Origin of the sequence: Citrobacter sp. FDAARGOS_156, assembly GCF_001559235.2 — a bacterium.
GTDB lineage: Bacteria > Pseudomonadota > Gammaproteobacteria > Enterobacterales > Enterobacteriaceae > Citrobacter > Citrobacter youngae.
The window spans coordinates 3,568,109-3,625,779 of the sequence record NZ_CP014030.2; the positions used below are offsets into that span (position 1 = coordinate 3,568,109).

Genomic DNA, 57,671 nt, shown 5'->3' on the forward strand with positions numbered 1-57,671 from the left:
TGATCCCACGGCGCTTCATGATCTGATAATACTCACTCCAGTACTCTTTAAAGCGCGGATCGGATTCATTGTTGACTATTTCAAAATCAACGCCCGCTTTGATCTGCAGACCCAGTTTCTGGATGCGCATCTCGATCACGCTCGGACGACCAATCAGGATCGGCTTCGCCAGACCTAAAGTGATCAATTCCTGGGTGGCGTGCAGCACACGCGCCTCTTCCCCTTCCGTCAATACCACGCGCTTCGGCGCTTTGCGTGCCAGCGAGAAAATCGGCTTCATGAACAAGTTAGTTTTGTAGACAAACTCACTCAGCTTATCGATGTAAGCATCAAAGTCGGCAATCGGGCGCGTCGCCACGCCAGAGTCCATCGCCGCTTTCGCCACCGCAGGCGCTATTTTGACGATCAGGCGCGGGTCGAACGGTTTAGGAATAATGTATTCCGGGCCAAAGCTCAGGTCCTGATCGCCATAGGCAGAGGCCACAACTTCACTCTGCTCGGCATGCGCCAGTTCCGCAATGGCATGTACCGCGGCCAGCTTCATCTCTTCGTTGATGGCGGTAGCACCGACGTCCAGCGCGCCGCGGAAGATGAACGGGAAGCACAGTACGTTATTAACCTGGTTCGGATAATCAGAGCGGCCGGTGCAGATGATGGCGTCGGGACGTACCTCTTTTGCCAGCGGCGGCAGGATTTCCGGTTCCGGGTTCGCCAGCGCCAGAATCATCGGCGCGCGCGCCATTTTCTTGACCATTTCCTGGGTCAGCACTTTCGGGCCGGAGCAACCGAGGAAAATGTCTGCGCCATCAATCACGTCGTCCAGCGTGCGCTTACCGTCATCCACCACCGCGTAGGCCGCTTTGGTTTCGGCCATATTCGGTTCACGATCTTTATAAATCACGCCTTTGGAGTCGCAGACCACAATGTTGTGTTTCTGCATGCCCAGCGCCACCAGCAGGTTCATACAGGCAATCGCCGCCGCGCCTGCGCCAGACACCACCATGCGCACGTCGGAGATATTTTTCTCCACCACCCGCAGACCGTTAAGAATGGCGGCGGTACTGATGATTGCCGTGCCGTGCTGATCGTCGTGGAAGACCGGAATATTCATGCGCTCACGCAGCTTTTGCTCAATGTAGAAGCATTCCGGCGCTTTGATATCCTCGAGGTTGATACCGCCAAACGTCGGCTCAAGAGCCGCGACCACGTTGATAAATTTATCCGGATCGAGTTCATCAACTTCGATGTCAAACACGTCAATTCCGGCGAATTTCTTAAACAGAACGCCTTTCCCTTCCATCACCGGCTTGCCAGCCAGCGCGCCAATGTTGCCCAGCCCCAGCACCGCCGTACCGTTGGAAATAACCGCAACCAGATTACCGCGCGCGGTGTATTTGTAGGCGGCCAGCGGGTCTTTTTCAATTTCCAGACACGGAGCTGCAACACCGGGTGAATAGGCCAGCGCAAGGTCACGTTGAGTGGCGAGCGGTTTGGTCGGAGAAACCTGAATTTTGCCTGGTACTGGAAATTCGTGGAAATCGAGGGCGCTTTGTTTTAACTGGTCATCCATCTTGTTGTTCCTTTCACGTATCGATCAAAAAAGTGTCGCAGGTAACCCTTCTATTGAGCCGCACATTATCACCTCTGTCAGCGGCGCAAACTTTGAAGGTCGCCAAACTCTCACTACTCAAAGAAAGAATTTGTTATCAATTTATAACAGCCATGTTACCTGCTTAAGCCAGCAATACCATGCCTGTCTGCTATGCTTTTTGCTGACAACGCCTGCAAATTCTCCAAAAGTGTGAATTAACACACGCTCTAACGCTTTACTTTTCAAGGAGTATTTCCTATGACCCGTAAAGAGCTTGCCAATGCCATTCGTGCGCTGAGTATGGATGCCGTCCAAAAAGCCAACTCAGGCCATCCCGGCGCACCGATGGGAATGGCAGATATCGCCGAAGTGCTGTGGAACGATTTTCTCCGCCATAATCCGAGCGATCCTCACTGGTACGATCGCGATCGGTTTATTTTGTCCAACGGCCACGCCTCAATGCTGCTTTACAGCCTGCTGCATCTTTCCGGCTATGACCTGCCGCTGGAAGAATTAAAGAACTTCCGCCAGTTGCATTCAAAAACGCCCGGCCACCCTGAGCTTGGCTACACACCGGGCGTGGAAACCACCACCGGGCCGCTGGGCCAGGGTTTAGCCAACGCTGTCGGAATGGCGATTGCTGAACGCACGCTGGCGGCGCAGTTTAACCAGCCGGACCATGAGATTGTCGACCACTTCACCTGGGTTTTTATGGGCGACGGTTGTCTGATGGAGGGGATATCCCACGAAGTCTGTTCGCTGGCGGGCACGCTGGGACTGGGCAAACTCATCGGCTTCTACGATCACAACGGCATCTCAATTGATGGCGAAACCAAAGGCTGGTTTACCGACGATACCGCGAAACGCTTTGAAGCCTACCACTGGCATGTGATACACGATATTGACGGTCATGATCCTGAAGCGGTGAAAAAAGCGATTCAGGAAGCGCAAAGCGTTACCGACAAGCCGTCGCTGATTATCTGCCGCACGGTGATTGGTTTTGGATCACCGAATAAAGCCGGGAAAGAGGAAGCGCACGGTGCGCCGTTAGGTGAAGAAGAAGTGGCCCTGGCCCGACAGAAACTGGGCTGGCATCATCCAGCTTTTGAGATCCCCAAAGAGATTTATCGGGCGTGGGACGCGCGTGAGAAAGGCGAAAAAGCGCAACAGGACTGGAATGAGAAATTCGCGGCGTATCGACAAGCGCATCCGGAACTGGCGGCAGAGTTTACCCGCCGGATGAGCGGAGAACTGCCGGAAGCATGGGAAGAAACGACCCGGAAATATATTACCGACCTGCAGGCCAACCCGGCCAAAATCGCCACCCGTAAGGCCTCGCAAAATACCCTGAACACCTACGGACCGATACTGCCCGAACTGCTTGGCGGCTCGGCGGATCTTGCGCCCAGCAACCTGACCATCTGGAAAGGCTCCACTTCTCTTAAAGAGGATCACGCAGGAAACTACATCCACTACGGCGTGCGTGAATTTGGCATGACCGCCATTGCCAACGGTATCGCGCACCACGGTGGCTTCGTACCGTACACCGCAACGTTCCTGATGTTTGTTGAATATGCCCGTAATGCCGCGCGCATGGCGGCGCTGATGAAAGCCCGACAAATTATGGTTTATACCCACGACTCAATTGGTCTGGGGGAAGACGGTCCCACGCATCAGGCCGTCGAACAGCTCGCCAGCCTGCGACTGACGCCGAATTTCAGCACCTGGCGACCGTGCGATCAGGTTGAGGCGGCAGTGGGTTGGAAGCTGGCAGTCGAGCGTCATAACGGCCCTACGGCGCTGATCCTCTCCAGGCAGAATCTGGCACAGGTTGAACGCACGCCTGAGCAGGTGCAGCAGATTGCCCGCGGCGGCTATGTGCTGAAGGATAGCGGCGGTAAGCCGGATGTCATCCTGATTGCCACAGGTTCAGAAATGGAAATTACATTGCTGGCGGCGGAAAAACTGACCGGTGAAGGCCGTAACGTACGGGTAGTTTCTCTGCCCTCAACCGATATCTTCGACGCCCAGGATGAGGCGTACCGGGAGTCGGTCCTGCCGGCAAACGTCAGCGCGCGCGTGGCGGTAGAAGCCGGTATTGCCGACTACTGGTACAAATATGTTGGGCTGAAAGGGGCGATTGTTGGGATGACGGGCTATGGGGAGTCGGCGCCGGCAGACAAGCTGTTCCCGTTCTTCGGCTTTACGGTGGAGAACATCGTCGACAAAGCGCATAAGGTGCTGAACGCCTGATGGCGACGCTCACGCGTCTTATCAGGCCTACGACATCTATCACCATCAGGCCGTATAAGGCGCAGTCGCATCCGGCATTAAATTAACGCGTGATCCACAGCGTGGGCCAGGCATCTGGTCCATGCCAGTTATCACAGCTTGGCTCTTGTGCGTAACGCACCAAACGAAAGCGCTGGCCGTCAAACCGCCAGCGAGTCTGGATCCCGCAGTCCGATAAACCTCGCCCTTTGGCGAGAGTGACCAATTCGCGAGATTTCTCGTCAAACGTAGCGTTGGTCAGCTCCATGTCGGTACTGTCAGCATCGGTTTTAAATGGCAGGCTCAGACGTACAGCGCGAGAGGTAAACGGTGTGGTACGAGAAACGGTCCATGCCAGATCGATCGTGTTGTATGCCCCTGCTTCGCAGCCGATCATCAGCAGAGCTTTGTCGTCCGTTAAGGCGAAAACCCGCATCTCACGACGCATGGGATCGAGTGAACAGCGGATGCCATTGATCCGCCAGTTGCCATAATCCAACAGCTCATTACGCTCCTGTTGAGTGAGTGGCGTTGGCGTGGAATTAACCACCGCCACACCTTTCAGAGCGGGAGCTGGCGGAACGCTGAGCGGCGGCTCGTCACCTTTCTCAATCCAGGCGGTTTCGCTACCGACGCGCTTTTGTTGCGCATCAATAAACAACAATGCTGCTTTCAGCCCAGACAGAGAAAGCGTTTGCGTACCTTTTTGCAGGGTAATGGCTTTCGCATCCTGCACGGCTTGTAAAAATGTAGCGATGGTAGCCGGATCATCCGTCATCAAATGCCAGGGCGTAAGACGCCAGTGTTCACCGGCCAGTGGGAGTGGCGCGCCGTCCAGCAGCAAGCGCGGCGCAATATCTGCCTCTTTGACATCAGGAGAATCCATACCGCCAAGTTCAATACGCAACACGGCATCGGTATGTGCCCCGGCGCTGCGGCTCAGGGTCATCACCAGACCGTGATGATCTCCCGTATTTCGCGCCACGCAGAAGTTTTGGTTATTGCACGTCACCTGCCAGTCAGCAAACGCCTGTTGCGCAGGCGCCGCCCACAGCAAATGGGCCGGTAGCAGGCCGAGCAGGAACACGAAAATAATGCGATAGCGCATGGACGGTACAACTCCGAAATCAAAACACACAGCCCAGGCGGTATCTTCCTTGCGCGACTAATGAGGCTCAATAAGAATCGTCGGATTGGCCTGTATCTTTGTAAAGAAATATAAGCCCTGATCGCTAATCCATAAGATGCGACGATTGCAGGTAGTTCAGTAGCAGCACCGTTTTCCCGTCGCGAATCTCGCCCGTTTTGATCATCGACAGTGCCTGTTCAAAAGGCAATTCCAGTACTTCAATATCCTCATCTTCAATACCGCCACCCGCATTTGCGCGCTGACTGTCACTGTATTGCGCGATAAAAAAGTGGATTATCTCCGTCACGCCACCCGGCGACATATATAACTCAAAAAGTTTCCGTGCTTCGCCCACTTCATAGCCAGTCTCTTCAATGGCTTCTTTACGAATGCAAACTTCCGGCTCATCGTTGTCCAGCAACCCGGCGCAGGCTTCAATCAATTGTCCACTTTCATTGCCGTTAACCCAGGTCGCAATACGAAACTGACGGGTCAGCACGACGGTTTTTTTCTCCGGGTTATACAGCAAAACTGTGGCGCCGTTACCGCGATCGTAAACCTCACGTTTGTGGCGAATGACCTCGCCATTGCTGCGGGTCAGGTCATAGGTGATATTGCGCAGGATGAAGTAGTTATCGGACAGGACTTTATCTTTGATGAGGGTGATTTTTTGCGACATACCGACTCCACGGTGAGAAGTGAGAAATAATACTACGCCGTGAAACCGGGTTTGTCCTGGAACTATGAATGCCTGATAAGCAAAGCGCCATCAGGCATTCATCCGGCACATTGCCGGATGGCAACGCTAACGCGTTTTATCCGGCCTGGACGCTGATTAGTGAGATTTGACTGATTTTACACCCAGCCAATCAATGATGCCTTGTGCGGCATGCCGCCCTTCCGCCATCGCTGTAACAACCAGATCCGCACCGCGAACCGCATCACCACCGGCAAAGATTTTCGGGTTGCTGGTTTGATAACGGTATGCGCTTTCAACATCGGCGGCAATACGTCCCCAGTTATCGACCTTCACACCCTGACTCTCGAGCCACGGCATGCCATGCGGGTGAAAACCAAACGCCATGATCACCGCATCTGCTGGCATGACAAACTCACTCCCGGCGATGGGAACCGGGCGACGACGCCCCTGCGCATCAGGCTCACCGAGCTGGGTTCGTAAGAAACGCACGCCGCTGACGCGACCGTCGGCATTCAGCACCAGCTCCACCGGCTGGACGTTAAACTCGAAATTGGCCCCCTCTTCCCGGGCATTCTTCACCTCTTTTTTCGAACCTGGCATGTTGGCTTCATCACGACGATAGGCGCAGGTCACCTGGCTTGCACCGTGACGTAGCGCGGTACGTACACAATCCATCGCCGTATCACCGCCGCCCAGCACGACCACGTTCAGCCCTGCGGTGTCGATAAACGGCTCTTCAGGCAACTCGTCCAGCCCCATCACCTGCTTAGTATTGGCAATCAGGAACGGCAGCGCGTCATACACGCCAGGCGCGTCTTCATTCGGCAGATCCGCCTTCATCGAGCGATAAGTCCCGACGCCCACAAACACGGCATCGTAGTCCTCGAGTAACGCGGCCAGTGCCACGTCCTTGCCGACCTCACAGTTCAGTTCGAAATGAATACCCATGGCGCTGAAGATTTCACGGCGACGCGTCAGCAGCGATTTGTCCAGTTTGAAGGCCGGAATGCCGAACGTCAGCAAACCGCCGATTTCGGGGTGGCGATCGTACACGGTAGCGCTGATACCGCTACGCGCCAGCACATCCGCGCAGGCCAGGCCCGCCGGACCTGCGCCGATGATGGCAACGCGTTTATCGACTTTCTGCACATGGCTTAAGTCGGGTCGCCATCCTTTGCTCAGCGCCCGATCGGAGATGTAACGCTCAATATTACCGATAGTCACCGCGCCATGCTCGTTACGCACGGTACAGGCTCCTTCGCAGAGTCGGTCCTGCGGGCACACGCGCCCGGTCACTTCGGGTAAGCAGTTGGTCTGGTGAGAAAGCTCAACCGCCGCATCGATATTCCCGGCTTTTACCAGTTCAATCCACTGCGGGATGTGGTTATGCAGCGGGCAGGTCCATTCGCAAATACTGTGGTCGCCGCATTTCAGGCAGCGGGACGCTTCCCGTTCAGCCTGCACTGTGCGAAACGGCAGATAGATCTCTTCAAAACTGGTTTTACGCGCCTCAATCGGCAGTTTATCCGGCTCGCCACGCGCAGGCGTCGCCTGCATTTGCTCACGTTTGGTGATGATATGCGGAACAAAATCGGTAGCGCTGGTATGCCATGGCTGGCTTTCCAGACTGGCGGTACGCAACCTGCGCGCTTTTGACAGACCGGTAAGCGAATTCTCCGTCACCAGTTGCAACGCCTGCGCCGGACAGTTCTCCACGCAAGCCGGGCCCTCTTCACGCCCATGACACAGGTCGCATTTGTGCGCCGTTGCTTTTACCTTTCCTTTAGCGACCGGAGTGAGTACGATCTGCATCGTACCAAAAGGACAGGCCACGACGCACGATTTGCAGCCAATACACTTTTGCGCATTTACCTGAACGCTGTCGTACTCATGACTAATGGCCCCATTCGGGCAACTTCTGGCGCAGGGGGCATCTTCACAGTGGTGGCAGGTGACTACACTGCGTTGTTGCTGATGCTTGATGACAGTAATTCGGGGCTGAAAATGCCGTTGGCTCAGGACATGCTGCTCGCCGTTGTGGGCCATGACACAGGCGACCTCACAGGCGTGGCATCCCAGGCACTGTTGGCTATTGACCATAATAAAACGATTCATGGCTTCCTTCTTTTTTGGTTGCGAAAACCTTATTCTTTATATGACTGTTGTTATTAACCGACCCTGAAGAGGGCGGCAATGTTCATTTGCCCAGGAAGCACAACTATTTATCCAGAACCTGTGGCAGATCAATTTATTTCATCGAATATGAAATTGTGTTTCATTTAACAATCAGTTTCATGATTACTTTTTTAACATTTATCAAATACGCTGAATCGTTCAGGTTGAGTCGGAGCGTGGCGTGAATTGTGTGAGGGTGCGCAAGTGACGGTAAAGCGTCCGGTCTCAGCCAGCCTGGCTAAGGCTTTTTTCTATATAGTGTTGCTGTCGATTCTCTCAACGGGTATTGCACTGCTTACGCTGACCAGCAGCTTGCGGGATGCTGAGGCCATCAACGTTGCGGGCTCATTGCGCATGCAAAGCTACCGTTTGGGTTACGATCTGCAAAGCCAAAGCCCACAGCTCAACGCTCACCGCCAGCTTTTCCAGCAGGCGTTAAACTCGCCCGCATTACAAAATCTGAACGCATGGTATGTCCCGCAAGCGGTAAAAAGCCGCTATGGCCGCCTGCATGCCAACTGGCTGGAAATGAACGCCCGTCTGATCGATGGCGATTTAAAATGGTACCAGGCCAATATCAATAGCTATGTCGATCAAATCGATCTCTTCGTGCTGGCACTTCAGCATTATGCCGAACGCAAGGTGATGTTGGTTTTTGGCATATCGCTGGCGGGGGGGATCGGCATCTTCACCCTCGTCTTCTTTACGCTACGGCGTATTCGCCAGCAGGTGGTGCGTCCGCTGAATAAGCTGGTGATGGCCAGCCAGCATATTGAACACGGTCGGTTTGATATCTCACCGCTGGATACACAACTCCCCAACGAACTGGGATTACTGGCAAAAACGTTTAGCCAGATGTCGAGTGAGTTGCATAAGCTGTACCGTTCACTGGAAGCCTCCGTCGCCGAGAAAACCCACGATCTCCACGAAGCCAATCGCCGCCTGGAAGTGTTATATCAATGTTCCCAGGCACTGAATACCAGCCAGATTGATGTGTACTGCTTCCGCCATATTTTACAGATTGTCCGCGAACATGACGCCGCGTATTTCCTGGAGCTCACCGTCGGTGATAACTGGCGAATCAGCGAAGGAACGGCAAGCCCTGAACTGCCAATGCAGATCCTGCCCGTCACGATGCAAGATACAGTTTACGGTGAACTGCACTGGCAAAGCCCGAATGTGAATGCTTCCACACCACTGCTCAACAGCGTATCAACTATGCTCGGGCGCGGGCTGTACTTCAACCAGGCGCAAAAGCATTTTCAGCAACTGCTGCTAATGGAAGAGCGAGCAACTATCGCCCGCGAGCTGCACGACTCGCTGGCGCAGGTGCTCTCTTATTTACGTATTCAGCTTACGCTACTGAAACGCGCTATTCCGCAGGATAACGTTCCGGCGCAAAGCATCATGGCGGACTTCTCCCAGGCGCTGAATGATGCTTATCGCCAATTGCGCGAACTGCTTACCACCTTCCGCCTGACCTTACAGCAGGCCGATTTGCCTTCTGCCCTGCATGAAATGCTGGAAACGTTGCAAAATCAAACATCGGCTAAACTGACTCTCGATTGTCGACTGCCAACACTGGCACTGGACGCGCAAATGCAGGTGCATCTGTTACAAATCGTCCGTGAAGCGGTGCTGAATGCCATTAAGCATGCCAATGCCAGCGAAATTGCTGTCAGCTGTGTGACCGCGCCGGATGGTAATCATACCGTTTATATCCGTGATAACGGTGTCGGTATCGGTGAGCCTCATGAGCCTACGGGGCACTACGGTCTGAATATCATGCGTGAGCGTGCAGAGAGACTCAGCGGTACGCTGACCTTCTCGCAACCTTCCGGCGGGGGAACGCTGGTGAGTATCAGTTTCCGTTCAGCTGAATCAGACAGTGAGCTAACGTAAAGAACCGCAAAGCGCCGTCGGGTCTGGATCCAGGCCTGATGGCGTTGGCACGAAAGGTATGCTGTAAACGGGCATGATAATTTACATTATCTTCTTTTTTTCTCCACGTTTGACCCGTACCTTGCCGCTAAAGTGAAGCAAGCCATACCCATAACGATACGCAGAAACACGAGGTCCTCTTTTAATGGCGAATTTTTTCATCGATCGCCCCATTTTTGCCTGGGTGTTAGCTATCCTGTTGTGCCTGACAGGAGCCCTGGCTATTTTTTCACTGCCCGTTGAGCAATATCCCGACCTGGCACCGCCAAACGTGCGGGTCACCGCCAACTATCCTGGCGCATCGGCTCAGACTCTGGAAAACACCGTCACCCAGGTGATCGAGCAGAACATGACCGGTCTCGATAACCTGATGTACATGTCGTCGCAGAGCAGCGGGACAGGCCAGGCTACGGTGACGCTTAGCTTCGTTGCCGGAACCGATCCTGACGAGGCCGTCCAGCAGGTGCAAAACCAGCTGCAATCGGCAATGCGTAAGCTGCCGCAGGCGGTACAGGATCAGGGGGTCACGGTGCGTAAGACCGGGGACACCAATATTCTGACAATCGCCTTCGTCTCCACCGATGGCTCAATGGATAAGCAGGACATCGCCGACTACGTGGCGAGTAATATTCAGGACCCGCTTAGCCGTATTAACGGTGTAGGGGATATTGATGCTTACGGTTCACAGTACTCGATGCGTATCTGGCTCGACCCGGCCAAACTTAACAGCTTTCAGATGACCGCCAAAGATGTGACTGACGCTATTGAATCACAGAATGCGCAAATTGCGGTTGGGCAGCTTGGCGGTACGCCTTCGGTGGACAAACAGGCGCTAAATGCGACGATCAACGCCCAGTCCCTGCTGCAAACGCCGGATGAATTCCGTGCAATTACGCTTCGCGTTAACCAGGACGGGTCTGAAGTTAAACTGGGCGACGTCGCCACGGTTGAAATGGGTGCGGAAAAGTACGACTACCTTAGCCGGTTTAATGGCAACCCGGCTTCCGGTCTGGGGGTGAAACTGGCCTCCGGCGCCAATGAAATGGCAACGGCAGAGCTGGTGCTTAACCGCCTTGACGAACTGTCACAGTATTTCCCGCACGGGCTGGAATACAAGGTCGCGTATGAAACCACCTCCTTTGTTAAAGCCTCAATTATCGACGTGGTGAAAACGCTGCTGGAAGCCATCGCGCTGGTATTCCTCGTGATGTATCTGTTCCTGCAAAACTTCCGCGCCACGCTTATCCCGACCATCGCCGTTCCCGTCGTCCTGATGGGCACCTTCTCCGTGCTTTATGGTTTTGGCTACAGCGTTAACACCTTAACAATGTTTGCAATGGTGCTGGCAATTGGCCTGCTGGTCGATGATGCCATCGTGGTGGTGGAAAACGTCGAGCGTATTATGAGTGAGGAAGGCCTCTCACCGCGTGAAGCGACGCGAAAATCGATGGGGCAAATCCAGGGAGCGCTGGTCGGTATCGCCATGGTGCTGTCGGCGGTGTTTATCCCGATGGCCTTCTTCGGTGGCACGACAGGGGCTATTTACCGCCAGTTCTCAATTACCATCGTCTCCGCGATGGTGTTGTCCGTTCTGGTGGCGATGATCCTCACCCCCGCCCTGTGCGCCACCTTGCTCAAACCCCTGCATAAGGGTGAACATCACGGACAAACGGGTTTCTTCGGCTGGTTTAATCGGATGTTTAACCGCAACGCTGAGCGTTACGAAAAAGGCGTTGCGCGGATCCTGCATCGCAGCCTGCGCTGGATACTGATCTACGGACTGCTGCTTGGCGGCATGGTGTTCCTGTTCCTGCGCCTGCCAACGTCCTTCTTGCCGTTAGAAGACCGCGGGATGTTTACCACCTCGGTACAGTTGCCCAGCGGCTCCACGCAGCAGCAAACGTTGAAGGTGGTGCAGGAAGTGGAGAAGTATTACTTCACCCATGAGAAAGACAACATTATGTCGGTCTTTTCCACGGTCGGTTCCGGCCCGGGCGGGAACGGTCAAAACGTAGCGCGTATGTTTGTCCGCTTAAAAGACTGGGATGAGCGCGACACTACCACCGGAACCTCTTTCGCTATCATCGAACGTGCGACTAAAGCCTTTAATAAGATTAAAGAGGCCCGCGTCTTCGCCAGCAGTCCTCCGGCGATTAGCGGCCTCGGAAGCTCTGCCGGTTTCGATATGGAACTGCAGGATCACGCTGGTGCCGGTCATGACGCGTTAATGGCCGCGCGCGACAAGCTGATTGAGCTGGCCGGGAAGGACGCATCCCTGACCCGCGTTCGTCATAACGGTCTGGACGACAGTCCGCAGTTGCAAATTGATATCGATCAGCGCAAAGCCCAGGCGCTGGGCGTTTCCATTGATGACATCAACGACACATTGCAAACGGCGTGGGGCTCCAGTTACGTAAACGACTTTATGGACAGGGGCCGCGTGAAGAAGGTTTACGTCCAGGCTGCGGCAAAATACCGCATGCTCCCGGACGATATAAACCTGTGGTACGTGCGCAACAATAGCGGCGGCATGGTGCCTTTCTCGGCCTTTGCCACATCGCGCTGGGAAACCGGTTCACCGCGTCTGGAACGCTATAACGGCTACTCCGCCGTCGAGATCGTCGGCGAAGCAGCCCCCGGCGTCAGCACTGGTACTGCGATGGACATCATGGAATCGCTGGTCCATCAGTTGCCGACCGGATTCGGCCTCGAATGGACAGCGATGTCTTATCAGGAACGGTTATCGGGATCTCAGGCTCCTGCCCTGTACGCTATTTCACTGTTGGTCGTGTTCCTGTGTCTGGCTGCGCTGTACGAGAGCTGGTCGGTACCGTTCTCCGTTATGCTGGTCGTACCGTTGGGTGTCATTGGCGCGCTGTTGGCGACCTGGATGCGTGGTCTGGAAAACGATGTGTACTTCCAGGTCGGGTTACTCACCGTTATCGGGCTTTCGGCAAAGAACGCGATATTGATTGTTGAATTCGCCAATGAGATGAACGAAAAAGGACACGATCTGCTCGATGCCACACTGCATGCCTGTCGCCAGCGCTTGCGTCCGATTCTGATGACGTCACTGGCGTTTATCTTCGGGGTACTGCCGATGACAATCAGCAGCGGTGCTGGCTCCGGCGGCCAGCATGCGGTGGGGACTGGCGTAATGGGCGGGATGATTTCAGCCACGATCCTGGCGATTTACTTCGTGCCTCTGTTCTTTGTGCTGGTACGCAGACGCTTCCCGTTGAAACCACGCCCGGAATAATCGGGCACAAAAAAGGCGACTTACGATGAGTCGCCTTTTTCATCCTTTGCAGGATATGAATTTCTTCCAGAAAATTATTTACGAAGCATCACTTCGATAAAGTCTTTCCAGTTCCCCAGTTCACGTTCAATCATAACAACCTCTCTTATTATTATGGGCATTCTACGAAATCATCCTCATTAAAAGAAGATAATTTAACCGATGGTTGTGATTACATCCTCCAGTGCTTGGGGTCATGTCATCACTATGCGCTATACCCATAAATTTTATGTGACTCACTGCAATATTTTGAAATATTCACACATAATCTACGACTTTGACAATTTTGATGGAAAAACAGACTGATGCAAACAGGTTAATTCTGAAATACCGATCGACGTGAAATTTTGGAACTTTCAGGAATCATTATTCACCGTTGTTCAACAATGTTATATTTTTCTATAACGAATGAATGACAATATGTATTATCAGAAACGCGAGAATACAAGAATAAGTATTCAAAATACGTTAATAAGGATTCACATGATCACCCTCTACGGCATTAAGAATTGCGATACAATTAAAAAGGCCTGACGCTGGCTGGAAACGCAGGGTATTGACTACCGCTTCCATGATTATCGTGTCGACGGTCTGGACAACACGCTGTTACAGTCCTTTATCAACGAGTTAGGCTGGGAGGCGCTGCTCAATACGCGGGGAACCACCTGGCGCAAACTGGATGAAGCAACGCGTAATCAAATCACTAATGCCACTGCTGCCGCCTCATTGATGATTGAAATGCCTGCAATTATCAAACGCCCATTGCTCTGCGCGCCGGGTAAGCCTATGCTGCTTGGTTTCAGCGAATCCAGTTATACGCAGTTTTTTAATGAGGTGTAATCTATGTCGTGCCCGGTTATTGAGCTGACACAGCAGCTTATTCGCCGTCCATCTCTGAGCCCGGATGATGCCGGGTGCCAGGCGTTAATGATTGAACGCCTGCGTGCGGTAGGTTTTACCGTTGAGCGAATGGATTTTGGTGACACACAGAATTTTTGGGCATGGCGCGGAAAAGGTGAGACCCTGGCATTTGCCGGTCACACCGACGTAGTGCCCGCAGGCGATGTTGATCGGTGGATCAATCCGCCGTTTGAACCGACCATTCGCGACGGCATGCTGTTCGGACGCGGTGCGGCCGATATGAAAGGTTCGCTGGCGGCAATGGTCGTGGCCGCAGAGCGTTTTGTCGCACAGCATCCAGACCATCAGGGTCGTCTGGCGTTTTTGATAACCTCTGACGAAGAAGCCAGCGCTAAAAACGGCACCGTGAAGGTGGTTGAAACGCTGATGGCGCGTAATGAGCGGCTGGATTATTGCCTGGTCGGTGAGCCGTCCAGCACCGAAATCGTCGGTGACGTGGTGAAAAATGGACGTCGTGGTTCACTGACCTGCAACCTGACCATTCATGGCGTGCAGGGCCACGTAGCCTACCCACATCTGGCCGATAACCCGGTGCACCGGGCTGCGCCAATGCTCAATGAGCTGGTGGCGATTGAGTGGGATCAAGGCAATGAGTTCTTCCCGGCAACCAGCATGCAGATTGCCAATATTCAGGCGGGCACGGGCAGCAACAACGTCATCCCTGGCGAACTGTTTATTCAGTTCAACTTCCGTTTCAGCACCGAATTAAACGACGAAATGATTAAGTCGCGGGTATTGGAACTGTTGGACAAGCACCAACTGCGTTACACAGTAGACTGGTGGCTTTCCGGTCAACCGTTCCTGACCGAACGCGGTAAACTGGTGGATGCAGTGGTGAACGCCATTGAGCACTATAATGAGATTAAACCGCAGTTACTGACGACAGGCGGGACATCCGACGGGCGCTTTATTGCCCGCATGGGGGCACAGGTGGTGGAACTTGGGCCGGTCAATGCCACCATTCATAAAATAAATGAATGCGTCAATGCCGCCGACCTGCAGCTGCTTGCCCGTATGTATCAACGTATCATGGAACAACTCGTCGCCTGATGAGTGTTCCTGCAAGAGGAAATGAGCATGGACTGGCTGGCAAAATATTGGTGGATTTTAGTGCTGGTGTTTCTGGTGGGGGTACTGCTGAATGTGATCAAAGATCTTAAGCGTGTCGACCACAAGAAGTTTCTCGCCAATAAGCCGGAACTTCCCCCGCATCGTGATTTTAACGATAAATGGGACGATGACGACGATTGGCCGAATAAGGATCAGCCGAAGAAATAATTTGTAGGCCGGATAACACATATCACGTTGCTATCCGGCACTATCACTGACTGTCATGCCGGATGGCGGCTTCGCCTTATCCGGCCTACGGTTATCAATCAGATCATTTCAATCACATCATCATCGTGAGGCTTACCACCGCTCAGCGCTTCATCAAAGTAGTGCTTCGGTACGGTAAAGCGCAGATGATCAAGCGCGAACTGCATGCTGTGCTCATCAATGGCGTGCCCCAAATTTTCGACGATATCCAGAGTCACATCCCCACCTGCACGAATTAACGCTTCCTGCGCAGCAACCGCATGAGATAACTCAATCACCCGATCTTCACCGCCGTGAATCAAATGCACTGTGGTAGCGGTGGTAGCGGCTTCCGGCAAGGTGGCGTAACGACCATTAAAGGCAATGACCCGCGATGCCAGCCCTGGCTCGGCTTTGATGCTCTCAAGCGACATAATCGCCCCTTGCGAAAAGCCAATCAGCGCGGTGGCCTGAGGTGACACACCACTCTGTTTCTGCCAATAGCGAACGGTTTCGATAAACACCGACATGATGGCATCAATACGCGCCTGACGGTTCTCTTCTGTTACACCCTGAACAGAAAACCATTGACGCCCACCGGCAGCGCTATAAGGCTCAGCGCCACCAATACTGACAATCAGCGCGTCCGGAAACAGTGGTGCAAACCAGGAACCAATTTCGCCCATGGCAACCGGGTTATCGCCGACGCCATGAAACAGCAACAGTAGCTGTTGAGCGGGTTTATCGGGACTTTGAACAACAAAATGGTCATGTTTCATGGCGATCTCCTTAACTGATGAGAATTATTCTACGCCGCTTAACCGCAATGACCATGCCAGGAAATTGAAGATGTTAGTGAAAAAATTGCCATTGCATAATGCGATTATGTAACCGTTGCTGACGTTCGGTATCCAACTGCGCTAACGCCTGTGCCGCCTCCTCACGCTGAACCAGCAGCAATGCTTTGCGCCCCGAGACCTTCAGCCGCTTGCATAGTTCTGCGTCACTGCATTTTTCCTGTAAACGCCCACGCAGCGCCGGAAGAGGCTGTTCACAGTGCTGGAGAAGACGGCTTAAGCAACCGAGTGAGGTGAGTAACGGCCGATGCGCGAAGGCAAACCCTGCCAGCTCATCCCAGTCATCATCATTAAGCGTAGACTCTTTCAGTGGGACGACCGGGATACACTCATCATTCCATTGTGCGAGGATCGCCGCATCGCGACGCAATCGCTGATGCTCCCGCTCAGCCAGACGCTGCCCGGCATCACTGATGGGAAGCAACGCCATTGCCGTATAGCACCCGCTGCTGGCTTCACGATGATTCCCCATTCGCACCATGACAAAACCGCATCGCTGCCAAAAACGCCACAATTCGGCCGTATAACCAAAACTGACGGAAAGATAGTCACACTGCGAGGAATACTGATGGGCCTGCATAATCAGTTGCTGCCCGATACCTTCCCGCTGGCGAGCGGGATGAACCGCAATTCGACTAACTCGTCTCCCGACGAGCGTCGCCGCCAACGGGTCACCACCATGCGCCGCCAGTGACTGCGCAACCAGATTGCCTCTTGGCCGGCGATATCCTGCCCAAACGGCCTGGCTTAATTCTGCGGATAGTCCCCCTTCATCGACCAGCCAGACAGCACCCGCCACTGAGTCAGCGGTTGATGCCTGAAGAAAATGCTGACCAGGCGCGTCCATCATTCGCCGCAGGTCTAATGGCGAGGTGCGATAATGCGCTCCGGAAAGCAACTGGTATACCGCTAACGGCAGCGCCGGGTTTGTATGCCAGGCGTGTTGCTCAAACGCCGAGAAGTACAACTCCCCCGATGGGGCATGCGTAAACGTTTCGTCATCAAACACCAGCGCATCGCTGACAATTTGCTCCAGCGGACATCCCTGCGCCCAGCGCGCGGGTTGTTGCAACTCATAGCGTCGAAGATTGGGGAAGCGGGCGCAGAATTTCAGCAAGAAGCCTCTACCCGTTCCCTCGTAGCCTTGTACTGTAGTGGTTAACAGCGTACGAGGAAAACGCGCCACCAGTTGGTGTAGCAGCGGCGCGGGGATCGCGGCGGCTTCATCCACAATCAGCCAGTCTGCGGTTTCAGAACTGCTTAATAGTGCATCCGGCGCCATAAAGCGGTAACGCTCTGCGGCAAATTGTGCCAGCACATCCGTTGCAGCTTTGGCAGGTGCGGTCACAATCGCAGTGCCGTTAATCCGCGCTATGAGTTGCCCTGCCAGAGCGGATTTGCCCCGACCCCGTGCGGCCGTCACCGCAACCACACCGGGAGGCATAGCCAGCAAATGATTTAATATCATCGCCTGTTCTGGTTGGGGTTCGCCGGTTGCCGCGAGCCAGGCTGCGCGAGCAGGAAAGTGCGGACAGGAAACCGGCTGATGCTGCTGCCAGTGCAGAGCCTGTCTATCGCGGGAAATCACCCGTTTGACGTGCTCAACAAAGTGCGGTGTGGGAATGGGCTCAGCACAATCGCTCCAGCGTAGTGAATCCACGTCCGGATGCGTGTGCCAGGAATGCCAGGGTGGGGTCAGCAAAACCAGCCAACTGCCGGCAAGCAGTGTACCGCTTAAGGCGGCAAACGCCGCAGCGTCAAATCCCTGCCCGGCGTCGAAAACTGCATGACGAAACTCGCGCCCCAGTAACGTTTGCAGCGCCTGTGGCGTACAGTTCGGTTCAGCAGGGGCATTCGCCCCTACCCACAACCAGTCGCCGGGTAATATGTCGCGTAGCGCTAACGCCTGCCCCTGACACCAGTTCTCCTCGCCGCTGATAATCAGCAAACGACGGCTCCCCTCACGAGCCATCTGTTCGGTTAACGCCCTCAGCGCCGTGTTATCGGACATCCCTGCCTCTGTATCTTAAATACCTTTACCAAAGGTATTACATTGTCCCGGATCGCCGCTATCAAAACCGCGTTTGAACCAGGTAAAACGCTGTTCAGAGGTTCCGTGAGTAAAGCTGTCCGGTACGACGCGCCCTTGCCCCTGCTGTTGCAAACGATCATCACCAATGGCCTGAGCGGCGTTTAGCGCCTCTTCCAGATCGCCAGATTCAAGTACACCCTGCTGCTGCATACTGTGACCCCAGACACCGGCAAAGCAATCTGCCTGCAGCTCCATACGAACGGAAAGGCGATTCACTTCGGCCTGAGAGGCATTTTGCTGCATCTGACGAACTTTCGGTTCAATGCCCAGTAGTTTTTGCACATGGTGGCCTACTTCGTGCGCGATGACATAGCCCTGAGCAAAATCGCCATCAGCGCCCAGCTTGTTTTTCATGTCATCATAGAATGAGAGGTCGATATACACCGTACCATCCGCCGGGCAATAAAACGGCCCCATCACGGACTGGCCCGCACCGCAGCCGGTACGCGTCGCGCCACGATACATCACCAGCTTCGGCTGTTGGTAGGTCCGGCCCATTTTTTCAAACTGCTGCCCCCAGGTATCTTCGGTCGTTGCCAGTATCACCGAGGTGAATTTTGCCGCTTCATCATCATTTGGGCTAATGGAGTGTGATGATTGCTGTTGGGATACAGGTTGGCCGGTCATTAATCCGGTAAGATCCACGCCATAATAGCCCGCGACAAGCACCACAATCAGCAGGATGATGCCGCCTTTACCACTGGGCAAACGAAAACCCGGTCCGCCCATAGAAGGGCCGCCGCCGGCGCTGTTTCGTCTGTCTTCCACATTGTCACTTTCACGACGCCCTTGCCAGCGCATAATCACCTCAACTTTTTATTCATTATGATGATGATCGTAGGCGGTTCGGAACAGGATTACCATAAGAAACAGTAATCAAAATCGGCGGGATTGATGAGCCGGAGAGCGATCGCCGGCTCAGGGGGGCGTTAGTCTAACTTCACACCCAGACGATGCGCGACAGCTTCATAGGCTTCGATCAGGCCGCCCAGACTCTGGCGGAAGCGATCTTTGTCCATTTTATCCAGCGTTTCTTTGTCCCACAGACGGCTACCGTCCGGTGAGAATTCGTCGCCCAGCACGACTTCACCTTTGTACAAGCCAAACTCAAGTTTGAAGTCGACCAGAATCAGACCAGCATCATCAAACATCTTTTTCAGCACGTCGTTGGCTTTGTAAGTCAGCTCTTTCATACGTGCCAGATTCTCTTTGCTCACCCAACCAAAAGTTTCGCAATAGGAATCGTTAATCATTGGATCGTGCATAGCATCGTTTTTCAGGAACAGATCAAACAACGGCGGATTCAGTTCAATACCTTCCTCAACGCCTAAACGCTTAACCAGTGAGCCTGCCGCGCGGTTACGTACCACACATTCAACCGGTACCATCTCCAGTTTTTTCACCAGACATTCAGTATCGGATAGCAGTCGCTCCATCTGGGTAGGAATGCCTGCTTCTTGCAGTTTGGTCATAATGAAATGGTTGAATTTGTTATTCACCATACCTTTACGGTCAAACTGTTCAATGCGCGCGCCATCCCCTGCTGACGTATCATTGCGGAATTCGAGCACCAACAGGTCCGGGTTTTCCGTGCTGTATACGGTCTTCGCTTTACCACGATACAACTCAGCTTGCTTTTGCATCTTTATTACTCCTGGGTGTGAATTAACGATAAATATTGCGTTTTTCTGCCGACGCACACGTTTGCGTATCATATCAGAAAAAAAGGGCTGGAGTTATCCAGCCCTTTATTTTTACTTACTAAACGCTGCCTGGAAGACGGCGACCAGCGCGTCGTTCTGGCTTTGCGTCAGGGTATGCCCCTTAGGATCGATAAACTGCAAACTACTGCGGTTGTCTAAATCACCGACCTGCAGTTTGTAGTCGCCGGATACCAGACCCGGATCGCTCGCGCCCAGCTCCTGCCAGTTACTGTCTGACAGTGGTTTGTAAGTCACAGCGATGCTGCCCTGAGAACGGGTGCTGTCGGTCACTTTCATGCCCACTTTTTCCAGCGCTGCCGGCAGACGCTGCCATACCACGTTGAACGGTCCACGTACCACCAGCATCGGTAAACCGGTGTCATCTGCAGCACTCTGAACGTCCATAGTCGCGGCAGAACGGTTCTGCGCGGCATTCGCGGCGTCGGTGGCGTTCTTATCCAGACCAGCAGAGATAACGTTCATCATCTCAGCGCTGTAACGCTGCATTGATGCCGCATCGGCTACCGGTTTACCTGCCTGCTCGAGGTTAATCAGTTTCACCGTCACCGCTTGCTGATAGCCCTGCGGTTTAACCGAGATTTGATAACGCCCACGGTACTGTTCGTCTTCATCCAGACGGTTCCAGTCAACCCAATCGGTAGTCAGCGTCTGGCTGGCATCATCACGTTTGGCGATGGTGTAGTTTTTAGACTGAACAACGCTCACGACCTGCGGCCACAGCGTGTTGCCACGACCATTTTCCACCAGCAATGTCGCTGTATCGCCCGCGATCTGAGTACGGGCGCCAGTAACTAATGCTAACGGCTGAGCCGGTGGGCGAATATCCAGCGCTTTACCCACGGCACCGCTGCCGTTGGTTACCGGGATGTTATAGTCGCCGGTCATAACCGGCAGAATCATCCCAGCTGGCGCGTGAAGCTCAGCAAGCGGTGCGGCCTCCAGATAGGATTCATCACCGCTCACCTGGCGCTTATAGCGCGAGTCAGAACTACAGGCCGCGAGCAACATAACAAGCGAAACACCCGCAACCTTGGCCAGGCGCGACTTTTGTACTGAGTAAGCCATCAAATCTCCCTAAACTTTACAGCAAACCGGCATGCTTAAGCGCCGCTTTGACGATATCACGAGCATTGTCCGTGATTGGCGTCATCGGCAAACGTAGCGTATCGGTCGCCACAAGTCCCAACTCCTTACATGCCCATTTCACTGGGATAGGATTGGGTTCGACAAATAGTTTGTTGTGTAACGGCATCAGACGTTGGTTGATCACCCGCGCCTCGGCAAAATGCCCTTCTGCCGCCAGTTTGCACATTTCGGCCATATCGCGTGCCGCAACGTTAGCCGTTACGGAAATCACGCCATGACCACCAAGCTGCATGAAGTCCAGTCCGGTCGCATCATCACCGCTAAGCAGAATAAAATCGTCTGAAACCAGCTCTTTGATCTGGTGAACACGACTTAAGTTCCCTGTGGCCTCTTTGATAGCGACAATATTTTTTACCTTCGCCAGGCGACCCACGGTTTCCGGCAGCATATCGCAGCCAGTACGGGACGGCACATTATACAGAATTTGCGGCAGGTCAGTATGTTCCGCGATGGCTTTGAAATGCTGGAACAAACCTTCCTGAGTTGGGCGGTTGTAGTAAGGCGTCACCGTCAGGCAGCCGACAACACCGCTGTCGTTAAAACGCTGCGTCAGACTAATGCCTTCTGCGGTCGCATTGGCGCCCGTTCCGGCAATAACCGGAATACGCCCATCGGCCAGCTCCAGCGTCATCATTACCACATCGCCATGTTCATCATGACTCAGGGTAGCGGACTCACCGGTGGTGCCAACCGAAACGATCGCCGAGGTGCCGCTGGCGACATGATAATCAATCAGTTTTTTCAGGCTCGACCGGCAGACTTTACCTTTCTCATCCATCGGCGTAATAAGCGCGACAATACTTCCCGTGAACATGGGCCATCCTCTGTGCAAACAAGTGTCTCAATGGTACGTTTGGTACGACAATAAAAGCAAGCGACCATAGCCCTTCTGATTGTTGTATGCATGTTTTTTTTATGCTTTCCTTATGATTACCTCACCGCTCAAAGGAAGAACAGGTTTGACATCGCCATCGCAACACTATCTGGTCATTACTGCGCTGGGTGCTGATCGCCCGGGAATTGTGAACACTATCACCCGTCATGTCAGCAGTTGTGGCTGTAATATCGAAGACAGCCGACTGGCCATGCTGGGTGACGAGTTTACGTTTATCATGCTGTTATCCGGAACCTGGAATGCCATCACCCTGATTGAATCAACCTTGCCGTTGAAAGGCGCAGAGCTGGATTTATTGATTGTGATGAAGCGTACGACCGCGCGTCCCCGTCCGGCGATGCCCGCCACGGTATGGGTACAGGTCGATGTCCCCGACTCGCCTCATTTGATTGAGCGCTTTACCGCCCTTTTTGACAGCCATCAAATGAATATTGCGGAACTGGTTTCGCGCACACAGCCGGCTGAAAACGGCAAGACTGCACAGTTGTTTATTCAAATTACCGCACATAGTCCTGCGTCACATGATTCGGCAAATATTGAGGATGCGTTTAAAGCACTCTGTACAGAACTCAATGCGCAAGGCAGTATTAACGTCGTCAATTACTCACAGCATGATGAACAGGATGGAGTTAAGTAATGAACCCACTGAAAGCCGGTGATATCGCACCGAAATTTAGCTTGCCGGATCAAGACGGAGAACAAGTAAATTTAACCGACTTCCAGGGACAGCGTGTTCTGGTTTATTTCTACCCGAAAGCCATGACGCCCGGCTGTACCGTACAGGCCTGTGGCTTGCGCGATAACATGGATCAGTTAAAAAAAGCCGGTGTTGAAGTGCTGGGGATAAGCACCGATAAACCAGAGAAGCTTTCCCGATTTGCGGAGAAAGAAGTGCTTAACTTCACGCTCCTGTCTGATGAAGATCATCAGGTTTGCGAGCAATTTGGCGTCTGGGGTGAAAAGTCATTTATGGGTAAGACCTACGATGGCATCCACCGCATCAGCTTCCTTATTGATGCCGAAGGCAAAATTGAACATGTGTTTGATGATTTCAAAACCAGCAATCACCACGACGTGGTACTGAACTGGCTGAAAGAGAACGCCTGATTTACGTTTTGCTGGAAAAAGCCTGATGGCGCTTCGCTTATCAGGCCTACGCAGCTTATTAATATTGCGAAACTTGTAGGCCGGGTAAGGCATAGCCGCCCCCCGGCATAAAGGTCGTTTATTCAAACGTTCCTTTTACACACGCTTGCTTCTCTTTCACCATGGCTTTCCCCTTTGCCCAAAGGTAATTCACTTCCAGCGCGTCGTTCAGCACCAGAATGTCCGCATCGCATCCCACCGCCAAACGCCCTTTATGCTCTAGTCCCAAAAATTCTGCGACCGTACGCGTCAGCGGACAGAGCGCCTGTTCCAGCGGTATGGCATGAACTTTCACCAACTGGCGCACCGTTTCCGCCAGTGATTCAAACCCCGCGACACCGATACCGGTGAGATTACCTAACTCATCAAATTCCGGCTGGCTGCCGTTGCCATCCGAGCTCAGGGTAATGCGCGACAGTGGCACGTTCTGGCGCAACGCTGTAGCAATCGCCATTGCCGGATCAACAGGCTCATCAATGCTGCTGGTGATATCGATATAACCGCCCTGGCGGGCATACTCCAGCGCCGCCTGGAACAGCGGTTCCGCACGATTAACATGCGTTGGCAACAGTTTGGTAATCGGGACATCACAGCACTCGAGGATGTTGTACAACGGCTCCAACATGCGCGGGCTGTCACCCATGTGGAAAACGCTTACCCCCGGTTTGCGCCCTAACAATCCACCTACCCGCGACTGCGCCGCCATGTTCGCCAGCGCCGAGGTGTCCGGGGCGGAGGAACGATGGTCCGAAATCGCACATTTCACGCCAATGACTTTATCGATCAGCGCCACGTCGCGATCGATACTGCCGGTGATTGTCGGCGATGGCAGAGAATAGGCCCCGGTCAGCATCCATGCGCTGATGCCTTCAAACTCCAGCGCACGTGTTTTCGCCAGCAACGACTCAGGATGACGGGTAATCCCGTCCGTTCCCAATAATCCCACGACGGAAGTGATACCGGCTTCAACCAGTCGCGACAAGCGCACTTCAGGCGTACGGGTATGTGGCCCTGCCTCTCCGCCGCCGCCAATCAGATGGACGTGCTGATCGATAAACCCCGGGCACACAATCGCACCGTCAAGATGGATGCACTCGCAGCCGGGGAAGTCTTCAGGAGAAATCGACGGCGCGATGGCAACAATTGTACTGCCAGACACCAGAATATCCTGGCGGCCTAAATCTTCCGGCGCGTACACGTGTCCCTGCTGGAACAACGTCAAATTAAGAATTGAACAGTTCATAACCTTCCTTGTCAGGCAATTACCTGCATAACCCAAATAGAGAGCAGCGCATTAATGACGCATACCGCAATAATCAGCGGGTAGTAACGGGGATGGACCCCCGCAGTTCCCAGGCAGCGTCCCACATTTTGCACCGGATTGCCCATCAGGTAGATAGCCGGTAGCAATACAGTCGCATCATGTCCCGAAAGCGTACCAGCAACAACCAGACTGGCACAAACGCCGACGCCGCCTCCCATACTCATCACCGCCGCCAGCAGCACGGTGGCAGATTCTCCCGGTAGCCCCCACAGCGCCATCACCGGTTCGCACACCCGCCCGACAATCTCGAGCAATCCCGTCACCTTCAGCGCCTGAATAATCACAAACGCCATCACCACGTTAGGTAACAGGCTGGTTGTAGCAATTGTAAACCCCCGCCGCGCGCCATCGATAAACATATCCATGACGTTTTTACGTACCTGCGTTGTCATCTCAGACCTCCTGCTGCAGACGGCGATTTTCCAGCTGCGCAATCCACAAACGCAGCAGATTCGCTCCCACAAATTTGAAGACAAGGATCACCGCCAGCGGCGTAATCACCGGAACGGTAACCACCGTAAACAGCGCAGCGCCAGAGGAAAAATAGTTGGTAATACACGCGCTACCGCTGGTTTGCCAGCAGGCAAAAATGGCACGCTCCTGTTCAGTAATAATGCCCTCTTCCGCCATCTCTTTGGTCATCCCGGCCGCGGCATCGGTATTTTGCAAATTCGCAATTAGCGCCAGCGAACAAACTCCCGGAATACCGAGTAACGGGCGCAGGACCGGCGTCATCAGCTGTTGTGCCGCACGTAAACCACCCAACCCTTCGGTGACGGAAATAATCCCGAGTGAAAGAATGACGGAAGGTGCCAGCTCAAGCGCGAATAAGAAGCCGTCTTTGGCCCCCATCCCTCCAGAGCCGCGAAAAGAGACCGCCGTGTCACCCGCCGCATTAATCTGCCCAAACGCGCCGTTGAGGACGGTGAAGTCAAAGACCCGCCACCATTCGGTACTTTTCGCAAACATGCCGGAAAAAAGGATAATCGTAATAAAAAAAGCGAGATAACCGCCCCATCCCACCTTTTGCTGCGTGTGTGTGTTGTGGCCCATTTTGTTCTCCTGTTGGTCTTATTCCTTGCGTGACAGAAAGACATCACGCAGGTCAAGTTAAAGACAAATGCGGAGAAAAACGACAGCAGAAGAGATTATTCAGAAAGTGTGGATAGAGGTCAGACAAGTTCGGATCCGGCGACATGATATCGCCGGATCTTACAGATTAGGGTTCGTCAACCGTCTGACCATCCGGCCAGGCATGCACCACGGCTTTGATTAGCGTCGCCAGCGGAATGGCAAAGAAAACGCCCCAGAATCCCCACAGACCGCCGAATATTACGACTGAGAGAATAATGACCAGCGGATGCAAATTTACGGCTTCGGAGAAGAGTACGGGAACCAGCAGATTGCCGTCCAGCGCCTGGATTATCAGGTACACGGCGAAACAGCTCCAGAACTCGGTACCGAGACCGAACTGGAATAACGCCACACCAACAACCGGAATCGTCACCACAAACGCGCCGATATACGGGATCAGCACAGAGAACCCCACCAGCACCGCCAGCAGCAGAGAGTAGTTAAGGCCAAACATCAGGAAACCCAGCCAGGTTGCAACACCGACCACCACCATCTCCAGTACTTTACCGCGGATATAGTTGGTGATTTGCTGGTTCATTTCTTTCCAGACCTGTCCTGCCAGTCCACGATTTCGCGGCAGCACCCGGCGCACAGCATTCAACATCTGGCTTTTATCCTTCACCAAAAAGAATACCATCAGTGGGACAAGCACCAGATAGACCGCCAGCGTCAGTAAACCAACCAGTGAAGCCAGCGAATATTTCACCACTGAATCGCCCATGGTGAGCATCCGGGAACGCATATTTTCCGCCATCGCATCAATGATGCCCGCATCCATCAGCGCCGGATAACGTCGCGGTAAGGTGGCGGCAAAGTCAGACAACTTGTTGAGCATGCCAGGCATATCGCGTATCAGATAGATGCCTTGCTGCCATGCAACAGGCATTACCACAAACGCCATCAGCAGTAAAATACCGACAAACACCACCAGCACAATTGACGTCGCCCAGCGCCGCGAGCAACCGATATTTTCCAGCCGGGCGGTAGGCCATTCCAGCAGATAAGCCAGCACAATCGCGACCAGCAGCGGCGCCAACAGACCACTAAAGAAGAACAGGATGCCAAAACCGGCAACCAGAATAATCAGCAAGGCAATAGCCTCTGGGTCGCTAAAGCGGCGGCGATACCATTGCGTCAACATTTCGAGCATAAAACCTTCCCTGAACCTCAATAGCGGGATTGCGATCCCGAATTGTATCGAAATGTCACAAAAAAGACTTCGCTTTTTATGACTGATTACGCAAAGTGAAAAGACATTTTTCCTGGGTGTTCATCGTCAGGTTTCACAGTTACACTCCCTAAGCTTGCAGAGTGTGAACGATACTTCACGGCATTGGTCAAATGGCTATCTCAAAAAAGAATACAGGACAGAGGTTATGTTCAGGCAGTTGAAAAAAAACCTGGTTGCTACCCTCATTGCCGCACTGACTATCGGTCAGGTCGCGCCCGCATTTGCAGACACCGCGGACACCCTGCCTGATATGGGAACCTCGGCAGGGAGTACGCTTTCCATAGGACAGGAAATGCAGATGGGCGATTATTACGTACGCCAGTTGCGCGGTAGTGCGCCATTAATTAACGATCCATTGCTCACCCAATACATTAATGCGCTGGGGATGCGTCTGGTCTCGCACGCCGACTCGGTAAAAACACCCTTCACCTTCTTTTTGATTAACAACGATGAAATCAACGCCTTTGCTTTCTTTGGCGGCAACGTTGTTTTGCACTCCGCGCTATTCCGCTATTCCGATAACGAAAGCCAACTGGCGTCGGTCATGGCGCACGAAATCTCCCACGTCACACAACGTCACCTGGCGCGCGCGATGGAAGATCAGAAACGTAGCGCACCGCTGACATGGGTTGGCGCATTAGGCTCGATTTTATTAGCAATGGCCAGCCCGCAGGCAGGGATGGCGGCGTTAACCGGTACACTGGCGGGTACTCGCCAGGGGATGATTAGCTTTACGCAACAGAATGAACAGGAAGCAGACCGCATCGGTATTCAGGTACTGCAACGTTCGGGCTTTGATCCCCAGGCCATGCCGACGTTCCTCGAAAAACTGCTCGATCAGGCCCGTTACTCTTCGCGTCCGCCGGAAATTTTGCTGACTCACCCCCTGCCTGAAAGCCGCCTGTCGGATGCCCGTAACCGCGCCAACCAGATGCGTCCGGTGGTCGTCCAGTCGTCAGAAGATTTTTATCTGGCTAAGGCACGAACCTTGGGCATGTACAATTCAGGCCGCAACCAGTTAACCAGCGATCTACTGGATAACTGGTCGAAAGGCAACGTACGTGAACAACGTGCAGCCCAGTATGGCCGGGCATTGCAGGCGATGGAAGCCAGCAAATATGACGAAGCACGTAAAGCGCTACAGCCGCTGCTCGCGGCGGATGCTAACAATGCCTGGTATCTCGACCTGGCAACGGATATTGATCTCGGCCAGAAGAAAACCAGTGATGCCATTAACCGCCTGAAAAACGCCCGCGACCTGCGCACTAACCCGGTCCTTCAGCTCAACCTGGCGAATGCGTATTTACAGGGTGGACAAGCCAAAGAGGCGGCGACCATCCTGAATCGCTATACGTTTAACCATAAGGACGACCCTAACGGCTGGGATTTGTTAGCGCAAACGGAAGCCAACCTGAATAACCGCGATCAGGAGCTGGCGGCGCGCGCAGAAGGGTATGCCCTCGCCGGACGTCTGGATCAGGCGATTTCAATGCTCAGCAGCGCAAGCTCTCAGGTGAAACTGGGCAGCCAGCAGCAGGCCAGATACGATGCCCGTATCGACCAGCTACGCCAGCTGCAAGAGCGCTTTAAACCGTACACCAAGATGTAACAGGAAAGAAAAATGTCAGACGCGATTAAAATCTACCATAACCCACGCTGCTCCAAGAGCCGTGAAACGCTGGAATTACTGAAGTCCAACGGCGTGGACCCGGAAGTGGTGCTGTATCTGGAAACCCCGGCTGACGCCGCGACTCTGCGTGAACTTCTGCAGATGCTGGGTATGTCCAGCGCGCGTGAGCTGATGCGCCAGAAAGAAGATCTCTATAAGTCGCTTAACCTAGCGGACAAAAACCTGAGTGAAGATGCGCTGATTCAGGCAATGGTAGAAAACCCGAAACTGATGGAGCGTCCAATTGTGGTTGCCAAAGGCCAGGCGCGAATTGGACGTCCGCCGGAGCAGGTACTGGAAATCGTCGGTTAATCTTAAGACTGCCGCAGTTTTCCGGCTGCGGCGCTTACAGCTTCAGAATTTCTTTTACGAAGGGGATCGTCAGCTTTCGCTGGGCGGTGATCGATGCGTGATCAAGCTGATCCAGCGTCATAAACAGCGTACGCATTTCCCGATCCAGACGCTTAAGCAGGAAGCGTCCCACATCTTCCGGCAGTTCAAACCCACGTAGCCTGGCGCGTAATTGCAACGCCTGCAGTTTATCCTCATCAGAAAGCGGCTGTAGCTTGTAGATTTGTCCCCAGTCCAGACGCGAGGCGAGATCCGGCAATCCCAGATTTAGCTGTCTTGGCGGGCGATCGCCGGTGATCAGCAGGCGTGTTTTCCCCGACTCCAGGATACGGTTGTAGAGATCAAAGATCGCCATTTCCCACAGCGAATCACCGGCCACACATTCGATGTTGTCGATGCAGACCAGCGATAAATGCTCCATCCCGTCGAGCACCTCGGGGACGAACCAGGTGCGTTTGTCGAGCGGCACATAGCCTACCGCATCGCCGCGCGCGGACAGTTCCGCACAGGCTGCATGCAGCAAATGGCTACGGCCAGCGCCTTCACGCGACCAAAGATAAATATACCCGCTATGTTCCTGACGCAGCACGTTTTGCAGTGCAGCCAGTAAAGAGGAGTTATCCCCCGGCCAGAAACTTGCGAAAGTTTCGTCGTCAGGAAGATAAAGTGGCAAAGAGAGCTGTGCCGGTGTGTTCAGAGATACCTCAACCCAGGATTTCATAAAATCGCGTTGAGTTTAACACAGAAATGCGTCGCGATAGAACCGGGCAGCATCGCCGCCCGGTCAAAGGTTTACTGTTGCTCAGTGTCGGCATCTTTGGCGTCGAGCACCACTTCTTCCGGACGCAGCAGGCTGATAACTTTGAAAATCAGGCTCAGACAGACACCCACAATGGTCGCCAGCGCCATGCCTTTCAGCTCAGCAGCACCGATGTGAACTTTCGCGCCGCTGACGCCGATGATCAAAATGACCGAGGTCAGGATCAGGTTCTGTGCTTTGTTGTAGTCAACTTTTGACTCGATCAGTACGCGAATACCGGAAGCGCCAATCACGCCGTACAGCAGCAGAGATACACCGCCCATGACCGGCAGTGGAATAATTTGGATCGCCGCAGCCAGTTTACCCACGCAGGAGAGCAGAATGGCGAAAATCGCCGCGCCGCCAATAACCCAGGTACTGTAAACGCGGGTAATCGCCATGACGCCGATGTTTTCGCCGTAGGTGGTGTTAGGCGTCGAACCGAAGAAGCCGGAGATCACCGTCGACAGGCCGTTAGCAAACATAGAACGATGCAGGCCAGGATCGCGAATCAAATCTTTTTTCACGATATTCGCCGTTACCACCAGGTGGCCGACGTGTTCAGCAATCACCACCAGCGCCGCAGGCAGAATGGTCAGAATAGCGACCCATTCAAAGCGCGGCGTGTAAAACGTTGGCAGCGCAAACCAGTGGGCCTGCGCTATCGGCGTAGTGTCCACGACGCCCATCACGAAGGAGAGCGCGTACCCGGCCAGCACCCCAATCAAAATCGGGATAATCGCCATAAAGCCACGGAACAGTACGGAACCAAATACCGTCACCGCCAGCGTCACCATTGAGATGATGATGGTTGTTGAGTCTGGCGCTTGTCCTTCAGCAGGCAGTAATCCCGCCATACCCGCAGCGACACCCGCCAGCTCCAGACCGATGACGGCAACGATTGCGCCCATCGCCGCAGGCGGGAACATCACATCCAGCCAGCCAGTACCGGCTTTCTTAACGATGAACGAAACCAGGCAGAACAGGATGCCACACATAATGAAACCGCCCAGCGCCACTTCATACCCTAGCGGGAGCAGCAGCAGAACCGGGGAAATGAACGCAAAGCTTGAACCGAGGTAAGCCGGAATTTTTCCTTTGCAAATAAAGAGATACAGTAACGTACCAATGCCGTTAAACAGCAGAACGGTAGCTGGGTTGATATGAAACAGGACTGGCACCAGTACCGTTGCGCCAAACATGGCGAACAGGTGCTGCAAACTAAGCGGGATTGTCTGTAAAAGCGGCGGTCTTTCACTCACCCCGATAGCACGGCGCGTCATAGTGTTTTCCTCTGAGTGTTGTTTGTTATTAGCGATTGGGTTGTTTTATTCAAAAAAAAGCCGACTCTTAAAGTCGGCTTCTTTTCACTTATTCGTTTACTTGGTACCAAAAATCTTATCGCCGGCATCGCCGAGCCCCGGAATAATGTATCCGTGCTCGTTCAGTCCCTGATCGATGGAGGCAGTGTACAGCTCAACATCCGGGTGCGCTTTTTCCAGCGCCGCGATACCTTCCGGCGCTGCAACCAGCACCAGGACTTTAATGCTGCTGCAGCCTGCTTTTTTCAGCAGGTCGATGGTCGCGATAACGGAACCACCGGTTGCCAGCATCGGGTCAACGATCAGCGCCATACGCTCATCGATGTTAGAAACCAGCTTCTGGAAGTACGGAACCGGCTCCAGCGTCTCTTCGTTACGGTACATCCCCACCACGCTGATACGCGCGCTCGGAACGTTTTCCAGTACGCCTTCCATCATGCCCAGACCCGCACGCAGGATTGGCACAACGGTGATTTTTTTACCTTTGATTTGGTCAACTTCAACCGGACCGTTCCAGCCTTCGATGGTCACCTTTTCGGTTTCCAGACCAGCGGTTGCTTCATAAGTCAGCAGGCTGCCAACTTCCGAGGCGAGTTCACGAAAGCGTTTAGTGCTGATATCGTTTTCACGCATCAGTCCCAGCTTGTGTTTGACGAGTGGGTGTTTGACTTCCACGATCTTCATACTCTTCTCCTTTCCTCAGACGAGTGGCAACCACAAAAAAAATCGCCGGATTATACCGCTTTTCGTCTCTGGCGCAACACTGCATACGCTTGATATGGATCAACCAAAATCGTTTGCGTCCGGATGATGAGTATAAAACAAGCCCCGCTTTGAGTGCGGAGCTTATTATCAACATCATGAATTTTATAGATTTTCAGCATTGTTCTGGATGACGTTTCTATACCAGGAAAAAGATTTCTTCGGCGAGCGTGCTAATGTCCCACTCCCGTCATTATTTTTATCAACATAGATAAAGCCGTAGCGTTTTTTCATCTCCCCCGTCCCGGCTGAGACTAAATCAATACAGCCCCACGGGGTATAGCCCATCAGATCCACGCCATCTTCCACCACCGCTTTTTTCATTTCGCGGATATGTGCGGCCATATAGTCAATACGATAGGAATCATCCACCGAGCCGTCAGCCTGCTGCACGTCAATCGCGCCAAAGCCATTTTCTACAATAAACAGCGGCAACTGATAATGATCCCAGAACCAGTTCAGCGAATAGCGCAGGCCAACCGGATCAATCTGCCAGCCCCAGTCCGATTTCTGCACATACGGGTTGGAAACCAGGCTTTTCGACTCGTCGTAATCCAGCTGTGGGTTGTCCGCCGTTGCCTGGGTCGCGAAAGACATATAATAGCTAAAGCCGATGTAATCAACGCAGCCCTCGGTCAGCGCCTGAAGGTCTTCCTGGGTGATATCCAGTTCAAAGCCACGACGGGTAAAGTAATTGAGAAGATGCTGCGGGTATTTGCCGCGCACATGGACGTCAGTAAACCAGTAACGCCGGTGCATAGCGTTCATCGCCATCATCATGTCGTTCGGCGCACAGGTCAGCGGATAAATTGGGCACATCGCAATCATGCAGCCAATTTGCAGCGCCGGGTTAATTTCACGAGCGACCTTTACCGCCAGCGCGCTGGCCACCAGCTCGTAGTGCGCCGCCTGGTACATGACCGGCTCGCGGTCTTCGCCAGGCAGATATTTCAGGCCAGAGTTAGTAAAGGGCGCGAAGTCTTCGTGATAATTTGCCTGATTGTTAATCTCATTAAACGTCATCCAGTACTTCACTTTGTGCTGGAAACGAGTGAAAACCACCCGGGCAAAACGGACAAAGAAATCGATAAGCTTACGGTTGCGCCAGCCGCCATATTCCGTCACCAGATGGTAGGGCATCTCGAAGTGCGACAACGTAATCACCGGTTCAGTGCCATATTTCAGGCATTCGTCAAACAGGTCATCATAGAACTGCAGGCCAGCTTCATTAGGTTGCGCTTCATCACCTAAAGGGAAAATCCGCGTCCAGGCAATAGAAGTACGAAAGCATTTAAACCCCATTTCGGCAAACAGCTTGATGTCGTCTTTATAGCGATGATAAAAATCGATGGCATCGTGGTTAGGGTAGTTTTTACCGGCAATCACACCGTCAGTAATTTCACGCGCCACGCCGTGCGCCCCCGCCGTCATGACATCAGCAACGCTAATGCCTTTACCGCCCTCCTGCCAGCCACCTTCCAGTTGATGAGCGGCGACAGCGCCACCCCACATGAAATCTGCTTTAAATCCTGACATCCCCTTCCCCTATCGTGATGAGTCTGCGCAAAACGCTCTATACCCGTCATACTTCAAGCTGCATGTGCGTTGGCTTTTCTCGCTCACTCCAGTCACGTACTTATGTACGCTCCTGGAGATTCGCTGCGTCGCCGCCTTCCTGCAACTCGAATTATTTAGGGTATAAATGAGCTCCGCAACAGAAAACAGAAACCGGTTTCAGTACGATACTGTGCATTCGGCTGGCAGGTTTCAAGCACAAGACTGTACCCGGTTTCATTTTCGTGGCACAGTTCAAACAAATAGATAAATGATTGTAAAATGCTGAAAAAACCAGCAGATAAAACTTGATGCAGAGCAGGCTCGCAAACGTTTGCTTTCCCTGTTAGAATTGCGCCGAATTTAACTTTTACTGCAAGTAAACATGTGGGGAAGCAGGCAGTGACCGATAAAACCTCTCTTAGCTACAAAGATGCCGGTGTTGATATTGATGCAGGTAATGCTCTGGTTGATCGAATCAAAGGCGTAGTAAAGAAAACGCGTCGTCCGGAAGTTATGGGTGGTCTGGGTGGCTTCGGTGCGCTGTGCGCATTGCCGCAAAAATATCGTGAACCGGTACTGGTTTCCGGCACTGATGGTGTTGGTACAAAACTGCGTCTGGCGATGGATCTGAAACGCCACGACACTATCGGCATTGACCTCGTCGCAATGTGCGTCAACGACCTCGTGGTTCAGGGCGCTGAGCCGCTGTTTTTCCTCGATTACTATGCGACCGGCAAACTGGATGTGGACACCGCAGCCAGCGTCATTAACGGGATTGCCGAAGGTTGTCTGCAGTCTGGCTGCGCGCTGGTTGGCGGAGAAACGGCAGAAATGCCGGGGATGTACCACGGCGAAGATTACGACGTGGCAGGCTTCTGCGTTGGCGTCGTCGAAAAGTCAGAAATTATCGACGGTTCTAAAGTGGCTGACGGCGACGTACTGATTGCACTCGGCTCCAGTGGTCCGCACTCCAACGGTTACTCTCTGGTGCGTAAAATCGTTGAAGTCAGCGGCTGTGACCCGGAAACCACCGAGCTTGAAGGCAAGTCGCTGGCCGATCACCTGCTGGCTCCGACCCGCATTTACGTAAAATCCATTCTGGAACTGATCGAGAAGGTTGATGTGCACGCCATTGCCCACCTGACCGGCGGCGGCTTCTGGGAAAATATTCCACGCGTTCTGCCAGACAACACGCAGGCCGTGATCGACGAGTCTTCATGGCAGTGGCCAGCCGTCTTCAACTGGCTGCAAACCGCGGGTAACGTCAGCCAGCATGAGATGTATCGCACCTTTAACTGCGGCGTAGGTATGGTTATCGCCCTGCCAGCTCCTGAAGTGGACAAAGCCCTGGCTTTGCTCAATGAGAAAGGTGAAAACGCATGGAAAATCGGTATCATCAAAGCTTCTGATTCCGAACAGCGTGTGGTCATTGAATGAAAAACATTGTGGTGCTCATTTCCGGTAACGGAAGCAATTTGCAGGCGATAATCGACGCCTGTGAACAGAAAAAAATCAATGGCACCATACGTGCAGTATTCAGTAACAAGGCCGATGCGTTCGGCCTTGAACGCGCACGCGAAGCGAATATTCCGGCGTACTCGCTGGAAGCCGCCCAGTTTGCCAGTCGCGAAGCCTTCGACCGCCAACTGATACAAGAGATTGACGCCTGGGCACCCGATGTCGTGGTGCTGGCCGGTTATATGCGTATCCTCAGCCCGGCGTTTGTCGCTCACTATGCTGAACGATTGCTGAATATCCACCCGTCTTTATTGCCAAAGTATCCTGGCCTGCATACGCACCGCCAGGTACTGGAAAACGGCGATGAAGAGCATGGTACCTCCGTCCACTTCGTCACTGATGAACTGGACGGCGGGCCCGTTATTCTTCAGGCCAAAGTTCCGGTATTTGAAGGCGATAGCGAAGATGACGTCACGGCGCGGGTTCAGGCCCAGGAACATACCATTTACCCATTGGTGGTAAGCTGGTTTATTGATGGTCGCCTGAAGATGCGTGATAACGCTGCATGGCTGGATGGCGTTCGTCTGCCGCCACAAGGCTACGCCGCCGACGAATAATAAAATCCAACCTGTAAGCCGAATATCACCATCCGGCTTACAGGCATAAATACCTTTTCCGGTTAACATCTCCGGTATTCATCTACACTCCCCCTTTCTCTTTGCTATCAGACGGTTTATTGTCATATTTTTCTGGCACAGTTGGACATCTGAGAGCAATGCTCGCCATAATTAACCGGTAGTGTCCCGTGAATGAAACGGAGTAAAAGTGGTAATGGGTCAGGAAAAGCTATACATCGAGAAAGAACTCAGCTGGTTAGCGTTCAACGAACGCGTACTCCAGGAAGCTGCTGATAAGTCAAACCCGTTGATCGAACGGATGCGTTTCTTAGGCATCTATTCCAACAACCTCGACGAATTTTACAAGGTGCGTTTTGCTGAACTGAAGCGCCGAATCATTATTAGCGAAGAACAGGGTTCAAACTCTCACTCCCGCCATCTGTTAGGCAAAATCCAGGCTCGGGTATTAAAAGCCGATCAGGAATTTGACGGCCTGTACAACGAGCTGCTGCTGGAGATGGCGCGCAACCAGATTTTCCTCATCAACGAACGTCAGCTATCAGCCAATCAACAGAGCTGGTTACGCCACTACTTCAAGCAATATCTGCGTCAGCACATTACGCCGATCCTGATTAACCGCGAGACGGATTTAGTCCAGTTTCTGAAAGATGACTACACCTATCTGGCGGTGGAAATTATCCGCGGCGATACAATCCGCTACGCGTTGCTGGAAATCCCTTCTGACAAGGTTCCCCGTTTTGTGAATCTGCCGCCGGAAACCCCGCGTCGCCGCAAACCGATGATCCTGCTGGACAACATCTTACGTTACTGCCTTGACGACATTTTCAAAGGTTTCTTTGATTACGATGCGCTGAACGCCTATTCGATGAAAATGACCCGTGATGCCGAATACGATTTGGTGCACGAGATGGAATCGAGCCTGATGGAACTGATGTCATCCAGCCTGAAACAGCGTCTGACCGCAGAGCCTGTACGTTTTGTTTATCAGCGCGATATGCCCAATGCGCTGGTTGAAATACTGCGTGAAAAGCTGACGATCTCTCGCTACGACTCCATTGTCCCCGGCGGGCGTTATCATAACTTCAAAGACTTTATTAACTTTCCCAACGTTGGCAAAGCTAACCTGGTGAACAAACCCCTGCCGCGTCTGCGCCATATCTGGTTCGATAAAGAGAAGTTTCGTAACGGCTTTGATGCTGTACGTGAACGCGATGTGCTGCTTTATTATCCGTATCACACCTTTGAACACGTTCTTGAACTGCTGCGCCAGGCCTCATTCGACCCGAGTGTGCTGGCGATAAAAATCAACATTTACCGTGTGGCAAAAGATTCGCGCATCATCGACTCGATGATCCATGCTGCGCATAACGGTAAAAAAGTGACCGTGGTGGTGGAACTGCAGGCGCGCTTTGATGAAGAAGCCAACATTCATTGGGCCAAGCGTTTGACCGAAGCGGGCGTTCACGTCATCTTCTCCGCACCAGGACTGAAAATTCACGCCAAACTGTTCCTGATTTCGCGTAAAGAAGGCGATGAGGTCGTGCGCTATGCACATATCGGCACCGGGAACTTCAACGAAAAAACAGCGCGCCTGTATACCGACTACTCGTTGCTGACCGCCGATTCACGCATTACCAACGAAGTCCGTCGGGTGTTTAACTTCATCGAAAACCCGTATCGCCCGGTAACGTTCGATTATCTGCTGGTTTCCCCGCAGAACTCACGGCGCCTGCTGTACAGCATGATCGACAAAGAGATCGCTAATGCACAGCAAGGGTTGCCTTCTGGCATTACCCTGAAGCTGAATAATCTGGTCGATAAAGGGCTGGTTGACCGCCTGTATGCGGCTTCATGTTCAGGTGTCCCCGTTAATTTATTGATCCGCGGTATGTGCTCACTGATCCCGAATCTGGAAGGCATCAGTGACAATATTCGCGTCATCAGCATTGTTGACCGCTATCTCGAACATGACCGGGTCTATATCTTCGAGAACGGGGGCGATAAGCAGGTGTATCTCTCCTCTGCTGACTGGATGACCAGGAACATCGATTATCGAATTGAAGTTGCCACACCGCTTCTTGACCCACGCCTTAAGCAGCGCGTGCTGGATATTATCGATATCCTGTTCAGCGACACGGTGAAAGCCCGCTTTATTGATAAAGAACTGAGTAATCGCTACGTACCGCGCGGAAACCGCCGTAAGGTTCAGTCACAATTAGCGATTTACGACTACATCAAATCACTCGAGCAACCTGACTAACTCTATGCCAATACACGACAAGTCTCCACGACCGCAGGAATTTGCTGCGGTCGACCTTGGTTCAAACAGTTTCCATATGGTCATTGCCCGCGTGGTTGATGGCGCAATGCAGATTATCGGGCGACTGAAACAACGCGTACATCTGGCGGACGGCCTTGGCGCGGATAACAAGCTAAGCGAAGAAGCGATGGAACGCGGATTAAGCTGCCTGTCGCTGTTCGCCGAACGTCTGCAAGGCTTTCCCCCGTCAAGCGTATGCATCGTGGGAACCCATACTTTGCGTCAGGCGCTGAATGCGCCAGATTTTCTCAAGCGAGCGGAAAAAGTCATCCCCTACCCGATTGAGATTATTTCCGGTAACGAAGAAGCCCGACTGATTTTTATGGGCGTGGAGCACACCCAGCCGGAAAAAGGTCGCAAGCTGGTTATCGATATCGGCGGCGGCTCAACAGAACTGGTGATCGGCGAAGATTTCGAGCCTAAACTGGTCGAAAGCCGCCGTATGGGTTGCGTCAGTTTTGCCCAGATGTACTTTCCGGGTGGTGCGATCAGCCGGGAAAACTTCCAGCGCGCCCGTATGGCGGCAGCGCAAAAGCTGGAAACGCTCACCTGGCAATTTCGAATCCAGGGCTGGAACGTTGCACTGGGAGCTTCAGGCACCATCAAAGCAGCCCATGAAGTGCTGCTGGAAATGGGTGAGAAAGATGGTTTTATCACCCCTGAACGTCTGGACAAGCTGACAACAGAAGTCCTGAAGCATGCGTCATTTGAGGCACTCAGCATGCCGGGGCTGTCAGAAGAACGAAAGGCGGTTTTTGTTCCCGGTCTGGCAATACTGTGCGGTGTTTTTGATGCCCTCGCTATTCGTGAACTCCGGCTTTCCGATGGTGCGCTGCGTGAAGGTGTACTGTATGAGATGGAAGGCCGTTTTCGCCACCAGGACGTTCGTAGTCGTACCGCCAGCAGCCTGGCAAACCAGTACAACATCGACAGCGAACAGGCCCGGCGCGTGCTGGAAACGACGATGCAAATGTACGACCAGTGGCATACACAACAGCCCAAACTGGCCAATCCTCAACTGGAAGCGTTACTGCGCTGGGCAGCGATGCTGCATGAGGTTGGGCTGAACATCAACCACAGCGGACTACATCGCCACTCGGCTTATATTCTGCAAAACAGCGACCTGCCAGGTTTCAACCAGGAGCAACAGCTGATGATGGCGACTCTGGTTCGCTATCATCGTAAAGCGGTTAAGCTGGATGATTTACCCCGCTTTACGCTGTTCAAGAAAAAGCAGTTCCTGCCGCTAATTCAGCTGTTGCGACTTGGGGTATTGCTCAACAACCAGCGCCAGGCAACCACTACGCCGCCGACGCTAACGTTGATTACCGACGATAACCACTGGACGCTACGCTTCCCGCACGACTGGTTTAGCCAGAACGCGCTGGTGCTGCTCGATCTGGAAAAAGAGCAGCAATACTGGGAAGCCGTCACAGGCTGGTGCCTTAAAATTGAGGAAGAAAACTCACCCGATATCGCTGCGTGAGTGATCGACAGGTGCCAGCGTGACTGGCACCTGTTCTTCCAGAGTTTTATGCAGCGGTCGCGGCTCACCAATCAGATAGCCCTGCAAATAATCAATCCCCAGAGAAATCACCGCACTGCGTATTTCTTCGCTTTCAACATACTCCGCGACCACCAACATTTTTTTCATCCGCGCCAGGTGACAAATCGAGGCCACGATTTGGTAGTCGAGACTATTTGAGACAATGTTACGGATAAAGCTTCCGTCAATCTTCAGGATGTCGGCACTCACATTTTTCAACCGCGCATAGCTGGCATAGCCGGTACCAAAATCATCGATTGCAATCTGACAGCCCAATGATTGCAGCTGCAGTAACGTTGCCTGTGCCTGTTCCGCATTGGTTAAGGCGTTGCTTTCCGTGACTTCAAAAATCAACTGCCACGCTTCAACCTTGTACTTAACCAGTAGCTGGTTGATGTCATGCGGAAGTCGGGCGCGACATATCGACGTGGGTGACAAGTTAATGGCAAACCGATGAGCGGGCATTTTCTCCCGATTCTGCGCCATAAATTTCAGCGTATTTTCAATGACCCACAGATCAATGCTGGATGACAAGCCAAACTCATGGGCTACCGGTAAGAAATTATCAGGAGCAATCGTTTCACCTTCATCGCCCTGAAGACGCAGCAGGATTTCATGATAAATATCGCCGCGTACGCCAGAAATCGGCTGTGCCATCAGGAAGAAGCGATCATGCTCCAGTGCCTGCTGCAAACGATTCATCATTGCCACTTTATCTTTCAGATCCCGCTGCAGGTGCATTACGCCACGTCGCTGCAAACTCTCCGGCATATTGGTTGCCAGCGAGAGCTCGGCGATGGTGCTTAACTCCCCCAGTAACAGATAAATGTGGTTAACGGGTGAGCGAACATAGCAAAAACTGATCCCAACCTGCGGTTGCAGGGGCATGCCATCCCAGACAAAACGGAATTGCCTGATATGTTTATCCAGCGCTTCAATACGCTGCTGATGTGACTCAGTATTAAAACGCAGTATTAAATCATTACCGGATAATTGAAAAACATATTCGTCTTGTTCCAGCAACGGCGCTATCCAATGTGAGAGTTTTTGCTTGTACTGGATACGCAACATAATACCGTAGTTTTTCACCAACAGTTCCATGCCCGGTATACGCAGAAAACAAAGCACTGACCATGGCGCTTTTTTCAGCGTTCGGTTCAATGCCCGCAGGTTTGGCAAATGCACCATCGGATCAAAATATGCCAGACGATGTGTGCGTCGGGTGACAAATCGCTGACGCGTTGCCAGCACGGCAATGTAATTTACGATGAAAGAAAAAACGAGGTAACTCGAAGAGGTAATTGCAAGTTGTGTATCGTAACCCGAATACCAGGGCATATAGCGCTGATAATAATGAATGGCAGTTATCAACACGACTGTCCATATCATTGAAATAAATCGGTAACCGTAACGCATTGCGCCCCATAACATGACGGGCAGTAACAGAGATAAGGTATAATTTGTGCTGAATATCGAACTCTGTTCATTTAACGGCATACACAACAGAGCCATCAATAAAGTCAATATTATCAACCAGACAGCAAACTCTGTTCGCGTTACTTTGGTGTCAAATTGCTGCTTTAATTGCGAAAAATAGCCCCGTATATGCAGCGGGTTTCGAATGGTTCGGATGATAAAATAGCATAGAGGTATACCAACAAGGTTCCCTACCAGCATAGCCTGGTAGTTGATCAACGTTCCGGTATTAAAGGGCATGACGCCCACCATACCTGATTTGCTCTCGTATACACCAACAAACGCAGCGAACTGGAAGAGAATCAGGAATAGCGTTGCCGGACAGAAAACCTGCCAAAATATTCGCTGAAACATCAGATGGGAGTCGCCGTGCGCCACGTTGTTTCTCCGGGGAGCAAAAACTTTATATCCGCCCCAACTAAGCACCACTGTAACTATAAAGTGCGTAATAATTGACAGCGTTTCAAATAACCCAACCTGCGGATATTTGTACCAACCGATAGCAATGATTATTCCTGGCAGTGCCGCCCAACTAAAAAACAACATCAGGCTAATCATCAGCGCTAAAGGCAGGTAAAAAAGGATGACTGTACCGGTACTAATATGTGCGTAGGTATTGGCAGTGCTCAATAACGGCAACAGTAAAGATGGTAAGATGAGGGGCAGCGCCCACCATTTATCTCTAATATTTATATAGTTTTTATTGAGTTTCATAGATGCTCAGTAGAATCCCTCACATCATGTAGGGGTATTTTCTGTGAAGGGCATTCAGACAGGCATCCCACCTGACTTTAAAACTATGATGTAATACACATCACAATGACTCATCAATTTTAGTTACGGATAATCGACGGGGTTTGATGTATGTCAAAAAAAATATCCCCCATTAATCAATTATTACCTTTTTCTTTATTTATGATCGTTTATTCATTATTAATGCAAATAATAATATTAGTTTCCATAACATAAGTGGATAAAACCGTTGATGCAATTTTACATAACGAAGAATTGACCATTCCCTCTTAGTGTGCCTTAATGTAAGTATCGCCCACTGGTTGGGTACACTTTAAGGAACCTTTTGTGAGCCAGGTTACCAGCCTACGCAAACGACACCGATTTAACAGTCGCATGATCCGGATCGTACTGCTTATCAGCTTCATCTTCTTCTTCGGACGCTTCGTCTACTCTGCTATCGGTGCGTGGCACCACCACCAGGACAAGAAAGAATCCCAGCAGACCACCTTGCCGCAACAGACTTCTCCTGCTCAAACTGACGAACGCTGAACGCTCGTATCTGTGATCCCCTGTCTTAAGATTCCTTACCGGATGGCTAATCGCCTGACATTTAACCATCCGGTAAGGGATTTGAGCGATGAAACAATACGCTGTCTTACCCACCACACGCACTAAGTTATCGGATAAAAGACCGTGTTTTTCGCACAAATGCACAATCTTTTAATCCCACTTCACCTCACCATTCGCGCTCATTTTTACGTTCTTGTTTACTGGACATAAAAAAGACAAATACAGTTCAAACAGACGCTAATTAATATCGCCAGCATATATCACTGACGTATACATCAATGTTTTGCATGAGAATTAAATACTTATTTGAATCGTTACCATTTTTGAACACAAACAGGATAATACTATGAGTAGTTTTTCATTTTTCCCCAAAAATTCATTATCGCCATCATTGGCATAGGCTACCAGAGTCGGATTGCGGAAGTGAAACGCGTCATTACGCATATTATTGAGCAGGATGAACGCGTTGATCGGAGTCGCGGTATGACCGTGCATCTGGGCGAACTTGCCGCCTCATCGCTTAACTTCTATGTTCGCGTTTGGGTGCGTAACGGCGAATACTGGAATACCTATTACGATCTGCTGGAAAACATCAAAGAAGCGATGGATGCCAACCATATCGACTTGCCCTATCCGCAGATGGATATCCGTGCTCAAAACGCCCCATCACAATCACAGCCTCACCTGCAGATTGTCGATTAAAATATTTATTCCCTCTGCTGGGCCGCATTAGCGTTGACTAATCGCTTAAACACCCATCCTTAGATAAAATTTAAAAATTAAATGCTAAAAAAGAAACCGTAAATATCATCATCGTTACATGTTTCCATGTCTCACATTACAGGCTACAAAAAACAACCTCCCCCCTCCCCAACATATCTGTACAATACTCTCTATCGTTTTCTATGCTTTATTCATGATGAAGGAATCCATAAAAATGGAACAACCGGTCAAATGTGACCCACATATCCTGTCGTTACTGAAAAAAACCTCCCTCAATCACATTGACTATCTGGTCGACGTTCTGACAGACAACGGTAAAGGCCGGGTAGCATTATCATCGTCCGTTAAGGACTTACTACTCGAAGAGAAGGCAGAACGGGACTACAGCGAGCGTGGGCTGCGGCATCTGCTACATGAATTGCAGGAATATGGCGGACACTCGCTCGTTAATATTTTCCGCAGTGAGCCATTGCCTTATTCTGAGTTATTAACCGATGTTCATAAAAAGCTCAATGGCAAAGACAGCAAGAAAAAAAATAACGTCACAAAAGAACGGGAAATCGTCCTAAGTTTGTTTGGTGATGACTGGCAGTCATTAGCCGATCATGAACGTTGGGAGCGCTGCACAGAAACGAAAGTTATCTCCGGTTTTTTCAAGATGCAAGATAATCTGCGCATAAACGATAAAGGGGTTGTTATCGGCCTGTCAGCTGCGGCAAGCGTAGCGGCATTTACCGCGCTCCGCTTACATCCCGTCACTGCTATCGTCAGTACGGTCAGCCTTGCTAACCAAACGCTTGGGGAGGCATACCGGGTGACAATTCCGTTCATTGCTCATATCGCGATGCTCAACATGCTTCACTCGCCCAAAATAGCGCAGTAAAAATACCGTAACTAATCGAGCAGAATTCACCCTATGTCAACTTTAGCGAATAACAATCAGATACCTGAGCAAGAAGCGGCCTTCGAAGTGGACATCGTCGACGCGCAAAATAATGCCCTGGTGAAAATACACAGCCAGCCTGGATACTGGCAAGATCTTGCGCAACAGGACTCACAGACGGAACTGGATCCCAGCAGCATTTCACTCTTTAATCACTGGCTCAGTAGCGTCCCCACCGTCGCCACTGCCATTGCAGGTAACGCGACACAATTAATGACCTGTTCTTTCGAATACAGCCAACTGGTACAGGCGAAAGATGGCAGCGGAGCAATCGGTGCGGTACTTAATCCAGACACCAACAAAATTGGCGCACAAGCCCGATTTCACGAAGCTGAAAATCTGAAGTCGCTGGTCAATGCCAGCCTGGTTTTTAATATCGCGTCACAACTTCTGGCCCAAAAACATCTTGCCGATATTAATGAGAGACTGCGGATCATCGAACAAAAGATCGATTCGATTAAAGGCCATCTTGAACAATCGCGCCTCGCGAATATCCAGACTTTCCATGAACATCTCAATATTATTGGTTTATTACTGAGCCGTAATGAAATTATCACCAAAGAGTCACTACTGAACCTCGCCAAAAGCGCGCAGGAAGTGCGCTCGCAGGTTAAGCATCTTGAAAAGGATATCACTCAGGCATATCGAGAAATTGAACAATTTGAACCGACCAGTTGGTTTGGATCTGACGATCTCCGGGAAGCGCTCAAACTGAAAATCAGCAATGTTGAACGGTTGCAGCGTGAGTATCTGACGGGTATGCAATGTTTGTTAGTTGCTAATCTCATCCTGTTCATCAAGCATGACGGCAACCAAGAGTTTGTCCTGACAAGCGAATTATATTTAAAAGAACTGAATGCCAGCAACGGCATATTTCAGCAATGGGAAAAAATAAAACGTAAAGTCGCCCATCATCTAAGCAAGATGAAGCCATTATTTGAACGAACAAGCAGCACCCAGGCAAATGCCTTACAGGTAGAACGCAAGCTAAATCAAACGGATAGCCTACTTAATACTGATAACGTTTTACTTACACAACTCGGCGAACGCATCCAGGCAGCCCAATCACCGCAGGTATTGTTAGAGATTGTGGATAATAAGGTGCTGAGAGGTCGCTTTTTGCGTTAGCATACCGACGCTAACTAAACGTCAAGAATTGGCTATACAATACGAGATGTCGCGGCTGGAGCAGCGGCATCTCGCCAACCAAGAGGATGAAGGCGTGCTGGCGGTGATATCCACAAATTATTGATATTTGGCAATCCCATTCTAATGGCGATCAACTTGAAACATACGCTATAAATTCTGCAAGAATATATCCAGTTTTAGTAATAACGATCCTTATTCAACTTTTAATCCTATCCCATTCCTTAACCGTGAATATTTTGCCCAAAATGGTTTTATTAACTGAAGAGAAACATTGTTTCCCGGCGAAAGACTATTGTGGATTTCAGCAAAAGATAGTTCAACATCGGATTCATATGCAATATTTGGAGCGCAAGACCTTGTTCAAATAATAAGCAGAGCATGGACTCCCAGAAGTAATCAATATGGATATTCATTATTATTAAATGATTTTCTTTATGACTCGACTTGGGATGCTGCACGAACGGCTATCAATAAAACTTTATCTTTCCCAAGAACATGGGCACTACGCACTAACAGAGGGGCAGAATGGGAAGCATTGGGAATGCCAACTCATACCTCCTGAATTTTGGCTACCTCAGCTTAAACTTAGGCGTTGATGAAACAGAAAGCGCAAACATTTCAACAAGATTCCCTTAACCCTTTTTGCTCATGCGCGAGGCACTTTTCTGCCCAGCCAGATGGATCCCCAGCCTCATGCAATAAAATGCAGACCGTTCGTCGCATATCATTGAAGGTAAAATTTGTGAAAGTTTCCGCATTTCTGATCAGATTTTACCATCACGTTTCTTCGCAGCAAGCGAGGTCCGGTGGGCGATACGGCCACATAGAAAATTCATGAATACACATAAATAAAAACCCTCTGTAAAAACAGAGGGTTGATTGCATTTTTACCTGTTCATGAAAACTCAGAAAGGGTTATCGGCTTATTCCCACTCAATGGTAGCCGGCGGCTTACCGCTGATGTCATACACCACGCGAGAGATACCGTTAACTTCGTTAATGATGCGGTTAGACACGCGGCCTAAGAAGTCATACGGCAGGTGCGCCCAGTGGGCGGTCATAAAGTCGATGGTTTCTACTGCACGCAGGGAAACAACCCAGTCGTACTTACGGCCATCGCCCATGACACCAACGGAACGTACCGGCAGGAACACGGTGAACGCCTGGCTGACTTTGTTGTACAGGTCGGCTTTGTGCAGTTCTTCGATGAAGATAGCATCCGCACGACGCAGCAGGTCGCAGTACTCTTTCTTCACTTCGCCCAGCACGCGAACGCCCAGACCCGGCCCCGGGAACGGGTGACGGTACAGCATGTCGTACGGCAGGCCCAGTTCCAGACCAATTTTACGCACTTCGTCTTTGAACAGTTCACGCAACGGTTCAACCAGACCCATCTTCATCTCTTTCGGCAGGCCGCCCACGTTGTGGTGAGATTTGATAACGTGCGCTTTACCGGTGGCGGAAGCCGCGGATTCAATCACGTCCGGATAGATAGTGCCCTGCGCCAGCCATTTCACATCTTCCAGCTTCAGCGCTTCTTCGTCGAACACTTCAACGAATACGCGGCCGATGATCTTACGTTTCGCTTCAGGATCGTTCTCGCCTTTCAGCGCGTCGAGGAAACGCTGTTCGCCTTCAACGTGAACGATGTTCAGGCCGAAATGGTCACCAAACATATCCATGACCTGCTGGGCTTCGTTCAGGCGCAGCAGACCGTTGTCGACGAACACGCAGGTCAGGTTTTTTCCGATTGCACGGTGCAGCAGCATCGCAGTCACAGAGGAGTCAACGCCACCGGACAGACCGAGGATAACTTTATCATTGCCAACCTGCTCACGAATGCGGGCAACGGCGTCATCGATAATTTTTGCCGGCGTCCACAGCGCTTCACACTGGCAGATGTCGCGCACAAAACGCTCCAGCATGCGCATTCCCTGACGGGTGTGGGTAACTTCCGGGTGGAACTGCACGCCGTAGAAGCGTTTTTCTTCGTGCGCCATGATAGCAAACGGGCAGCTGTCGGTGCTGGCAACGGTCACGAAACCTTCCGGAATGGCGGTCACTTTGTCGCCGTGGCTCATCCACACATCCAGCAACGGTTTGCCGTCTGCGGTCAGGGAATCTTCAATACCGCGGACAAGCGCGCTGTCGGTCTGAACTTCAACCTGCGCATAGCCGAATTCACGTTCGTTAGAACCTTCAACATGACCACCGAGCTGCATTGCCATGGTCTGCATGCCGTAGCACACGCCGAACACCGGCACGCCCGCATTGAAAACGTATTCCGGCGCACGCGGGCTGTTTGCTTCGGTGGTGCTTTCCGGGCCACCGGAGAGGATGATGCCGCTCGGGTTGAACTCACGGATTTGTGCTTCAGTAACATCCCATGCCCACAGTTCACAGTAGACGCCCAGTTCACGTACGCGACGTGCAACCAGCTGAGTGTACTGCGATCCGAAATCGAGGATGAGAATGCGATGTTTATGAATATTGTCTGTCATTGACGCTAATTCCGAGGCAAGTGAAACAAATTCGCCCGGCATATAGCCGGGCGCGGAAACTTATCAGGAGCCCATGCGGTAGTTAGGGGACTCTTTGGTGATGGTCACATCGTGAACGTGACTTTCCTGAATACCCGCACCGCTGATGCGTACAAACTCTGCTTGAGTGCGCAGCGCGTCGATAGTACCACAGCCGGTCAGACCCATACAGGAGCGCAGGCCGCCCATCTGCTGGTGAATGATCTCTTTCAGGCGGCCTTTATACGCTACGCGGCCTTCGATACCTTCCGGGACCAGTTTGTCAGCAGCGTTGTCGCTCTGGAAGTAACGGTCGGAAGAGCCTTTGGACATCGCGCCAAGGGAGCCCATACCGCGGTATGATTTGTAAGAACGGCCCTGGTACAGTTCGATTTCACCCGGGGATTCTTCGGTACCCGCCAGCATAGAGCCAACCATGACTGCAGCAGCACCAGCAGCGATTGCTTTCGCGATGTCGCCGGAGAAACGAATACCGCCATCGGCGATAACCGGAATACCGGTACCTTCCAGCGCTGCAACCGCGTCAGAAACAGCGGTGATCTGCGGTACACCTACGCCAGTTACGATACGAGTCGTACAGATGGAGCCAGGACCGATACCCACTTTCACCGCGCTACAGCCGGCTTCCGCCAGTGCGCGAGCACCAGCGCCAGTTGCCACGTTACCACCGATTATCTGCAGATCAGGATATTTAGCGCGAGTTTCACGAATACGCTGCAGTACGCCTTCAGAGTGACCGTGAGAGGAGTCAATCAGCAGTACGTCAACGCCCGCGGCAACCAGCGCGTCAACACGCTCTTCGTTACCCGCACCCGCGCCGACAGCAGCGCCAACGCGCAGACGACCATGCTCGTCTTTACACGCGTTAGGTTTACGTTCAGCTTTCTGGAAATCTTTAACGGTGATCATACCGAGCAGATGGAAGCTGTCGTCAACAACCAGCGCTTTCTCAACGCGTTTTTCGTGCATTTTGGCAAACACGACATCGCGCGCTTCGCCTTCACGAACGGTCACCAGACGCTCTTTTGGCGTCATATATACGCTAACCGGCTGGTTCAGGTCAGTCACAAAACGTACGTCACGACCAGTGATGATGCCGACCAGTTCGTTATCTTCGGTCACAACCGGGTAGCCTGCAAAACCGTTACGCTCGGTCAGTTCTTTCACTTCGCGCAGCGTGGTGGTTGGCAGAACGGTCTGTGGGTCAGTCACCACGCCAGATTCGTGTTTCTTCACGCGGCGAACTTCTTCCGCCTGGCGCTCGATGGACATGTTTTTGTGGATAAAACCGATGCCGCCTTCCTGGGCCAGGGCAATTGCCAGGCGCGCTTCCGTCACGGTGTCCATTGCTGCGGAGAGCATAGGAATGTTCAGGCGAATGGTTTTCGTCAACTGGGTGCTGAGGTCAGCAGTATTCGGCAGAACGGTAGAATGAGCGGGAACGAGGAGGACGTCGTCAAACGTCAGGGCTTCTTTTGCGATACGTAGCATGGGCAATATCTCACCTGGGAGGTTATTAAATATTGCCGCGGCATTATACAGAGCGTAACCGATTGCATCCACACTTTTTTGCAAAAAAACCTTGCGCTCCTCTGTGAGCATGTTACTTTCGACTGAATAACCTGCTGATTTAGAATTTGATCCCGCTCACATGTTATCTTCTCAGACCTCCTCAATTTTTACCGTAAGCCGCCTGAATCAGACGGTTCGTTTGCTGCTTGAGCAAGAAATGGGGCAAGTGTGGATCAGCGGTGAAATCTCCAATTTCACTCAGCCGTCCTCGGGTCATTGGTACTTCACGCTCAAAGATGACACCGCTCAGGTTCGCTGCGCGATGTTTCGCAACAGCAACCGCCGGGTAACGTTCCGCCCACAGCACGGGCAGCAGGTACTGGTACGCGCCAACATTACATTGTATGAGCCGCGTGGGGACTACCAGATAATCGTCGAGAGCATGCAGCCAGCTGGCGAAGGGTTGTTGCAGCAGAAATACGAGCAACTGAAGGCGAAGCTCCAGGCCGAAGGCCTCTTTGACCAACAGTTCAAACAGCCGCTCCCCTCACCTGCGCACTGCGTTGGGGTCATCACCTCGAAAACCGGCGCCGCGCTGCATGATATTCTCCACGTGCTGAAGCGTCGTGACCCTTCCCTGCCCGTGATTATCTACCCAACCGCCGTCCAGGGCGACGATGCGCCGGGACAGATTGTGCGCGCCATTGCGCTGGCGAACGCGCGGGGCGAGTGTGATGTATTAATCGTCGGGCGCGGCGGCGGCTCGCTGGAAGATTTATGGAGCTTTAACGACGAACGGGTAGCGCGGGCGATCTTTGCCAGCCGGATTCCAGTCGTCAGCGCCGTCGGCCATGAAACCGATGTGACCATCGCTGACTTCGTCGGCGATCTGCGCGCGCCAACGCCATCTGCGGCGGCCGAAATTGTCAGCCGCAACCAGCTTGAACTGCTGCGTCAAATTCAGCAGGGTCAGCAACGTCTGGAAATGGCGATGGATTACTATCTCGCCAACCGAACTCGCCGATTTACCCAGCTTAATCACCGCTTGCAACAGCAGCACCCTCAATTGCGTCTGGCCCGTCAGCAGACCGTGCTGGAACGACTGCGTCAGAGAATGAACGCCGCTCTTGAGAATAAGATTAAACAGGCAAATCAGCGCCAACAGCGCATGCTGCAGCGTCTGAATCAGCAAACCCCACAGCCGCGTATTCACCGCGCGCAAACACGTATTCAGCAACTGGAATACCGACTGGCGGAAAATATCCGCGCGCGGCTAAGCGAGCAGCGCGAGCGTTTCGGCAATGCGGTCACGCATCTGGAGGCGGTCAGCCCACTGGCGACGCTGACACGTGGTTATAGCGTCACTACCGCGACAGACGGCAAAGTGCTGAAGCAAACCAAACAAGTGAAGGCCGGTGATGTGCTCACCACCCGACTGTCAGATGGCTGGGTAGAGAGCGAAGTGAAAGGCGTAACGGCGGCAAAGAAAACGCGTAAAAAAAAGCCGGATTAAACCGGCGCAAACTCCACGCGTTTTTTCGAGATAAGGCCATGACCGTTCTGACAGAAATAATCCACTGCGCCGCAGGCTTTTAACACTTGCAGTGGCAGATGGCACTCCGGACAACGCGCTTCTAACGGAATATCTTTTTTGCAGTTTTCACAGTGCGCCACACCGTTTTGCTGTTCCAGTTCTGCGTGACATTCCGGGCAGTTCATTGACATGGTGACTCCTATAAAGGGCGTTCAGCTCTGCGCTAATTTTACCACGATACGCTTAGTGTGGGCCACGCAGCTGTTGCTGCAAGGTGAGTAATCGTTCAACCTCCTCCAGTCTGCGCTGCGTTGTGCGCCTCACCTCCTGTGGGTTGCGTTCAAACAGACTTTGCGCCCCCAGAATATGTTCCGCCAGACAATGGGCATAAATCGTGCCAGGAAGCTTCCAGCGACGCACAGCATCACCGTCAATCACTTCCAGTACATCTTCTGTACCGCGCCGATCATGACTGATGATACGACCATCGCTCAGATACAGACGCAAACCTTTTTGACCGCCAGTTGGACCCGCGTACTTATTCAGCCAGATATCCAGCGGTATGCCGCTAATCTGCCCCTGAAGATGAGCTTCACCCTCTGCCGTGGTCAGGTCACTCTGGGGGATATCACGCCCCAGACGGTCTTTAGCACTCACCACCCGTAGCGCCATCTCATTATTCCCTCCCAGATACCGTACCGTTTCCCGCAGCATTGCTAACACGTGCGTACCGATATCCAGAATCACGCCATCCGGGTGGCGAAGTTCACGCGTGTCCAGTTCACCGGTGGCAAAGTTAAGCGCTATCGGCACCCCTGCGGTGTTAAACCCGCTTGGCTCCTGCAAGAAACCTTCGATTTTCACAATCTCGGCAAAAGTGCTGACCAACCCTCGTTTCACCGTTTCGATGCGCGCCATCCAGTGGTCTAGCGCCAGCACGCGATCAGCAACGCCGGGTTGAACCAGCAGCATTTTCAGTTTTTCAATTTGGGAAAGCGTGGCGACAATAGGTTTTTCAACCACGATACGTGCAATGGGCGAGGCCAGGGATTGTTCAAGCACCTCAAGGTGATGTAGGGATGCGGTCGTGATAAACAGGGTATCAAGAGGCTGAGTAAGCAGCTCTTCGAGCGACGTACAACGCGTCACGCCTGCTGGCTGTTTTGTGGGTTGAACGTCAAATCCCACGCAGCGTAGTGAATCACCGAACATGTTACGTAATGCAGGCAAGTATGCCGTTTCAACGACTGCGCCAAGTCCAACAAACCCAAACAGCATGTTCTTACCTCGAAAATTAAATGGCCGGGACATAACGTCTGCCCCGGCACAATCGAAGTGTTATCAGGCGCTGGTCACCGGTTTAGTTTGCGTATTCTCCAGCATGCGACGAATCGGAACAATGAGGACGATCAGTACTGCAGCGCAGATCAGCAGCGCAATCGAACAGCGCGCGAAGAGATCCGGCAGCATATCCAGTTGGTCAGCCTTCACATGGCCACCAATCAGACCCGCGGCCAGGTTACCCAGCGCACTGGCGCAGAACCACAGACCCATCATCTGTCCACGCATTCTTTCCGGCGCCAGCAGCGTCATGGTTGCCAGACCAATCGGGCTCAGACACAGTTCGCCAAGCGTCAGCATCAGAATACTACCCACCAGCCAGAATGGCGAAACGCCTGCACCACCATTATTCAGCACGTTTTGCGCTGCCAGCATCATCAGGCCAAAACCCGCTGCGGCACACAGAATACCGATAACGAACTTGGTGATGCTGCTCGGGCGAATGTTCATGCTGGCAAGCTTCGGCCACGCCCAGCTGAACACTGGTGCCAGCAAGATGATAAACAGCGCGTTGATCGACTGGAACCACACTGCCGGGATTTCAAAATCGCCGATCATACGATTAGTGTAGTCGTTAGCGAACAGGTTAAACGACGTTGGTTTTTGCTCAAATGCCGACCAGAAGAAGGCCGCGGAAACCAGCAGAATAAAGCAGACCAACAGTCTGGCGCGCTCTTTACGGTTCAGCCCCGCAAAGACAAACAGGTAGATGAAGTAGAGGGCTACGGATGCCGCAATCACATACACCAGCACGCTGGCTACCGCGACCGGGTTAATCACAATCACGCCCTGCGCAATCAGCGTAACGATAACCGCCACACCCACAGCAAGCGCCAGCAGCCACGCGCCCACACCGTTACGCTTCACAACCGGGCTGTTCCAGGTAGAGTCCAGCCCGACTTCGCTGTCGTAGCGTTTCATCGCCGGAACAGCAAATACGCGGAAGATAATTAACGCGACCAACATCCCGATGCCACCGATTCCAAAACCCCAATGCCAGCCATGAGATTTAATCAGCCACCCGGAGATCAACGGCGCGATGAAGGAGCCCATGTTGATGCCCATATAGAACAGCGAGAAACCGCCATCACGACGCGCATCGCCTTTTTTATACAGCGTGCCGACCATCACCGAGATACAGGTCTTGAACAGACCAGAGCCGAGCACGATAAACATCAGGCCGATAAAGAACAGGTTGTCACCCATGATGGCCGAGAGCGCAATCGACAGGTGACCAAGCGCAATCAGGATGGAGCCATACCATACCGCCTTTTGTTGGCCGAGCCAGTTATCCGCCAGCCAGCCACCCGGCAACGCGGCAAGATACATCGTACCGGCAAAGATACCGACAATCGCCGAGGCATTTTCACGCGCCAGCCCCATACCGCCGTCATAAACGGTAGCCGCCATAAACAGGATCAGTAACGGACGAATGCCATAAAACGAAAAACGCTCCCACATCTCAGTAAAGAACAATGAGCCGAGCGGATAAGGATGACCGAAGAAAGTTCGGCTTTCTTTTTGATTAACAGAGGATTGCATAATTCTCCCGAAAAGATATGTCGTGTGCTTGTAAACACCGTGATGTACGCCGGCCAGTTACGTAGCTGGTCGATTTTTTACATACGGCGAAGAGTTATTTAACCATTTGATAACCTGACAGTAGTTTTGTCTAGTACCAACCGGGTGACTTTAAGATGAAAATTCGACAATTGTCTACTTTCTTAGATTTAAACTTGGTAAAAAGCGAATAGTCATTGACAGCAAACAGACAGGTACAGGCGAAAAAAAGCCCGCGATTTACACGGGCCTCTATCGCCATCAGCAAGGTTACTTGCTTTTTTTGATGTGCTTAATCAAACGCTTACGCTTACGCATCTGCGTTGGCGTCAGTGTATTACGTTTGTTGGCAAACGGGTTTTCCCCTTCCTTGAACTGAATACGGATTGGTGTACCCATGACTTCCAGTGATTTGCGGAAGTAGTTCATCAGATAGCGCTTGTATGAATCCGGCAGGTCTTTCACCTGGTTACCGTGGATCACCACAATCGGCGGGTTATAACCACCGGCGTGTGCGTACTTAAGCTTCACACGGCGACCACGCACCAGCGGCGGCTGATGATCTTCTACTGCCATGGTCATGATGCGAGTCAGCATCGCGGTGCTGACGCGACGGGTTGAGCTGTCATACGCTTCGCGCACGGATTCGAACAGGTTACCTACACCGCTGCCGTGCAGCGCGGAGATAAAGTGAACACGGGCAAAGTCGATAAAGCCCAGACGGAAGTCCAGTGTCTCTTTTACCTGTTCTTTCACTTCCTGCGTCAGGCCATCCCACTTGTTGACGACGATAACAAGTGAGCGCCCACTATTGAGGATAAAGCCCAACAGCGAGAGGTCCTGATCGGAGATCCCTTCGCGAGCGTCAATCACCAGCATCACCACGTTGGCATCTTCAATTGCCTGCAACGTTTTGATTACGGAGAATTTTTCTACCGCTTCGGTAATTTTACCGCGCTTACGTACACCCGCAGTGTCAATCAGCACATATTCGCGCTCATCACGCTGCATTGGGATATAAATACTGTCACGCGTGGTCCCCGGCATGTCGTAAACCACCACGCGGTCTTCGCCAAGAATACGGTTAGTCAGTGTAGACTTACCTACGTTCGGACGCCCGACAATCGCCAGTTTGATCGGCAGATCCTGCGGATTGAAGTCGTCTTCAGGCTCTTCTTCGCCGTTTTCCTCGGCTTCCAGTTTCGCCCAGTATTCCGCATCTTCATCCACTTCTTCCTGCGGTGCGATATCATCCATCCACGGCAGCAGAACATGCTCCAGCAGGCTGAGGACGCCGCGACCATGGGACGCCGCGATGGGGTAAATTTCGCCCAGCCCCAGTGAATAGAAATCGACAACAGCCTGATCCGGATCGAGTCCGTCAGTTTTGTTGGCAACAAGGAAGGTTGGTTTCTGGCGCGCACGCAGATGCTTGGCAATGGCTTCATCTGCCGGCATCAGGCCAGCACGCGCATCCACCATAAACAGCACAACGTCCGCTTCTTCGATAGCCAGCAACGACTGCTCAGCCATTCGGGTTTCAACACCGTCTTCGGTGCCATCAATACCACCAGTATCAATGCAGATAAACTCGCGGCCTTCAATTTCCGCACGACCGTACTTACGGTCACGAGTCAGACCCGGGAAATCCGCAACCAGCGCATCTCGGGTGCGAGTTAGACGGTTAAATAACGTGGATTTGCCAACGTTAGGGCGCCCGACAAGCGCGACCACAGGTACCATGTTTAAAGCCTCATTTAAAAAATCATCAGACAACGGACGCTATTTTTGCGCCATTGTTAAAAACAGTAAAACGGCCCCTGCACCAGGAGCCGTTTTTCAAAGCGAGCGGCCAGGACGATTAACGCGTAATGGAGTACAGCGTACCGTCTTTCGCCTGGATCAGCAGTTTACCATCAGCAGCGACCGGCTCGGTCAGGAAACCTGAGCTATCGACTTTCTGCTGAGCGACAAAGCGACCATCTTCAACGTTAATCCAGTGCAGGTAGCCTTCGCTATCGCCTACGACCAGGTTACCGTTATACAGAGCCGGAGACGTCAGCAGACGGTGCAGCAGATCGCTTTGCGTCCACAGCGTCACGCCGCCGTCGGTGGTCAGCGCCAGCACACGGTCATTCTGATCAACCAGATAGATACGATTACCATCGACGATGAAATCATTCACCGAGCCGAGCTCACGTTTCCACATGATCTGGCCACTGCGCAGATCCAGCGCCGTCAGGTTACCATTATAAGCCAGTGCGTAAACTACGCCATTGACGATAACCGGCGTGGTATCGACATCACTCAGACGATCGATTTCGGTTGGGCCAGTGGCCTGAGAGATACGCTGCTGCCAAATCATCTGGCCCTGCTGCATCAGTACGGCACTTACGCGACCATTATCGCCACCCACAATAGCTGCGCCAAAGGCGGTCGCTGGAGCAGATTCGCCGCGCAGTGACAGAGAAGGCATATCGAGGTTAACGGTCCATTTGATGGCGCCATCAGCTTCGTTCAAGGCCTGCAACTGGCCGTTGCTGGTGTGGATTAACACCATGCCATCGCTCACCACCGGGCGAGACAGCGCTTCCCCGGCAACTTTCGTCTGCCATGCGGTTGTGCCGTCGCTGGTGTTCAGCGCATAAACCTGTGCTTTTTCGCTGCCAATATAAACATGGCCGCCGGACACGGTGACTCCGCCAGAAAGCTGAGCAGATGCACGGGAGAACCAGCCGTCTTTCTCACCCAGATTAACAGACCAGACTTCTTTGCCGTCGTCTGCGTTCAGCGCTTTCACCACACCGGCGCGAGAGGCAGCATAGACCACGTTATCCGCCAGTGCAGGATGAAGGTTGGAGTAGAAATCACCAATACCGTTGCCTACAGAAGTGCTCCAGGCAGTAGACGGAGTAAACTGGTTTTCAACCACCGGTAACGGGGACATCTTAACGACATCTTCTTCGCCACTAAACAGTGAACAGCCGCTCAATAGGGTAACGGAAAGCAGCCCTGGCAGAAGTAATTTACGCAATTGCATCGGGTCCCTCTCAGATGGACAAATTATTGATTTTCATCTGCATCATTTCGCTCAGAGCAGGAGAGGCATCGCTTTTCACACCCGCTTCCCATGCGCTACGCGCACCTTGTTTGTCGCCTTTGCTCAGCAACGCTTCACCACGCAGATCGGCCACAATTGCCGCCCACCCTTCACCTTTAATGGTATCGAGTGTTTTCAGCGCGGTATCAGCCTGCTTAAGCTGAACCTGAACACGAGCAAGACGCAGATTAAGCACCGCTTTGAGATTCTCATCGCTGGTGGCAGCCAGGCCTTGTTGTAACTGGGCCGCGGCTTTCTCTAGTTCGTTTTGGTCAACAAACTGCTGTGCCAGTTCCATTGACGCTAATGCGCCGTAAGTATTTTTGTTCTCTGCGGCAAATTTCTCTGCGGCAGGAATGCTATCAGGCTTACCTGCGCTAACCGCAGTCACCGTATTTTGATACGCCAGAGAAGCAGAGCGTGCGGACTCCGTCTGATGACTGGTCCAGTAACGCCAGCCGACCAGCGCGCCAACCCCTAAAATTACCCCAACAACCAGCGCTTTGCCGTTTTCAGCAAAGAAGCGTTTTACCGCATCAACCTGGTCGTGTTCGTTCTCGTAAATTTCCACGCTGTCCTTCTCCTTAGCCCAGTAGAGTGCGCAAATGCGTGGCAACGCTATCCTGCGCTACTGCCGTTTGCTCACCAGAGCGCAAATCCTTCACTACAACGGTACCGTCAGCCACTTCGGACTCACCCAGTACCAGTGCAACGCGGGCGCCCCACTTATCGGCGCGGGCAAACTGTTTCTTAAAGTTGCCGCCGCCGTGGTTTGTCATCAGTTTCACACCAGGAACTTCATCGCGCAGACGTTCTGCAAGCCGCATTGCCGCCGACTGCGTGTCTGCCCCCGAAGCGACCAGGTATATATCGACAACAGGATCGGCGTTAAATTCCGGATTAACTGCCTGAACTAACAAAACAAGTCGTTCCAGGCCCATGGCAAAGCCTACGGCCGGCGTTGCGCGGCCGCCAAGTTGCTCTACCAGACCGTCATAACGGCCACCTGCACAGACGGTACCCTGTGAGCCCAGGCTGGTAGTGACCCACTCAAATACGGTGCGGTTGTAGTAATCAAGACCACGAACCAGACGCTGATTGACGGTGTAGGCAATACCTGCGGACTCCAGCAGTTTGCACAAGCCCGCAAAATGCTCGCGCGAGTCGTCATCCAGATAGTCGCCCAGCGCAGGCG

Annotated in this window: 47 protein-coding genes and 1 pseudogene (2 of these 48 running past the window's edge); 19 read left to right on the forward strand and 29 right to left on the reverse strand. The window is 52.4% G+C overall.

Annotation, left to right across the window (positions count from 1 at the left end):
* Window positions 1-1,570 carry the 5' portion of an NADP-dependent oxaloacetate-decarboxylating malate dehydrogenase gene (maeB, locus tag AL515_RS17625; RefSeq protein WP_048210958.1) on the reverse strand. 710 nt of this gene lie to the left of the window's left edge, so only the first 1,570 of its 2,280 coding nucleotides appear in the window; the start codon lies at window positions 1,568-1,570; its stop codon lies off the left edge, out of view.
* A 279-nt stretch (window positions 1,571-1,849) separates the two neighbouring features.
* On the opposite strand from maeB, the gene tkt reads away from it, so the two are divergent.
* On the forward strand, window positions 1,850-3,844 hold the full coding sequence (gene tkt / locus AL515_RS17635) for a transketolase (protein ID WP_061068314.1): 1,995 nt from the start codon (window positions 1,850-1,852) through the stop codon (window positions 3,842-3,844).
* Window positions 3,845-3,926: 82 nt separating this feature from the next.
* Here tkt and AL515_RS17640 read toward each other — a convergent pair whose 3' ends face one another.
* The 3 genes from AL515_RS17640 to aegA form a co-directional block, all read right to left on the reverse strand.
* Window positions 3,927-4,970, reverse strand: coding sequence for a DUF1176 domain-containing protein (locus AL515_RS17640; RefSeq protein ID WP_048212548.1), 1,044 nt, complete (start codon window positions 4,968-4,970; stop codon window positions 3,927-3,929).
* 124 nt (window positions 4,971-5,094) lie between these two features.
* Window positions 5,095-5,670, reverse strand: coding sequence for a GDP-mannose pyrophosphatase NudK (gene nudK, locus AL515_RS17645; protein WP_061068315.1), 576 nt, complete (start codon window positions 5,668-5,670; stop codon window positions 5,095-5,097).
* A 156-nt stretch (window positions 5,671-5,826) separates the two neighbouring features.
* Window positions 5,827-7,806, reverse strand: a complete 1,980-nt coding sequence (aegA, locus tag AL515_RS17650) for a formate-dependent uric acid utilization protein AegA (protein WP_061068316.1) — start codon at window positions 7,804-7,806, stop codon at window positions 5,827-5,829.
* 264 nt (window positions 7,807-8,070) lie between these two features.
* Between aegA and narQ the strand changes: the two genes are divergently transcribed.
* On the forward strand, window positions 8,071-9,768 hold the full coding sequence (gene narQ, locus AL515_RS17660) for a nitrate/nitrite two-component system sensor histidine kinase NarQ (RefSeq protein ID WP_048210954.1): 1,698 nt from the start codon (window positions 8,071-8,073) through the stop codon (window positions 9,766-9,768).
* A 184-nt stretch (window positions 9,769-9,952) separates the two neighbouring features.
* A complete protein-coding gene (gene acrD / locus AL515_RS17665) occupies window positions 9,953-13,066 on the forward strand; it encodes a multidrug efflux RND transporter permease AcrD (RefSeq protein ID WP_061068317.1) in 3,114 nt (1,037 codons plus the stop codon).
* A gap of 74 nt (window positions 13,067-13,140) precedes the next feature.
* On the opposite strand, the gene ypfM is transcribed toward acrD, so the two are convergent.
* Entirely contained in the window at window positions 13,141-13,200 is a 60-nt protein-coding gene (gene ypfM, locus AL515_RS17670; RefSeq protein ID WP_001386977.1) for a protein YpfM, read from the reverse strand.
* Window positions 13,201-13,645: 445 nt separating this feature from the next.
* On the opposite strand from ypfM, the gene AL515_RS17675 reads away from it, so the two are divergent.
* From AL515_RS17675 to AL515_RS17685, 3 genes are read left to right on the forward strand one after another with little or no spacing between them, the layout of a single operon-like run.
* A complete protein-coding gene (locus tag AL515_RS17675; protein ID WP_225807945.1) occupies window positions 13,646-13,945 on the forward strand; it encodes an ArsC family reductase in 300 nt (99 codons plus the stop codon).
* 3 nt (window positions 13,946-13,948) lie between these two features.
* Entirely contained in the window at window positions 13,949-15,076 is a 1,128-nt protein-coding gene (gene dapE, locus AL515_RS17680) for a succinyl-diaminopimelate desuccinylase (RefSeq protein ID WP_061068318.1), read from the forward strand.
* Window positions 15,077-15,103: 27 nt separating this feature from the next.
* Complete coding sequence (locus AL515_RS17685) at window positions 15,104-15,304, forward strand: YpfN family protein (protein ID WP_003835080.1); 201 nt, start codon at window positions 15,104-15,106, stop codon at window positions 15,302-15,304.
* 98 nt (window positions 15,305-15,402) lie between these two features.
* Here AL515_RS17685 and ypfH read toward each other — a convergent pair whose 3' ends face one another.
* The 6 genes from ypfH to dapA form a co-directional block, all read right to left on the reverse strand.
* Entirely contained in the window at window positions 15,403-16,101 is a 699-nt protein-coding gene (gene ypfH / locus AL515_RS17690) for an esterase (RefSeq protein WP_061068319.1), read from the reverse strand.
* A gap of 73 nt (window positions 16,102-16,174) precedes the next feature.
* Window positions 16,175-18,190: a tRNA(Met) cytidine acetyltransferase TmcA gene (locus AL515_RS17695; RefSeq protein ID WP_061068320.1), complete on the reverse strand. Its 2,016-nt coding sequence runs from the start codon at window positions 18,188-18,190 to the stop codon at window positions 16,175-16,177.
* A gap of 15 nt (window positions 18,191-18,205) precedes the next feature.
* Window positions 18,206-19,072, reverse strand: coding sequence for a KPN_02809 family neutral zinc metallopeptidase (ypfJ, locus tag AL515_RS17700; protein ID WP_061068321.1), 867 nt, complete (start codon window positions 19,070-19,072; stop codon window positions 18,206-18,208).
* A 128-nt stretch (window positions 19,073-19,200) separates the two neighbouring features.
* On the reverse strand, window positions 19,201-19,914 hold the full coding sequence (purC, locus tag AL515_RS17705; RefSeq protein WP_003835086.1) for a phosphoribosylaminoimidazolesuccinocarboxamide synthase: 714 nt from the start codon (window positions 19,912-19,914) through the stop codon (window positions 19,201-19,203).
* A gap of 111 nt (window positions 19,915-20,025) precedes the next feature.
* Window positions 20,026-21,060 (reverse strand): outer membrane protein assembly factor BamC, encoded by a 1,035-nt coding sequence (gene bamC / locus AL515_RS17710; RefSeq protein ID WP_048210947.1) that lies wholly within the window; start codon window positions 21,058-21,060, stop codon window positions 20,026-20,028.
* 16 nt (window positions 21,061-21,076) lie between these two features.
* Window positions 21,077-21,955 (reverse strand): 4-hydroxy-tetrahydrodipicolinate synthase, encoded by an 879-nt coding sequence (gene dapA / locus AL515_RS17715; protein WP_005121885.1) that lies wholly within the window; start codon window positions 21,953-21,955, stop codon window positions 21,077-21,079.
* Window positions 21,956-22,100: 145 nt separating this feature from the next.
* On the opposite strand from dapA, the gene AL515_RS17720 reads away from it, so the two are divergent.
* Both AL515_RS17720 and bcp read left to right on the forward strand, forming a co-directional pair.
* Entirely contained in the window at window positions 22,101-22,673 is a 573-nt protein-coding gene (locus AL515_RS17720) for a glycine cleavage system transcriptional repressor (protein ID WP_197081302.1), read from the forward strand.
* Window positions 22,673-23,143, forward strand: a complete 471-nt coding sequence (bcp, locus tag AL515_RS17725) for a thioredoxin-dependent thiol peroxidase (RefSeq protein ID WP_048210945.1) — start codon at window positions 22,673-22,675, stop codon at window positions 23,141-23,143. The genes AL515_RS17720 and bcp overlap by 1 nt, the downstream gene beginning before the upstream one ends.
* Window positions 23,144-23,261: 118 nt before the next feature.
* Here the strand turns inward: bcp and iadA are convergent, their stop codons facing one another.
* The 4 genes from iadA to AL515_RS17745 all read right to left on the reverse strand — a co-directional run bounded on the left by iadA (window position 23,262) and on the right by AL515_RS17745 (window position 26,790).
* On the reverse strand, window positions 23,262-24,425 hold the full coding sequence (iadA, locus tag AL515_RS17730; RefSeq protein ID WP_048210944.1) for a beta-aspartyl-peptidase: 1,164 nt from the start codon (window positions 24,423-24,425) through the stop codon (window positions 23,262-23,264).
* 11 nt (window positions 24,426-24,436) lie between these two features.
* The gene (locus tag AL515_RS17735) at window positions 24,437-24,898 is read right to left on the reverse strand and encodes a YjiG family protein (protein ID WP_003037948.1); all 462 of its coding nucleotides are present in this window, start codon (window positions 24,896-24,898) and stop codon (window positions 24,437-24,439) included.
* Window position 24,899: 1 nt separating this feature from the next.
* Entirely contained in the window at window positions 24,900-25,559 is a 660-nt protein-coding gene (locus AL515_RS17740; RefSeq protein WP_003847228.1) for a nucleoside recognition domain-containing protein, read from the reverse strand.
* A 166-nt stretch (window positions 25,560-25,725) separates the two neighbouring features.
* Window positions 25,726-26,790: an AI-2E family transporter gene (locus tag AL515_RS17745; protein ID WP_061068322.1), complete on the reverse strand. Its 1,065-nt coding sequence runs from the start codon at window positions 26,788-26,790 to the stop codon at window positions 25,726-25,728.
* Between the two features lie 226 nt (window positions 26,791-27,016).
* Between AL515_RS17745 and bepA the strand changes: the two genes are divergently transcribed.
* Together bepA and arsC are read left to right on the forward strand one after the other, a co-directional pair.
* On the forward strand, window positions 27,017-28,480 hold the full coding sequence (gene bepA / locus AL515_RS17750; protein WP_048210942.1) for a beta-barrel assembly-enhancing protease: 1,464 nt from the start codon (window positions 27,017-27,019) through the stop codon (window positions 28,478-28,480).
* 12 nt (window positions 28,481-28,492) lie between these two features.
* Window positions 28,493-28,852 (forward strand): arsenate reductase (glutaredoxin), encoded by a 360-nt coding sequence (arsC, locus tag AL515_RS17755; RefSeq protein WP_003037937.1) that lies wholly within the window; start codon window positions 28,493-28,495, stop codon window positions 28,850-28,852.
* Between the two features lie 34 nt (window positions 28,853-28,886).
* On the opposite strand, the gene AL515_RS17760 is transcribed toward arsC, so the two are convergent.
* The 4 genes from AL515_RS17760 to AL515_RS17775 all read right to left on the reverse strand — a co-directional run bounded on the left by AL515_RS17760 (window position 28,887) and on the right by AL515_RS17775 (window position 33,310).
* Complete coding sequence (locus tag AL515_RS17760) at window positions 28,887-29,588, reverse strand: DnaA inactivator Hda (RefSeq protein WP_211924219.1); 702 nt, start codon at window positions 29,586-29,588, stop codon at window positions 28,887-28,889.
* A 95-nt stretch (window positions 29,589-29,683) separates the two neighbouring features.
* Window positions 29,684-30,973: a uracil permease gene (uraA, locus tag AL515_RS17765; protein WP_003037932.1), complete on the reverse strand. Its 1,290-nt coding sequence runs from the start codon at window positions 30,971-30,973 to the stop codon at window positions 29,684-29,686.
* Window positions 30,974-31,069: 96 nt separating this feature from the next.
* Window positions 31,070-31,696 carry a uracil phosphoribosyltransferase gene (gene upp, locus AL515_RS17770; RefSeq protein ID WP_003037929.1) on the reverse strand — a complete coding sequence of 209 codons (627 nt, stop codon included), beginning with the start codon at window positions 31,694-31,696 and terminating at the stop codon, window positions 31,070-31,072.
* A 183-nt stretch (window positions 31,697-31,879) separates the two neighbouring features.
* Window positions 31,880-33,310 carry a 6-phospho-beta-glucosidase gene (locus AL515_RS17775; RefSeq protein WP_105242186.1) on the reverse strand — a complete coding sequence of 477 codons (1,431 nt, stop codon included), beginning with the start codon at window positions 33,308-33,310 and terminating at the stop codon, window positions 31,880-31,882.
* A gap of 420 nt (window positions 33,311-33,730) precedes the next feature.
* On the opposite strand from AL515_RS17775, the gene purM reads away from it, so the two are divergent.
* From purM to ppx, 4 genes are all read left to right on the forward strand, one after another.
* On the forward strand, window positions 33,731-34,768 hold the full coding sequence (purM, locus tag AL515_RS17780; RefSeq protein ID WP_003838485.1) for a phosphoribosylformylglycinamidine cyclo-ligase: 1,038 nt from the start codon (window positions 33,731-33,733) through the stop codon (window positions 34,766-34,768).
* Entirely contained in the window at window positions 34,765-35,406 is a 642-nt protein-coding gene (gene purN, locus AL515_RS17785) for a phosphoribosylglycinamide formyltransferase (RefSeq protein ID WP_061068323.1), read from the forward strand. The genes purM and purN overlap by 4 nt, the downstream gene beginning before the upstream one ends.
* 214 nt (window positions 35,407-35,620) lie before the next feature.
* Complete coding sequence (gene ppk1 / locus AL515_RS17790; RefSeq protein WP_061068324.1) at window positions 35,621-37,687, forward strand: polyphosphate kinase 1; 2,067 nt, start codon at window positions 35,621-35,623, stop codon at window positions 37,685-37,687.
* Window positions 37,688-37,691: 4 nt separating this feature from the next.
* Window positions 37,692-39,233: an exopolyphosphatase gene (ppx, locus tag AL515_RS17795; RefSeq protein ID WP_061068325.1), complete on the forward strand. Its 1,542-nt coding sequence runs from the start codon at window positions 37,692-37,694 to the stop codon at window positions 39,231-39,233.
* Here the strand turns inward: ppx and AL515_RS17800 are convergent.
* Entirely contained in the window at window positions 39,213-41,483 is a 2,271-nt protein-coding gene (locus AL515_RS17800) for a bifunctional diguanylate cyclase/phosphodiesterase (RefSeq protein ID WP_061068326.1), read from the reverse strand. The two genes, ppx and AL515_RS17800, sit on opposite strands and share 21 nt — an antisense overlap.
* Window positions 41,484-41,849: 366 nt before the next feature.
* Between AL515_RS17800 and AL515_RS17805 the strand changes: the two genes are divergently transcribed.
* From AL515_RS17805 to AL515_RS17820, 4 genes and pseudogenes are all read left to right on the forward strand, one after another.
* Window positions 41,850-42,053 (forward strand): YfgG family protein, encoded by a 204-nt coding sequence (locus AL515_RS17805; protein ID WP_071887371.1) that lies wholly within the window; start codon window positions 41,850-41,852, stop codon window positions 42,051-42,053.
* 387 nt (window positions 42,054-42,440) lie between these two features.
* Window positions 42,441-42,776, forward strand: a pseudogene (locus AL515_RS17810) (mechanosensitive ion channel protein MscS); the annotation flags it as partial.
* Between the two features lie 235 nt (window positions 42,777-43,011).
* On the forward strand, window positions 43,012-43,680 hold the full coding sequence (locus AL515_RS17815) for a hypothetical protein (protein WP_061068327.1): 669 nt from the start codon (window positions 43,012-43,014) through the stop codon (window positions 43,678-43,680).
* A gap of 33 nt (window positions 43,681-43,713) precedes the next feature.
* Window positions 43,714-44,868 carry a hypothetical protein gene (locus AL515_RS17820; protein ID WP_061068328.1) on the forward strand — a complete coding sequence of 385 codons (1,155 nt, stop codon included), beginning with the start codon at window positions 43,714-43,716 and terminating at the stop codon, window positions 44,866-44,868.
* A gap of 944 nt (window positions 44,869-45,812) precedes the next feature.
* Here AL515_RS17820 and guaA read toward each other — a convergent pair.
* Window positions 45,813-47,390: a glutamine-hydrolyzing GMP synthase gene (gene guaA, locus AL515_RS17825; protein WP_048224996.1), complete on the reverse strand. Its 1,578-nt coding sequence runs from the start codon at window positions 47,388-47,390 to the stop codon at window positions 45,813-45,815.
* 63 nt (window positions 47,391-47,453) lie between these two features.
* Window positions 47,454-48,920, reverse strand: coding sequence for an IMP dehydrogenase (gene guaB / locus AL515_RS17830; RefSeq protein WP_061068329.1), 1,467 nt, complete (start codon window positions 48,918-48,920; stop codon window positions 47,454-47,456).
* 160 nt (window positions 48,921-49,080) lie between these two features.
* On the opposite strand from guaB, the gene xseA reads away from it, so the two are divergent.
* A complete protein-coding gene (gene xseA, locus AL515_RS17835) occupies window positions 49,081-50,454 on the forward strand; it encodes an exodeoxyribonuclease VII large subunit (RefSeq protein ID WP_061068330.1) in 1,374 nt (457 codons plus the stop codon).
* Here the strand turns inward: xseA and AL515_RS17840 are convergent.
* From AL515_RS17840 to hisS, 7 genes are all read right to left on the reverse strand, one after another.
* Window positions 50,451-50,666 carry a zinc ribbon domain-containing protein gene (locus AL515_RS17840; protein WP_061068331.1) on the reverse strand — a complete coding sequence of 72 codons (216 nt, stop codon included), beginning with the start codon at window positions 50,664-50,666 and terminating at the stop codon, window positions 50,451-50,453. The genes xseA and AL515_RS17840 overlap by 4 nt on opposite strands.
* A gap of 52 nt (window positions 50,667-50,718) precedes the next feature.
* Complete coding sequence (locus AL515_RS17845) at window positions 50,719-51,753, reverse strand: Gfo/Idh/MocA family oxidoreductase (protein ID WP_061068332.1); 1,035 nt, start codon at window positions 51,751-51,753, stop codon at window positions 50,719-50,721.
* A gap of 63 nt (window positions 51,754-51,816) precedes the next feature.
* Window positions 51,817-53,358: a peptide MFS transporter gene (locus tag AL515_RS17850; RefSeq protein WP_061068333.1), complete on the reverse strand. Its 1,542-nt coding sequence runs from the start codon at window positions 53,356-53,358 to the stop codon at window positions 51,817-51,819.
* 288 nt (window positions 53,359-53,646) lie between these two features.
* A complete protein-coding gene (gene der / locus AL515_RS17855) occupies window positions 53,647-55,119 on the reverse strand; it encodes a ribosome biogenesis GTPase Der (RefSeq protein WP_048210929.1) in 1,473 nt (490 codons plus the stop codon).
* A gap of 118 nt (window positions 55,120-55,237) precedes the next feature.
* Complete coding sequence (gene bamB, locus AL515_RS17865) at window positions 55,238-56,416, reverse strand: outer membrane protein assembly factor BamB (protein WP_048210928.1); 1,179 nt, start codon at window positions 56,414-56,416, stop codon at window positions 55,238-55,240.
* 10 nt (window positions 56,417-56,426) lie between these two features.
* Window positions 56,427-57,047 (reverse strand): YfgM family protein, encoded by a 621-nt coding sequence (locus AL515_RS17870; RefSeq protein WP_005120429.1) that lies wholly within the window; start codon window positions 57,045-57,047, stop codon window positions 56,427-56,429.
* A 13-nt stretch (window positions 57,048-57,060) separates the two neighbouring features.
* Window positions 57,061-57,671 carry the 3' portion of a histidine--tRNA ligase gene (gene hisS, locus AL515_RS17875; protein ID WP_061068334.1) on the reverse strand. Its footprint extends 664 nt past the window's final position, so only the last 611 of its 1,275 coding nucleotides appear in the window; its start codon lies off the right edge, out of view; its stop codon occupies window positions 57,061-57,063.

Excerpts from the sequence above, each read along its gene's own strand:
- dapA (WP_005121885.1), bottom strand. The coding sequence starts at position 21,955 with ATGTTCACGGGAAGTATTGTCGCGCTTATTACGCCGATGGATGAGAAA.
- AL515_RS17775 (WP_105242186.1), bottom strand. The coding sequence starts at position 33,310 with ATGTCAGGATTTAAAGCAGATTTCATGTGGGGTGGCGCTGTCGCCGCT.
- AL515_RS17845 (WP_061068332.1), bottom strand. The coding sequence starts at position 51,753 with ATGCTGTTTGGGTTTGTTGGACTTGGCGCAGTCGTTGAAACGGCATAC.
- AL515_RS17740 (WP_003847228.1), bottom strand. The coding sequence starts at position 25,559 with ATGGGCCACAACACACACACGCAGCAAAAGGTGGGATGGGGCGGTTAT.
- iadA (WP_048210944.1), bottom strand. The coding sequence starts at position 24,425 with ATGAACTGTTCAATTCTTAATTTGACGTTGTTCCAGCAGGGACACGTG.
- acrD (WP_061068317.1), top strand. The coding sequence starts at position 9,953 with ATGGCGAATTTTTTCATCGATCGCCCCATTTTTGCCTGGGTGTTAGCT.
- ppx (WP_061068325.1), top strand. The coding sequence starts at position 37,692 with ATGCCAATACACGACAAGTCTCCACGACCGCAGGAATTTGCTGCGGTC.
- ypfJ (WP_061068321.1), bottom strand. The coding sequence starts at position 19,072 with ATGCGCTGGCAAGGGCGTCGTGAAAGTGACAATGTGGAAGACAGACGA.
- AL515_RS17840 (WP_061068331.1), bottom strand. The coding sequence starts at position 50,666 with ATGTCAATGAACTGCCCGGAATGTCACGCAGAACTGGAACAGCAAAAC.
- arsC (WP_003037937.1), top strand. The coding sequence starts at position 28,493 with ATGTCAGACGCGATTAAAATCTACCATAACCCACGCTGCTCCAAGAGC.
- guaA (WP_048224996.1), bottom strand. The coding sequence starts at position 47,390 with ATGACAGACAATATTCATAAACATCGCATTCTCATCCTCGATTTCGGA.
- AL515_RS17685 (WP_003835080.1), top strand. The coding sequence starts at position 15,104 with ATGGACTGGCTGGCAAAATATTGGTGGATTTTAGTGCTGGTGTTTCTG.
- ppk1 (WP_061068324.1), top strand. The coding sequence starts at position 35,621 with ATGGGTCAGGAAAAGCTATACATCGAGAAAGAACTCAGCTGGTTAGCG.
- aegA (WP_061068316.1), bottom strand. The coding sequence starts at position 7,806 with ATGAATCGTTTTATTATGGTCAATAGCCAACAGTGCCTGGGATGCCAC.
- xseA (WP_061068330.1), top strand. The coding sequence starts at position 49,081 with ATGTTATCTTCTCAGACCTCCTCAATTTTTACCGTAAGCCGCCTGAAT.
- guaB (WP_061068329.1), bottom strand. The coding sequence starts at position 48,920 with ATGCTACGTATCGCAAAAGAAGCCCTGACGTTTGACGACGTCCTCCTC.
- uraA (WP_003037932.1), bottom strand. The coding sequence starts at position 30,973 with ATGACGCGCCGTGCTATCGGGGTGAGTGAAAGACCGCCGCTTTTACAG.
- upp (WP_003037929.1), bottom strand. The coding sequence starts at position 31,696 with ATGAAGATCGTGGAAGTCAAACACCCACTCGTCAAACACAAGCTGGGA.
- dapE (WP_061068318.1), top strand. The coding sequence starts at position 13,949 with ATGTCGTGCCCGGTTATTGAGCTGACACAGCAGCTTATTCGCCGTCCA.
- AL515_RS17815 (WP_061068327.1), top strand. The coding sequence starts at position 43,012 with ATGGAACAACCGGTCAAATGTGACCCACATATCCTGTCGTTACTGAAA.
- ypfH (WP_061068319.1), bottom strand. The coding sequence starts at position 16,101 with ATGAAACATGACCATTTTGTTGTTCAAAGTCCCGATAAACCCGCTCAA.
- purN (WP_061068323.1), top strand. The coding sequence starts at position 34,765 with ATGAAAAACATTGTGGTGCTCATTTCCGGTAACGGAAGCAATTTGCAG.
- AL515_RS17820 (WP_061068328.1), top strand. The coding sequence starts at position 43,714 with ATGTCAACTTTAGCGAATAACAATCAGATACCTGAGCAAGAAGCGGCC.
- AL515_RS17640 (WP_048212548.1), bottom strand. The coding sequence starts at position 4,970 with ATGCGCTATCGCATTATTTTCGTGTTCCTGCTCGGCCTGCTACCGGCC.
- bamC (WP_048210947.1), bottom strand. The coding sequence starts at position 21,060 with ATGGCTTACTCAGTACAAAAGTCGCGCCTGGCCAAGGTTGCGGGTGTT.
- AL515_RS17800 (WP_061068326.1), bottom strand. The coding sequence starts at position 41,483 with ATGAAACTCAATAAAAACTATATAAATATTAGAGATAAATGGTGGGCG.
- bepA (WP_048210942.1), top strand. The coding sequence starts at position 27,017 with ATGTTCAGGCAGTTGAAAAAAAACCTGGTTGCTACCCTCATTGCCGCA.
- AL515_RS17745 (WP_061068322.1), bottom strand. The coding sequence starts at position 26,790 with ATGCTCGAAATGTTGACGCAATGGTATCGCCGCCGCTTTAGCGACCCA.
- der (WP_048210929.1), bottom strand. The coding sequence starts at position 55,119 with ATGGTACCTGTGGTCGCGCTTGTCGGGCGCCCTAACGTTGGCAAATCC.
- bamB (WP_048210928.1), bottom strand. The coding sequence starts at position 56,416 with ATGCAATTGCGTAAATTACTTCTGCCAGGGCTGCTTTCCGTTACCCTA.
- AL515_RS17850 (WP_061068333.1), bottom strand. The coding sequence starts at position 53,358 with ATGCAATCCTCTGTTAATCAAAAAGAAAGCCGAACTTTCTTCGGTCAT.
- tkt (WP_061068314.1), top strand. The coding sequence starts at position 1,850 with ATGACCCGTAAAGAGCTTGCCAATGCCATTCGTGCGCTGAGTATGGAT.
- nudK (WP_061068315.1), bottom strand. The coding sequence starts at position 5,670 with ATGTCGCAAAAAATCACCCTCATCAAAGATAAAGTCCTGTCCGATAAC.
- purC (WP_003835086.1), bottom strand. The coding sequence starts at position 19,914 with ATGCAAAAGCAAGCTGAGTTGTATCGTGGTAAAGCGAAGACCGTATAC.
- AL515_RS17695 (WP_061068320.1), bottom strand. The coding sequence starts at position 18,190 with ATGTCCGATAACACGGCGCTGAGGGCGTTAACCGAACAGATGGCTCGT.
- AL515_RS17735 (WP_003037948.1), bottom strand. The coding sequence starts at position 24,898 with ATGACAACGCAGGTACGTAAAAACGTCATGGATATGTTTATCGATGGC.
- bcp (WP_048210945.1), top strand. The coding sequence starts at position 22,673 with ATGAACCCACTGAAAGCCGGTGATATCGCACCGAAATTTAGCTTGCCG.